Source organism: Oribacterium sp. C9 (assembly GCF_002007235.1).
Lineage (GTDB): Bacteria > Bacillota > Clostridia > Lachnospirales > Lachnospiraceae > Oribacterium.
This window is the reverse complement of sequence record NZ_MUHW01000014.1, coordinates 1-57,671: the sequence shown is the minus strand read 5'-3', so window position 1 is coordinate 57,671 and position 57,671 is coordinate 1. Positions and strand designations below refer to the sequence as shown.

The following is a 57,671-nucleotide window of genomic DNA, read 5'->3' as shown; positions in this document are numbered from 1 at the left end:
CAAGCGCTGCCTTTTTCATTGCATTTACAAGTTCAGTTCCATCAGCCAACAAATTCACCCCCTCGAAGTGTTACATCCATCCAGTGCTCACCATGATTAAAGGTATGTTTCACCTGCTCTACCAGCATGAAATTTTTGATCTGAAAATCATCCAACATCAGATTCACTACGACCAACGAGCCGCCTCTTACACGGCAGTCGCCGAACTGTTTTGTCAGTTTAAGCTTCCGCGTCTTCTGGTTGTACAGCTGTAATAACGCCTCGGCTTTTACCTGCCCGTTTTCACCCTTTTTTATAGTGTCAAAATACTGTAGGACGCCCCATTTATTTATATTTTCACTGCTTTCCGTGATGTAAACATCACGTTTACCAGTCTGATCATTGTCGTAGGTCAATTTGACCTTATTGTATGTGTTGTCATCTATGGACGATTCATAATCAAAGTTTTCACCCGTTTCTTCATCCAGCATCAAAAACTGACCTGATGCGGCATCGCCTATGCGCATACTCTCAAGGCTTTTCAGAGTCAGCTTTCCGAAATCATCGTAAAGCACATACATTTCTTTGTTATTCTGCAGCGTCAGGTCAAGTGCATTGCCGATCATGTCAAACAATGTGGTATTTTCTTCCACTCTTGATGGAATCACATATTTGGTATCTTCCAATGTTCCGACCTGAAGCTTGAAGTCATCCGCAATCATCTGAATGAACTGTGTGGCCGTTTTCCCCTCATAGACATAAGTGTTTTTATTCTTCAGATATCTGAGCTGGTCGTATGCCGTAACAGTCATGATCCGATTCTTGTCATACTTCTTTTTAAACACAAATCCGTAAAACACGGGTGTTCCGTTTACTGTCAGCCTGACTGCGTTTCCTTCTTCAATTTTCAATACACTGTCCCCGATAGCTTTGAACTGTAGCTTTCCGGGACTTCCTTTTCGACTTAATGTCAGTTCAAGTCCATCCTGAATTGATGGTTCATACACTGTGCCGCCGGTGTCAGCGACATCAGCGGCAGATATTAACAGTTGAATATCCAAAATTCATACACCCCCTTATACCGTCGGAATCACCAGAACCTGTCCGGGATAAATCAGGTTTGGGTTGCTGATTTGGTTACTGTTTGCATTAAAGATCACATTATATGCTGAACCATTACCATAGAACTGTTTGGCTATCTTCCAAAGGCAGTCACCTTTCTGGACTGTATACGTCAACGGCTGCGTAGTTGGCGCAGGTGAATTGTCGGATTCACGGTCCGGTTCCATCTGAGCTATTACAGATTCGAGTTCCGGCTGTTTGATGGTCACTGTTTTGGTGCCATAGTTTCGCCACTGTTTCAGCTTCACTTTGACAGTAAGATCATAGCCTTCTTTCACATCATCAGTGATAGCCCAGTCTTCAACTGACACCTTCAAGTTGGTATTAAACAGTCCTTTACCGCCAACTGTGCGACGGCAGATGATGAACTGAACTTTCTTATGTCCTTTTTTAGTCTTTTCGAGGAAGTTCAAGTAATATGACGCGTCCTTGAACCCAGATTTATATACCGCAAAAGGATACCGGACCTGCGGTACGATGAATTCGAATTCAGCTTCCGTAAGTCCGGCATTTTTCAGAATGTTCACCTCACCTTCGTTTATTAGGTTCAGTGTCTTATTCTGGTTCTTTATCTTTACTTGTATTTTTTCAGGTGCCACCGGCAATAAGCACTTGCCGATATACACATCATAACCGCTTCTGCTCATTTACTGATGTACCCCTTCCGTAATATTATCTATAGCTTCGTTTACAGCATCAGTCATTCTTCCAATCACGCCGTCCAGATCCATTTCATTGTTGATGTGATTGCTCATTCCTGACATGTCGACATTGACTTCTGCCAGCGTATATCTGTTCACAGTTTCCTGTTCTGCAATGTCACGCAAATATTTCAGATCTTCCGATGTCTTTGACAGCTCTTTTGCCATCTTGCCGGTATTATCTGCTGTGCCACCGGCGGCACTCGGAACTCCGGAACCTTCAAGGCCGGCACCTGTACCATTCGCAATGGTGGTAGCAAGATCGCCCATATCAGTCAGTGAATCAACATTGAAAAGGTTGTCAAATGACAATGCATCTCCAATACTATCCGCGATGCTATCACCGACAGCTGCACCGGCTTTGAATGAATCTGATACCCACCCGCTTTGGAACGCGGAAAAACCGGCCATCTTCTCTTGGAATGCAGCACCGATATCCTGGTACTCCATCTTGCTGTCCTGCGCCGCCTGTGCCTTTGCTGCATAGTCACCTGCCGCGCTGGCAAGACCTGATGCATCAAATTCAACGAACGGAAGCTGTGACAATGCTGATGCTATCTGACTGATGACCGACATCGCTGTCGATAACAGGTCATAAAAGAAAGTCTTTACATTGGCGATACTGTTGTGGAACGCCGCCACCATATTATTACCCAGCGCTACCGCACCTGCACCTATGGCTGAAAGAATTGTGCATGCGGCTGACCATAATTCCTGAAAGAATCTGATAACCACGCCTATAGCACCGGCAATGACTCCCAATCCGGAGTTTGCTATTCCTGTAAAATGTGCAATCGCGGATGCCGCCGCATACAAAGCTGCTATCAAAGCAATAACGAGCATGACGATCCATACAATAGGACATGCGTACATTGCTCCGTTCAGCCCTTCCTGTGCTGCAATCTGTGCCGCCGTTGCCGCTGTAAGTGTTCCTGTCATTGCGGCCTGTGCCATCTGCGCTGCAGCCATTGCCAGGTGAATACCTGCACTGACGACAGATACTGCATTTGCCGCAAGCTGTGCCCCATAATAAACCAATAAAGCACCCGCAACACCGGCGATTATCGGCTCTATGATTGACCAGTTGTCTATAATGACCGAGGCCACCTGAAAAGCTATTTCTATCAGGGATGAAAGAATTCCCATGACGAATTGCAAAGCTTCGGTAAATCCATTCAGCACTCCCTGAATTGTGTCGGAATTTTCGAGGATAGAATCAACAAACAGCATCACGTACGGATACAACTGACCACCGACCATTTCCTTCATATCGCCGAACTTGTTAGTCATCTGCTGAATCTTGCCTTGTGGTGTATCCGACATTGTCTCATACAGACCGACCCATGACTCGTTGATGATATCTGCAATAACTGTTGCCGATCTCATGTCCTCAGACATGTTGATGTAATCTTCGCCCAGAGCTTCGATGTACTGTGCTTCTGTCGCACTGCCCTTTATGACCGCTTTTTGTGCATCCGTGAATTCGAAGCCCTTTTTGGTCATCGCGTCATAGGCACCGGTCATGATCTTACCAAGGTTAGTGGCATAATCCACCATCTGCGTGGTATCAATTTCACCACCACCTGACATACCGGTCGCATAGTTTGTCAATGTATCCATCATCATACTGATGGCATCAACATCTGACATATATGTCGCAAATTCACCAGCGGCAGCCATCATCGCTTCATCGCCGAACATTCCGCGACTTTGAATCTCTGATGCTTTTGCTGATAATGTATCGAACTGATTCAACAGATAATCAGTCTTCATCTCGGGTGAGATCTCGACCTTCATACCGTCAATCTTGCTTATCAGTTCACCGGCTTCATCCAAGGCAAGTGTGTCATCTATTCCAACTATGAATTCAGGAACTTCCGCATAATCAACCATGTTGCCGAGAACCGTCATCAGCTGCGTTTCCGCGTTCCTCTGGATGTTAAAGGCTTCTGTCGTGTCCTGAATCCATCCTATCGCCTTACGTATTCCGGCTACTCCGGCAAACGCTGCAACTGCTCCCGCAATCGCCTTTTGAAGACTGAATGCAGATTCTGTTCCTTCATCGATGACACTGTTAAATCTGCCCTGCTCATCGGTGTTATCGCGAATATATCTTTCGGTGTTGCTTACGGTATTGGATAATTGAATATATGCTTCATTGGCGGCTTCGACATCCATGTCTTCCAGTGCGGCGTTCAGTGCGTCCTGTGCTTTTTCTGCCTGATAGAGCTGTGATCGTAGTGTCTCAAGCCCTTCGTTGGCTTCGGCAGTTCCCATGTTCAATGGGTTTGATTCTATCAACTGGATATGCTGCTGAATGCCCTGAAGGCGTGTCTGAACTGACTGAATATCCTGCACAGCTCCATCCGGCATGATATCCATTCCTGATGCAATCTGTGCTGTTCTTTGAAGCTTTTCAGTCAGTGCGGACATCATTGTGTCCGTGTTCTGAACTTCCTGTTCAAAACGTTCAATGCCCGTATTCGTGAAAACCTGTAAACCGTCATGCATCCATTCAGGGGGCGCACGTGGCTGAGCCGTCTCCGGGCTTGTCTCCATCGGAGAAGGCATACTGTTTTCGGAATATGGGTCAGTATTATGTAGCTGTGCCATTGACTGAATGAGATCGTTCACAGCTTCAGCCGCACGGTTAACGCCATCATGGATGTTAGATATACCATCCATGCTCACATTTGCATCCATGGTGCTCTCAAGCTGTTCCATGGCGGATACACCGGCATTTACCGCATTGATCATGCTGTAAATCTGCTGCGAGAAGCCATCATTTAGTTCAATGCCCGTACTTATACCAGCCATATTATGACCCTCTCTTATTTGTGCTTTTTCTTTTGTTTCGCTTGCTTTTGCTGTTCCTTGTCATGTTTCAGCTTGATGTCAATGGCTGCGCATACAAATGCTTTTTCATTTTCATCAAGCCCTAGGAACTCAGATGGTAACATGTGAAGTTTATGCAATGCATAGTATGCATAATTGGCTTCCCAGTCTTCACCGTCACCTTCAATCAGTTTTTTGCTTCTTCGACCTTATCATCAAAGGATTTTGTAAATCCCTGATATTTCTGCATCCACACGCCGAACTGCTGATATTCACCGGCATCATCTACCATGGCGTACAGAAGATCTTCCGGAGTTTTCACACCGTATGAATCCTGAAGCTCAGTGTCAAGAAGATCCGGGAAGACAGTTGCCGAAACGATGAGCTTAGCCAGATACTTGGATGCGTTTACCTTTGGTCTGAAAAGATTTGGCTTTCCTGTGACCTGCACCTCTGTGGTACATTCGTCGCGGATGATATCATTTTCTTTGGATGTGATACGGCGGAACTCCCACTCAAGTGGGTTTCCATTCTCATCTTTCAGTGTGGCAGTCGGCGCATATGTTTCGTTAGGCTTCTGCTCTTTGTTCTGCTTCATAAAAAGCGCAAATTTAGACATTTTTCTTTCACCCTTTCAATTATCCATCTGAGTATTCAAAAGCCCCTATATGGCTTTATGTGAGTGCCATATAAGGGCTAAAGCTTAGTTTGTAAGGAAACCTGTAAGGTTCGCAAAGCTCTCAGGCATGCTGAAATCTTCAAATGTACCCTCGATATCCTCATCAAGGTACTCACCGTCAGCATCGAACTTTGCGAGAACACCGCCGTCTGTATTGCAGTCATACAGAATGATGGTCTGACGCCCTGCAGCGGATGTAGGGTCCTCGTTTGTTATCTGCATCTCGAAATAAACATCCTCGCCTGTGTTCTTGTAGTCAAGAAGCATCTGACGAAGCACTGACTGGTTATAGTGGGCAGTACCGGAAAATGTACCAGTCATCCCAACGGTCTTGTGACCGACCATAACAGCACCCAGTCGTGGTACCTCAGCCTTGGTCTTCTCAACCTTAGCTTCCATGTCGATCATCTGCATAAAGTTGTAGCGACGTGAACCGATAGTGACGAAGCACTCTGCAAGCTTTGCAGCAATGGTATCACGTGATTTTATAGTTACGTTATTAGGCATTTATCTCACCATCCTTTCAGACAACCACAACGGTCATGTACAGCTTGCCCATGGTGTTAACAATCTGAATCTCAGAATTTGCCCTTACAGACTTCTTGGTATCGCCCTGTGAAACTGTAACATCTGTATCCTTGAAATTCTCAATGGCACGCATGTCATTAAGTTCCTGTCTGATTTTAACGAGGTCTGACCAGAGGCTGTTCCTTCCGGAAGCGTCATTCGGCACATGTCCGTTGTACTTGCCGTTGAAAAGCGTTGCATCATCGAGGGCAATCTGATCTATTACTCTGATAGTCTGGTTGTCCTGGAATACTTCGCCCATCACATCAGTAACAGTAACAAATGTATTGATATCCTCCAAAACACAGACATCGTTATTCTGATTATGGAAGATGAACTTACCAGCTGTAAGCGCCTGCTCAAGCTGTGCCTGTGTGTAATCTGTCTGAATCTTAAACTCACCGTTATAAACAGTGTTCTGAATAGACTCATTCACATTGGCACCTGCCTCCTTACCTGTTACCCAGTAAACTGCCGCTGAAACAGGATATCCGGTATCAACACTGGTGTTATCTATGTCGTTTTCAACACTGATAACGCCAATGTAATCGGGATGGCATGTATCAACTGCCTGATGGAGTACAAGCTGGAACTTAATTCCAAGCTGATCACGTAATCTGTTGACCAGGCTGATGAACAGATTCTTGACAGCTGTAGTAGTTGACAGGATACCCATAACATTGAAGCTGTAAGCTGTGATCTTGTCCGCATATGCCTGATATGCTGTTCCGTCAACTGTACCGTTGGCACCGCCTGTAAGTGCTGTTCCGGCTGTAGCAGCAAGTGTCGCACCTGATTTGAAATCAACCCAGTCATTGCTTACAAGTCCTGCCGCTGTAGCAACAGTCTGAACATCCATTTCGTTGAAATTGGTTCCGTCGTATGAATACAGTGTTGTAACATCAAACTTGGTGTTATCATCTGCATTCGCCGCGATCTTGATCTTAATGTTATTACCGGCTACACCCTTATACTTTGCTGTCGCATAAGTGCAGTCCGCCTTTGCCGCGCCACTGTTGACACTGCAAAGATTGAATGTATGAAGAGTTTTTGCGCCCTTGAAAAGGTCTCGAAGTCCCTTCATCTTGTCAGAGTCATATGGGTAACCGAAAATCTTGAGTGAATTCGTTTCAAAATCCTCATTGGTTACCGTAAAAATGGCGTTTTCAACGCCCCAGTCAAGTTCCAGCGGAACTGTCGCTGTTCCTCGATCTGAAAGTGTAGCACTTGCGCTTGCTCTTGAAACGACATTCATGTAATAGCCGGGTAAAATTTTATTTTCCGTAAGGAAAGTACCACCGCCTAATGCCATATCACTTCACCTTATCCTTTCATTTTCATAAATTCTTCTATTGCCTTATCTGCTTCTGCTAAAGTGTATTCCTTCGAATCATCAAGCATCGCATAAAGCACATCACGTCTTTCGACATATCTCTTTGATGCGCACAGCTGAGCCTTGCTGAATTTTGCCTCAGAAGCCTCCGCCTGTGCTGTTTTCTTATCAGCCATGATTATTACCTCATTCTGTTCCAACTGCTGATTCAAGGGTCTCCATGACAACCTCGCTGTATGGTTTCAACACAAAACCATCATAGTTGACAAAGAAACTCAGTACCCCGTCATTGACTTCGGCATGCATACCGGTGCCTCTTATAGGTCTGGTATCACCAACGCATGTGATGTATTCCAAACACCACGTAAGTCTGTCAGCCACATCGTTGCACTCAGCTTCATATCCCGTGGAGGATTCCGGGAAATACTGGATGACGAACTGTGACCCTTGATGATACCGCCTACTGAGGAATTGCTCATGTGCCCGGTTGATGCACTTAATGAAAAAACACGGTTCCTGAAGCCCCTGCTTTATCTCTTCGGCAGTAACTTCATACCGTGCTTCTTCGACCTCCGGGTTGAATTCCGCATTCAGGGCAATGCTGATTGCGGAAATGATGTCATTCACAATCATTTGAATGCACCCCCTAAATACTTTTTTAACTTTGCTTTCAACACTTTAGGCGCTATCTCTTCCAGCTCATTCTCTGAAATAGTCATCATGAACTTGCCTGTGACCCATCCCTTGTGATTTGCGGTACGATGCCCAAACTCAACATAGGATGCGTATTCAACAGGGTTGATGATCTCGATGACATATGTATCGCCGAAATGGTTCACCTTCAGACTGTCAACATAAGCTTTGGCATCCTGGCGCTTTTCACCAGTCCATCCTCGCCTTAAAGTGCCGCCCTTCTTTCCCGTTTCCTTTGAGTATTCACCTACCGGCGTTCTTTTGATGACCTTTGCAAGCAGACGTGCCGCTAACTCTTTCGCACAGGCTTCAGCAAACTCATCCGTATCCTGTAGCTTCTGAAGGTCCTTCTGGAGTTCCTTCATACCGCTTAGGTCAAATCTGCCAAACCGTGCCATTATGACCACCCATTGAACACATCAAGGACTATCTCCTGATGTGAGATGTAAACCGCAGGAATACCACTGCGTTTATATGCTTTCGTCACTCCTGCCTGCGTCACTGTGATCTTGGATCCGGATGGGATAACCACATCAGGCTGCGTGAACAGCTTGGTGACCTGTGCAACTGCCGCCGCTGACTCCGATTGTATTGCCGCTGTCTTGCTTTCTATTGACAGATGGCACGGAACATCCGTAAGCCCCTGTACCGGTTGTTCTGACCTTGTGGTCAGCCCTGTTACTGGATCTTTTACCTTTGCGTAGATTGTGACAGTGAAAATCCCGTCATAGTGATTCGCTTCATGAATCACCCTTGCCGCCTGTCGTGCAGCAAGAACCGCCGTGCTTACCATCTCATCCGCCTGAAACAGGGGAACTGTTCCTTTCCGTAGGATAAAAGGTAATCGATAAAAGATGTCAGTCTTTGCTCAGGGGTCTTTGAACCGTCTCCGACAGCGAATATTGTAGTTGTATCACCGTCCGTTATCTGCTTCACGGCAACACTTAAATCAAAACCGGATAAATCATCCGGCGCAAATGTCAGCTTGCCTTTGAGGAATTCGCCGCAAGCCATATCTATGGCAATATGAACGAGTCCCTCTGGTACATCATTCAAATTAACATCATTCTTGATCGTGTTTCTGACCTTTTCCACACAGAAAGTCAAGGAAGCAGAATCTGTTTCCTTGACTGTATAACCAAGTGACGCTAAACGGCTTGCAACGCTTGCCACATCAAAAGTCATGATTCATCACCTGACCTTTCCGGGCTTCAACCTCTTGAAATGATCCTTGCAATAGGAATTGCCTTGTGGTTGATGTAGGACCTGTCAGATGCCTGTACTTCGCCTGTGTGAACGAGTATCCAGTTCGCACCGTTCTGGAGCTCTGCGTCAGTAGGTGAAAGACTAGCCTGAACAGCCTTTTCGTAAGAAATGCCGAAAGGTGCGAAACACTTACGCTGTCTGATGTAAAGAGTATCCTCGCCACCGTTCTGTGCAGCATTTCTCGCCATCTCGTAAGGAACCTTTGCTCCCACATCCTCATAGCTTATAGCGCCTTCACCAAGGATGTATGAGGTGTAGTCAGTAGCTTCAACGGGCTCAGTTGTGTTTGTAAGAGCAATCACCATTGTTGCGGCACCGGAATCAACCTCAGCTGTGCAGATAGCACCAGGCGCTGTGTTCTTCTGTGTTGCAGTCACGTGCTTTGCTGTTCCGTTTGCCCATGTAAACTTTGCGATGTCACCTGTGGTGATCGCATTCAGCTTGGTGTAGATTGCAGTCGCTTCGTTTGTGATATTATTTGTGGAAGGAAGCTCGATTTCATCGGCAGCCGGAGTCTCACCGTTTGCTACCCATGTGAAAGTTGTTCCACAAATCTCAATCTTGTCGCCTGCTGTAGCAGCTGTCTTAACTTCGATATCCCAAACACCGGCTGTAGATACTGCTGCCTTTGTAGGCATGTCATCATCAATGACAACGAGCTTTCCGTTCCAAGTGCCAAGGTCAAGATCACGCTGAACTCCGTCCTTGTCGGTATACTTTAGGTGCTCAATGAGATTTAAGTTCTCGAGTCCTGTTGCGACATCACTGTGCATGAACACAAGACTGAACTTCTTCTTGTTTGCGCCGCATGCCTTGTTCATAGCAGAATTCAGTGTAGTTGCACCAACAGTCTTTGTAAACGGTGGCAAACTACATATAAGGATAAGACAACCGGAAAGCGTAAGAGTCTCAAAGCACAGACCGAAAACGATCTGTATTTAAAGCTCTACGAAGTTTATTTTTCACAGAACATTGACAAGAAAACATTCCACGAACTGTTTTTAGAATGGCTTGAATATAAGTCAAATCTTGCCAGCAGTAAGAACACTATAATCCGTCACAAACAGCATTACAAAAAGTATTTTGTAGACAAGGATGTAGACAGCAAAAGCATTTGTAAACTTGATGTGATCTATATGGAGAAACTTTGTAATACTCTGATAAAAGAGCATAACCTTACCAACAAGGAATTCACCAATGTGAAAACCATCTTGAATGGTATGTTTGATCTCGCTTTTCGTAAGCATGAGATCAAAGAAAACCCTATGAAAGATGTCAGAATCATGGTGAAATTCCGTCAGGTAAATCGTAAAACAGGAGAATCTGAAACCTATAATACAGAGGAATTAGATTCTCTTATGAAATACCTTGATCTAAAGTATCAGGAAACTCACGAATCAGCCTATTTAGCCGTCAAAGTAAACTTCTATCTAGGATTACGTGTCGGAGAACTTACAGCGCTTAAATGGGGCGATATAGTAGGCTTAAATCACCTTCATGTAATGCGTGAAGAAGTCAGAGATCAGGAAACAAATGTCTTTTCTGTTGTAGACCATACAAAGACTAGTCGAGACCGCTTTGTAGCACTTATTCCGAAAGCATACAGCATCCTGTTGATGCTTCGTCCGGATAATTATGATAAGGACGATTACATCTTCAAGAAAGACGGTAAAAGACTTACATCAAGAAAGATAAACTACGTTTTACAGAAGTATGCAGAGCGCATGGATCTAAAGACTAAGAGTTCTCATAAGATTAGAAAAACATATGCATCAAATCTTAGTGTATCAGGTGTTCCTGTTGATGAGATCCGTAAGCAGTTGGGGCACACCAATCTGTCTACAACCCTGTCTTATATATTTAATCCATTAACAGAACAGGAAACCTACGATTTGATCAAAGAAGCACTTTGAATCAGCTGTCTAAAACTGTCTACATGTGAATCTTAGATAAAAAGAAAAGGAACCCTTGAAAAATCAAGGATTCCTCTTTAAAAAATCGAGCGCGAGACGGGGATCGAACCCGCGATCTTCGCCTTGGCAAGGCGACGTAGTACCACTCTACTACTCGCGCGTATTTTTTTCGTCACTTTCTTGCGAACAAAAGGAATTATACAGAAATGGTATTTTGATGTCAAGAACAAATTTAAATCTGTTTATTTTATATTCGAAGCTGTCGCGTCATTCGACAGCCTCGATAAAAAGCACTTACTGAGTTAACTAAATATTGGCTGTATCAAGAAGTTGGCTTTTCTTTGATATCACCGGCAAATATGGCGAAATATAAGAAATTATTTCATCTACATCCAATTGTTCGGGATAAAGGATTCCCGAATCAGGATGTTTGAAAACATATATTAGAGCAGCATAAATTGAAACTGCAACAAGGAATGCGGGAGGAGCACCGATACATCCGTCTCCCAGATATGATTCGGTTCCAACATATCTGCTGTTAAAGTTGTTGCCTTGAACCAGCATACCAATTGCTTCACCACCGGAAATCATCTCATCTTCACATATTACGTGGTATTCGTCGACATGCCCCAGAAGAGCGGTTTTTAGCGCGATATCACAGGGAAGATATGAAAAAATAACTGATGGAGCATATTCCAGTTCACCATCTTCATTCCATATAGAGAAGTATTCACGTATAGAATGTAGTTCTTCGTGATCATCAGCACAGCCTTCTATGATCTGATCGTTTATCACAGCTTTAACTCTGGATAATTTACCGGGATATTTTAACTCCAGCATTCTACTATCCGGGTCAAATGCATGGATCTGATCTACATTTGCACCCATTACTTCAAGTGCTTCTGATAATTTGGTATCAGTTCCTACGATCATGCATGCTCTTCCGTTCATTTCATTATAGAAATCAACCGGATTCCAGGTTGAATAAGCTGTGTCCGGCTTAGGCTCGACGATGCTTGTCTCTGTTGTATCGTAATCGGACTCAATCAAATAGGTCACCTGCAATTCTCTGGCCAATTGAGCATATTTGTCTTCTTTTATGAGTTCTCTCAGGTGTTCACGATTTTCTGTAACAAAAGAAGTATCATCTTCTTCTACGATATCTATCAGGGCTTTCTTGATCAAAACATTGATCACACCTGAATTTATTCCAAAATTCATAATGGATGTAGGGCACTTAGGATAAGTTCTGGCAATCTTAAGTGTCTCCTGAAGATGCTCTTCATAGCATTGATCATTAGGATCCTTTGTGGAAAACCAGCCATCCGAAGTGGTAACGAAATGAATTCCTCTTTTAGTACATTCTGTGGTCAGTACCAGATCATCGATGTCATTTGCAAGCTCAATTAAAAAATCATCTCGCTTTAAGTGTTCAAAAATTTCCATATAATTATCTTTATCAACTTTGACTCTAAGTATATTTTCTTCCTTGCCGCCATGGGATCTGAAAAAATCAAGCGCTTTTTCGTTTTTATCAATTACGATAATATCATCTGGGGCAAACAGTTTTTTCTTTAGAATTATGTCCATTAATGACTGTGGTACTACCCCAAGACCAAGAAACATGATTTTCGATGCCATATTATTTATCCTCCTCGTGTGAGTTATTTATTTTCTGCTTAGATACTATTATTCCGTACAACCTTGGTGAAATAAGGCACAAGAGTCCGAGACATCCCACCGCAACAGAAGACGAGATAGCACATAGCGGTCCCAAAACAGGTCCGTGAAGAACCTTAAAGCCATCTTCAAGCGCAAAATAGTTTTCCAGGACATCTTTACCTTCCACATCATCACTGGCAGTCAGCTTAATTAACCAGTTGATTCTGTGCACTTCGGTAATTCGGATCATGATGCTGTATATGAAAAGAACGATCGTTGCAAACAAAATACTCATGTTAAGAAGAAGGATCATCATTGAAACTCCACATACAGACAGTGCTGTAATCATGGCTTTAAGCGGATCCCAGCTATTAAATATAGATACAATGCTTTCACCAAAATAACTGATAGTTATTGAAAATACTGCTATGCTGGTCATTTCAATCTCTGTAAGCCCGGCACTTTCCGATATCAATGGAAACAGATACTCATCATAGCTGGTGGCTAAAGAAATTGTGAGCACCATCAAAACGATATAGACAAGGGCACGTGGCTTTGCAAACGCTTTCCAGACCTGAAGAGTCTTTATTTCTTCATCATTTTCTTCATTTCCAAATATAATAAAACTGAATGGAATCAGAATCACACATACAACCAGACCGATAAGGTACATTGCAGAAAATCCTAAAGTCGATGCAACGAGACCTGCAACCATCATAAATATCAGGGTGGCTGCTGCAGTGGCACTCTGGCTTTCTGCAATCTTTCTATTCCTGTAATCCATATCCTCAATCTCATATGGTATTCCTTCAGCAAGTGAGTACAGAACACTTTCCAGGAAAATGCCTTCCAGGAATTTGCATGCAGCAAAGATGTAAACATTTTTTTGCTGTATCGCGAAGGACATACCAAAAAAAGTGGCGCCACTTATTATCGATGCGACAATACCCATTCGCTTTTCTCCAAATCGCCCAAGAAGCGGAGATGTCATGACTGAACCAAGCCATGAACCAACACGATAAGCAGTGAAAGGAATCGCGAACAGAAGAGCCATGTCCATGGTAGAGTCTGTGCTTATACTTGCAATTGCCATGACCATGATCATACCGTCCATATATACAAGTCCTGTTACCAGGAAATCATAAGTGTTGCTAAGACAGTATTTTGCCTCCGTCGGCTGACTTCTTCGAATGGCTGAGTACTCTATCAGTTCTTTGGAATACTTTATTATGACATCTATGAGCATAACGGTGAATACAACCAATGCCACCAACTGCATGGCAGATCCGATTACCTTACGGATTTTGTCATATCGAAGTTTGCCATATTCGCTTCCCATTTCCAAAAAACCGACAATGTTATTTTGGGCATCATAGATCGGAGCATGAATAAATCCATATGTCCCGTCAACTTCTTTTTCTACAGTATAGACCATCATGTCCGAAGAATTCACACGTTCATCAGACGAGATCGACACATCAGAGTACAGGGTTCCCAAGGGATACTCATTATAGGTATCTATAAGAAGATATGCTCCACCATCTTTATTGAAAGCATAGATTTGGGCATACATTCCCATCTCTTTTCCGTTAGCTCTGCAGGCTTCCTTAAGGTAAGGCGCAATCCACTCAGTCCATTCCCGTAATTCTTTTGCCTTAAAATCTTCCGGCTCTTTGCCGCCTATTATGTCCATCTCATTCTTTGCAAAGTAACGGACACCCAGCATGGCTGATTCGACAGCGGAAACGGTTCTTTGCCGTTGTTCTTCATCAAATTCATTAAGTTCTATGTTGGCGTAATAAACTATAGCTGAAAGAAAGAGCAGAATAAAAACTATAGCTGTCCTGTACGGGGTGATGTAGCCACCGGAACCTATCTTGAAAACAGCATATATAACCGTAATTATCAGGATTACAGCCCCCAGATGATAAAGGACATCTGTGATCTTTGTAAAAGTGGAAAATATAATAGATGCATTCCAGGGCTGGTGTCTGAACCGCTTTTGAGTGATTTCCGGATGAAAGGTCAGTTTATTCTCTGTCATGTCATAAAAATAGACTTCATCAAAACGATTATTTATTTCGATCCTGTTCTCATCTATATTATATTTTCCCGTCTGAGCCATCTCAGGTATTTCAAAAGATGCAACAACCGTGCTTTCTGCGGCAGCACCTTCTATAGCAGGGGTAGTGCTGACCTTTATCAGCTGTACATTGTGATCCTGAATCTTTGTTATATACGCGAAACCGTCACGAATGATCACATCCCTGAGCTGATTGGAATTAACATAATAATCTTCATCATAATTCTGTCTATATAATTCACCCAGATAATCGCCGGAAAAAGAATATTTCAGAAATTTTTCATTGATGTAAAAATTGTAATCGTTGTATATTTCACCGATGATCGCATAAACATACTCCCCGTCAGTAGCAACTACACGGGGCTCGCTCTGCACTCCATTAATATCAGTGGAAAGAACCTTTATAAGCTCTCGATTATGGTTTGCAAAAAGCAGTTTTTTTGCCCAGATTGCAACCAGGCCATTATCATCGTCCACCACATCCAGCACATTTCCCTGGTTCAGTTCGATAGAATTCGTAAACGGATAGTAATGTATCTTCCTAGTTCCTATAAAAACAAATAAAGCTGCAATTATCGGTATAATCAGCAAATACTTTTTATTCAAAAGATCCCCCTCTATTTTTGCCAAGACCTCATTGTTTATTCCTTTCATGTAAAACGACAGAACCTCCACATCGATATCCTGTCTAATTCAATATATCGACCTGTTATTAATTATGATAATTATCATAATAAAAGCAGTCAATATCATGCATTTATTTGTCATAATGACGAATTCATCCGGTGATGTTTTTTACTCTCCTAATATATCGTGATTCATTTGTATCACCTGCGCACATTCTGACATAAAAAAACCTGTTACTCACAAATGAGTAACAGGCTTCTTTAACTTTTATTCAGTTTGTAACATCTCAAGCGTACAGATCTATGGATTCCTCAACGGAAAGCCGTCCCAGACTTTTATCACTTATGCTTCCGGATGCCTGATTATGCCCAGTCATCCCTTGCCAGGATATCCATCTTCATCTCATAGTACTCCGGTGTCATATCGATGTAGTGGTAATGAGGGTTCTCGAATCTCTGCTCCTCATCCCATATCTCATTTGCAAGCTGTTCCTTTACATAGACAGCGATTTCCTTTGCGGAGATCTCAGCTTCAGTCCTCTTTCCACCCTTAATAACCTGTTTCTGCATCTTCTTTGCGGTGCAGTTTTCAAAGGAGCGAACCTTCCATGGCTTTCTTGGGTCAACGAATCTGAACGGCTCTGAAAGATCAACCTCTTCCCCCTTCTTTGCAATGAGGTCCGCGATGGCACGACCTTCACTGTTGTAGATACGGTAAACCTCCTTGATTCCGGGATTGGTGATCTTCTCAACGGTCTCGGACACCTTGATCCTAGGCTGCATCTCCCCGTTTTCCTCAACGGCGCAAAGCTTATAAACAGCACCGAAAACGGGCTCGGAACGTGAAGTGATGAGTCTCTCACCTACGCCGAAAGCATTGACCTGACCCCCCTGAGCCAGGATAGAGTTTATTGTGTTCTCATCGAGACAGTTGGATATAACGATCTTTGCCTCAGGGAATCCCGCTTCATCAAGCATCTTTCTGGTTTCCTTGGTAAGGTACGCAAGGTCTCCGCTGTCTATACGGATACCGAAACTCTTTGATTTGATGCCGTTTTCCTTCATCTCATTGAACACCTTTATAGCGTTAGGAATACCCGAATCAAGTACATCGTAGGTATCTACCAGAAGGATACAGTTATCAGGATAGATCTTCGCAAACTTACGGAATGCAGTAAGCTCATCACCATAGTACATCACCCAGCTGTGTGCCATGGTACCGCCAACAGGAATGTCGAAATATTGACCTGCGATCACTGTAGCGGTACTGGAAACACCGCCAATTATAGCTGCTCTTGCGCCGTAAATGGCAGCATCGTTGTTGTGGGCGCGACGGGCACCGAAATCGGATACTGCTCTGCCCTGAGCGGCACGTACAACACGGCGGGCCTTTGTAGCGATTAGGCTCTGGTGATTGATCTGCGTAAGAAGCTCTGTCTCAACGAGCTGTGCCTCGACTATATTGGCAACTACAGTCACGATAGGCTCATTCGGATAGATCACGCTGCCCTCCGGGAACGCATACACATCACCGGTGAAACGGAAGTCTGAAAGCCACTTCAGAAACTTTTCATCAAAAAGATTCAGGCTCCGAAGATACTCCACATCCTCAGGTTCAAAATGCATATTCTCAAGATACTGGATGACCTGCTCCAGTCCGGCAAATATGGAAAATCCTCCCTCATCCGGATTTCTTCTGAAGAAAACATCAAATGCAACCTTAGTCTCTGTGTTCTCTCCAAGGAAATATCCATTTGCCATCGTAAGTTCATAAAGATCCATCATCATGGAAATATTTCTTTTATCGTTTATTACATTCATTTTCTCCACCTGTCCGGATAAAGAGCATCCTGTTAAAATATCACATTCTCAGCATCAATTCTCTGTAAACGACCTCACCGTCAGAGATATAAACTCTGTGAACTCGCCTGCTCACTGCACATACGAGCTCGTATGGAATGGTGCCTGCCATCTCTGCCATCTTTTCTATCGGATTGTGCTCTCCGAAGATCTCCACCTCACTTCCGATAACCACATCCGGCTTATCGGTAAGATCGATCATACACATATCCATGCATATACGTCCGCGTACCGGTGCAGGACCGTTCTTCGTCATAACGCTGTATCTGTTTGACAGATTTCTCATAAATCCGTCCGCATATCCGTAAGGGATCACACCGATCCTTGTCTTCTTTTCCGTAGTGAAAAGTCCGCCGTAGCTTATCTTCGTACCGGCCGGATATATCTTTATGGTACTCACTGTGGTCTTCATAGTCATGATAGGTTTAAGACCGAGGCGCTTCGCGAAATCACCATATCCGTAAAGAAGAAGTCCCGGACGCACCATATCGAGATAAGTTTCCGGATAGTCAACCGTAGCACCTGTATTGGCACAATGTCTAAGCTTGAACTTCTTACCGAGTTTTTCCTCAACGGCACTCACTACATCTGTAAAGAGCTTGAACTGATGCTTTGTGTACTCTACGCACTCCTCACCCTCTTCATCGGATACAGCAAAATGTGTAAATATTCCTTCCGCATCAAGTCCCGGAAGTCCGCATGCATAACAGATTCCGTCAACGCCATGCTGGAAATAATCATCCTCACATATATAACCAAGTCTAGACATGCCGGAATCAACTTTGATATGTATCTTCAAGGTTCCTCCGCACTTCACTGCCTCTTCACTATACTCTATGGCTTTCGCCTCACAGGTAACAGCCTGAGTGATATTGAAGCAGATAAGTCTGTCCACCTGCTCCTTTGGTGTATGTCCGAGAATAAGAATCGGCATGGTAATGCCATTGATCCTTAACTCCATGGCCTCATCTATACTGCTGACCGCAAGATAATCAGCTCCCAGTTCCTGAAGGTGTCGTGATACCTGAACAGCACCGTGACCGTAGGCATCCGCCTTTACAACTCCAAGAAACTTAACATCTTTTCCGATGTATTCTCTTATTTTTTTATAGTTAAAGGCAAGATTATCAAGATTGATCTCTGCCCATGTTCTTTTTAATGTTGACTTCATTACCTATAGAAACTCCTCGTATTCATATTGTAATGCAGAGTGATAACATCACCCATAATGAGTTTTATTGTAGCACTTATGAAGTAAAATTGTTCATTAAAATATTTTTAACGGCTTAAACAGACATTGCACTAAACCCTGAAGCCAGATTCTGCCCTCAGCAACTACACTCTGGTTTCCGTTCGGGAAACCTGGCAGGATGTAACCGTAACCTTTGACATGCCTCAGTGGCTCACAAAATCAATCCCGGACTACACATGAAACTGGCAGGTCAGCTAAACTGCTGGCCTGCCACAATCTCCATATTGGTTCCTTTTTTTCTGTAAAACCAGAATAGAATGAAATCATTTAAAAGGGTTCTCTGTAGGGTATGGTAATGAAGACGGCTGGTTGTAATCTAAATCCTCAACAGGAACACCTATATACTTGAACAGATCATACAGCGCTCTTCCATAATGTCCGAAGGCTACAGCCCCATGATGAGGATAGTTCTTCTCTATCAGCACGTGACGATAGAATCTGCCCATCTCAGGTATGGCAAACACTGCAATGCTTCCAAAGGAACGTGTTGCCACAGGAAGGATCTCGCCCTCTGCCACATAGGCACGAAGCATTCCGTCAGAGGTACTCTGAAGTCTGTAGAAGGTGATGTCCCCAGGAGCTATATCGCCCTCAAGAGTACCGTTTGTAACCTCTTCAGGAAGAGAGCGGGCCATGATCTTCTGATTTCTCATCTCACAGGAAGACATCTTGGATGAACAGGTATTGCCGCAATGGAATCCCATAAAGGTATCACTGTGCTTATAGTTAAACCTGCCCTCTATGGATTCTCTGTACATATCCTTCGGCACTGAGTTGTTGATGTCAAGAAGAGTCACCACATCATCACTTATGCATGTTCCGATGAACTCGGAAAGGGCTCCATAGATATCCACCTCACAGCTTACAGGGATACCGCGTCCTGTGAGACGGCTGTTTACATAGCAAGGAACAAAACCGAACTGGGTTTGGAATGCGGGCCAGCATTTACCGGCGATGGCTACATACTTACGATAACCCTTATGTGCCTCTATCCAGTCAAGAAGAGTGAGCTCATACTGTGCGAGCTTGCGGAGTATCTCCGGCTTCTTGTTGCCTGCCCCCAGCTCCTCTTCCATCTCTTTAACAACGCTGTCTATTCTCTCATCCGATGCATGCTTATTAAATGCTTCATAGAGATCAAGCTCAGAGTTTTCTTCGATTTCAACCCCAAGATTGTAAAGCTGCTTGATAGGTGCATTGCAGGCAAGGAAATTCTGTGGACGGGGTCCGAAAGAAATGATCTTCAGTTCCGAAAGTCCGATCATGGCTTTTGCGATAGGAATGAATCTATGAAGCTCTGAAGCAAGATCCTCCGCATCTCCTACAGGATTCTCCGGGATATATGCCTTTACGTTTCTTAGTCTCAGATTATAGCTTGCATTTAAAAGTCCGCAGTATGCATCTCCTCTTCCATCCAGAAGTGAATCCTGAGTCTCCTCCGCAGCTGCAAGGAATATCTTAGGTCCGTCAAAATGCTTTGCCAAAAGTGTTTCAGATATCTCCGGACCGAAATTTCCGAGATATACGCACAAAGCATTACAGCCTGCCTTCTTGATATCCTGAAGAGCCTCCACCATCTGTGTCTCACTCTCAACTATACATACAGGACACTCATATATTTCTTTTGGATCGTACTTCTCACTGTATGCTGCTACAAGTGCCTTACGACGCTCTACGGAAAGACTCTCGGGAAAACAGTCACGGCTTACCGCAACGATTCCAACCTTAACCAAAGGTACATTTGCAAAACTCATTTCAACCTCCTGTCCGCCTGTGTCCCGGCGGATCATACATTAAATATTTTTATCAAAGTTCACCATACACTGTCTTTAATGCCGGATACAACTTACGGAAACTCTGATATCTCTCCTCATACTTCTTTACAAGTTCAGGTTCCGGTTCACAGGTACTCTTTACCGCCACTATGGCTGCCGCGGCTTCTTCCACTGTTGAATACTTTCCGTCCGCAACCATGGCAAGCATGGCACCGCCTATTCCCGGACCTTCCTCACAGGCCGGTATATCTATGGATATGTTGAGAATATTGGAGATCATCTTTCTCCATAACGGACTCCTGGCGCCGCCACCGCAGATCATGGTCCTTTCCGGAGTGATGCCGGCCGATCCGGCAGCTTCATACATATCTCTGGTTGCAAACGCCACACCTTCGAGAACCGCCTGTGTCATATCCGCTCTCGATGTACTGAGACTCATGCCTATGAAAGCGCCTCTCGCCATAGGATCATTCCAGGGACTTCTCTCACCCATAAGATAAGGCAGGAAATACACATGATTTTCTCCCAGCCTCACTATACCGGTCTGTTCCTTGGCATAACGGTCGGTTTTAAGGATATTGTCCATCCACCACTTGTTGCAGGAGGCTGCCGAAAGCATGCAGCCCATGAGATGGAAATGTCCGTCTGCATGAGCAAATGCGTGAAGAGCATTGTTACTGTCGACGCAGAAACTGTCTGCTGTGATAAAGATGGTTCCGCTGGTACCAAGAGAGATATTGCACTTGTTTCTTCCGACTGTTCCGGTACCAACCGCTGCCGCTGCATTATCTCCGGCACCGGCAGCGATCACTACATCATGTCTCATAGAAAGACTGTCTGCTATCTCCGGTTTAAGATAGCCTACAGTCTCGTAGCTCTCGTAAAGCTTCGGAAGCATGTCCTCAGTGATACCGCAGAGCTTAAGCATCTCAGCCGACCAGCATTTGTTTTTAACATCGAGAAGCAGCATCCCCGAGGCATCGGAGTAATCCGTACAGAAGCTTCCTGACAAACGGTATGCCAGATAGTCCTTCGGAAGCATTATCTTCCTGATCCTTGCAAAAAGCTCCGGCTCGTTGTTTTTCATCCATAGTATCTTGGGAGCCGTAAATCCCGCAAAAGCTATATTTCCGGTATACCCGGATATGACTTTCTTACCTACTTCTTCATTAAGATACCTGACTTCTTCTATGGATCTGCCATCATTCCACAGAATCGCAGGTCTTAAAACACGGTCTTCCTCATCCAGTGCAACAAGTCCGTGCATCTGTCCGCCAAAACTGATTCCGCCTATCTCCTTTGGATCCACTACGGAGACCAGAGCCTTCAGTCCATCAAGAGTCTGTCTGTACCAGTCCTCCGGATTCTGCTCACTATAGCCCGGATGAGGAAAGGAAAGCTCATATTCTCTGGACACCACGTTCTCTATCTTTCCGTCCTCCCTCATCAAAAGGAGCTTTACTGCTGAGGTTCCAAGATCAATTCCGATATAATACATACATATCACCTGTCTTTATCTAAACTATCCAACTATTCTCTGAAAAGAGGCTTCTTTATCTGATCACCTGTAGAAAAAGGGCCGGCAATCGGACACACTTCCCTATGGTCCTCAAAATAATCCTCATTAAAAATGATCTCACTGCCATCAGGATTTTCAAAACACATCTCCGGTTCAAAGGCACGACCTAATACCGCTGTTGAAATAGTCTGTTCTCTCTTATCCGGAAGTATGTCATAAAGATTTGTTTCAAGAACAGGTGACTCATCATCCCCGGTCAAAGACAGCTTCACTATGTTGCCCTCATCAACATAGGCATCTGTCTCCATGTCACCGCTCCTTGCTCCGTTAAAATAAAGATTACCTGCTGCATCCACAGGGAAGTGTTCGTAATACTTGTCCTTTGCACCCTCATCTGAAAACTTCCATGGGCCGAAATTCTTCAGATATTCTTCTGTTGTAGGATATCCGTCATAAACCGACAGTCCGCACACAAAATTGTATTCCTTCTCTTCCTTTATTTCCTCGGCATAGTCCTTATAATCCTTCGAAATCTCCTGCTGAACGAAAATATTATTGTAAAATCTCATGTCCCCATGATTGAAGGTCATAAAACCGGCCACATCTGTCTTATGAGGTACATGATACGGTGTATAACGTGGTGTCGGAAGATATGCCCCTCCGTTCTCTACTCCTGCATCAACATAGGTGATGGCTCCTCCGATCAGATTATGCACACATGCTATTCCCTGAGCGCTGATACGCATGGAGAGGGGTGAAAGGAAAAGATTGTCATCCAAAAGAGTAGGTCCATGAGATACCTCCACCCAGATGTCCTCTCCAAGCCCCAGAAGACTTGTGATCTTTATTCCCTTTGGAGGTGTATTGTCATGGAACAGGCTCTTTGTGACACGGGTTCCCTGTGCCTGCCAGTCAAGCCACATGCCTCTTGTGCAGTGGTGAATATGATTTCTGCGGAAAATCACATCTATCGCAGCGTGCATCTTGATACCACCTATCTCCGCACCCGCCAGATCCTGTTTATTGTTTATGTTATGTATATGATTGTCTTCAATTACAGAAAAAGCTCCCCCAAGGTGTCCTACTATACCTGTCTGTCCGCAGTGATGTATATGACAGCGACGGATGATATGAGAGCCAATGCTTTCCTTGGACCATCCTTCATTAATCGCCTGCATCACACAGTCTCTCTGGGTCTGGGTTCCGTCCTTTAATCCGAAACGGGTCCACTTATTGTCATTTTCAGGCTGCAGATACTTTCCGAGACTGATACCGGAGCACCGTGAATCACTTAACTCACAGTCTTCTATGATCCAGCCCTTTGACCAGTGGGGGCCCACCATTCCGTCCTGATAAGCGGTAGGAGGCGCCCAGGTTGTGGCAGCCTGTTTAACAGTAAATCCGGATAAGGTTATGTATCCTACTCCTTCCTTTGATGGATAGAAACAGTTCCTTCGAACATTGAACTCCATATCATGTTCTCTTGGGTCATCCCCCATATTGACATAGATAAGAGTGTCAGAACCTTCCTGCTCGGTGTACCATTTACGTATCGAAACTTCCTTCGGTTCCCATGACATGGGGGCAGGTTCAGGATTCAGAACCTCCTCCTTCTTCATAACCTCATATAGCTGTATACCATCTGCATACACTTCACCTGTATGTACAGGAAGCTCGGCAAAGTACCAGTCTCCTTTTACAAGTACAGTATATGGATTGTAATTTCCGAAAAGACCGTTCCCCACACGGGTCATATAGGTATTGCCCTCATACTGTTGCCATCCTGTCAGTTTTTCGGCACCGGTTATCACTGCTCCGCCCTTTACCTCGGAACGGTAGGTTATACGGGCTTCAGCCGTACCCCCATTGGCAGGATCCACATATTCACGGTATATTCCCGGCGCCACCATAACTTCATCCCCGGGCTTCGCCACCTTTGCCGCTTCGGAAATTGTCTTAAAAGGGTGCTCTTTAGTGCCATCACCACTACGAAATGCTTTCTGTGTTACATAGTATGTCATTATATTTTCACCTCCATGGTGCTGCTTCTTAACTCACTTCCGTCCAGCCCGGAATAAGAAGGGAAGGATTGACCCCAACCGCTTTTTTAAACACCTTACTAAAGTAGTAAATATCAGAGAATCCGCATTCTGCCGCAACCTGGGAAACATTGTATTCCCCGCTGTAAAGCATATTCCTGGCCATTTCCAGACGGATCTCCATAAGCTTCTGGTTGAAGCTGACTCCGGTGATCTTCTTGAACAAATTCCCGTAGTAATTCGGATGAAGGCCATAGTAATCAGCTGCTCCCGTTATACTCAGGGGATCCTTATAGTGCTTTCTCATATACTTGATGGTCTCGGTTATCCGGGGATCTGCCTGTTCACTGAACTTCTTTTCATAAACAGACATCACCTCCGCCACATACAGACACGCCAGTCCTCTGGCTTTTAGCTGATATCCGGGTTCTCTGCCTGTCCATACCTCTTCAAGCTCATGAAGTATCTCAAGGATCTTAGGCTGCTGCCGTATATTCGTGATGGTATCCAGCGGCAATCGCACATCCTGTCCATCATTGTCTTTGAACATAAGATTTACTGCATAGCACTCCATCAGATCATCCGCCACGCACTCTGCCTGACGTCGTGACCCTTTGGGGATATAAATGATATCTCCCGCATGAGCTATATAGGTTTTGTCATTTATATGATAGACCGCCTCACCTTTGACCACATAAGTAAAATCAGTAAAGGGGATGGTCATGGGAATGATGCACCATTCCGGAGTGCATTTCCTGTGAATGAAATAATGCACCTCCGGAACGAGATTGCTGTAATTATAAACATTCATATTATTCTGTTATCCCTTAACACCGGAAGCGGCTATACCTTCAGTGAAATATTTCTGTGCAACAAAGTATAGAATGATAGCCGGAAGAAGTGCGATGAAAGACATTGCCAGAATCTGGTTCCAGGCTACCACACCGCTTGAGGTATCAACAGACATTTTAAGAGCCAGTGATACAGGATACTTCACAAGACTGGTGATGTAGATAAGCGGTCCCAAAAAATCATTAAAGCTCCAGATAAACTGGAAAATAAAGCAGCTTATGATAGTCGGCTTAAGTATCGGCAGAATGATGAAGACTAGACGCTGAAATGAATTACATCCGTCAAGAGTTGCCGCTTCATCAAGATAAGTAGGTGTAGATCTCAGGAACTGAATGATCATGAACACAAAGAAGGGTTCATTGGCAAATACCGAAGTGGCTATCAGCGGAACATAGGTATCCAGAAGTCCGAACTTTTTCCACATGAGATACAAAGGAATGCGGATTACCACCTGCGGCAGGAACAATGTAGACATAAAAAGGGCAAAAAGAACTTTTTTAAATGGAAAATCAAATCTTGCAAACCCGTATGCCACCAGTGTGCTGGAAGCGATGGTGAAAAATATCTTCGGTATGACATACATAAATGTGTTGAGATAATACTGTCCGAAATTGTACTGTGTCCTTGTATGCCAGCCGTCTGCGTAAGCCTTGAAGTCAATATGGGATGGAATGAAATTTATGGATGTAAAGATCTCGCTGTTATCCTTAAATGTGCCTCCGATAAGCCATAATATGGGATAGATCATTATGAATGCTCCAACCGTAAGGATGATGTAGCGGATGACTTTACTGATCTCTGCACTCCGCTGTCTGCGAAGCTCTCTGGATATGGTTTTATTATTTACTGCACTCATATTATCAGCCCTCATCTGAATGATATTGTTATCTGCATTCATATCATTAACCCTCATCTGAATAGAATACCCATTTATTCTGCGTACCAAACAGAATCAGGGTAATAAACACTATTATGCCGAACAGTACCCAGCTGGCGGCACTCGCATATCCCATACGATAATACTTAAAGGCATTGTCATAGATAAACATTGAAGTCATATAGGTGGCATTAAGGGGACCGTTTCCCGTTACCAGATATGGTCCATTAAACTCCTGAAAAGCATTGTTAAGCTGCATGACCAGATTAAAGAAAATCGTAGGTGTGATAAGCGGCATAGTGATGGTGAAAAACTGCCTGAACTTTTTCGCGCCGTCAACATCTGCAGCCTCATAAAGCTCTTTAGGTACATTTTTCAGTGCCGCAAGGAATATAAGCATTGACGATCCAAACTGCCAGATTTTTAAAAGGATGACGATGGTCATGGCCCCCACCGGACGCGAAAACCAGCTGACGGGAGCTATTCCGATTGATCCGAGAATGTAGTTCACAACGCCGTTTTGCTGGAACATAAATCTCCAAAGAACGGCAACTGCCACGTTGCCCCCCAGAATGGAAGGAATATAATAAGCCGTTCTGTAAAAACGGATACCTTTCAATTCAAAATTCAAAATGAACGCAACCAGCAAAGAGAAGGCAAGCTGAAGCGGTACAGTCAACAGGGTATACAGAAATGTGTTGTTTAATGACTTTATAAAATCCTTTTCCGAGAAAAGTGTAAGATAATTCTTTATCCCCACAAAATGAGCTGATCCGATAAGATTGTAATCGGTAAAACTGGTTACCAGGGCATTTAAAAACGGATAGGCCGTCAGAAAGATGAATCCGATGAGCCATGGAAGGATGTATAAAAGGCCGACTTTGCTCTTTTTCATAGATATTCTCCTGAGATACAGCTGCCGGACTTATATCCGGCAGCGTGTTTATAATTCATTACTGGTTCTGAGCCTTCAGTGTCTCAAGAGCCGATGCATTGGCTTCAAATATTGCCTTTCCGCAATCCTCTGCAGAAATCTGACCGTACTCAAACTGCTCATAATTATCCTGATAAGCCTTGTTGAAATCAGCAGCCTCAAAGAATGCGACCTCGTTTATGACCTCAGCCTTTCCGGTGAAATCATAGGCATCTTTCACTATATCCTTGATCTGACCATCCTCTTCCAGAATCTTCTGGGCAGCCTTGGAAGCAACCATGCCTCTCTTTGTTCCCATGAGCTTTACGCCCTCAGGATCGTTTAAAATGTACTGAAGGAATTCTGCCGCTTCCTTAGGGTTCTTGCAGTTTTTATCTATAGCCAAAAGAAGTGAAGGCTTAGCCATTGTGCCCTTGAACTTTGCACCATCGATAGTAGGAAGCTCAGCTATAACCAGTGTGTCGCCTTTTTCCTTCAGTGTTGCCTCGTTGGATGCAACACCTCCGGTCCACTCCATAACTCCGAGATATCCTGCATTAAGGAACTTCTCATTCTGGGCAACGGATACAGGATCATTTCCGACATTTTCAACATAGTCCTCTCTTGAACAGAAAACATGCTTATCTGCCATATCCTTGTACCACTTTACAGCATCTGTGTAATCATCAGCAGTCCAGTTCATGGTGTAATCGTCATTGAACTCCCCCTTGCCTGTCTTCTGCTGAAGATAATATGTTGCCGCAAAACGGATGGTCGGACTTACCAGAAGATAATTGTCCGGATCCTTTGCAGTAACTATGGCTGCATCCTTCTCATAGTCCTCAAATGTCTTTGGAAGCTCTGTAATGCCGTATCTTTCGAAAGCAGACTTGTTAAGATATACACCCATGGTATTCTGTCCGTAAGGAATCGCTTCCTGAACGCCCTTCATCATGCCTGTCTTAAGGAAGTTTTCGTCGTATTGTGAGAAATCAAATGTATCTTTGATTGTGCTTAAATCAAGGAAGCCGTCCCCCTTTGATCCAAAGGTAGCCAGCCAGTCAAAGTTCAGAGTCATAACCTCTGCATTTGTTCCGCCTACATAGCGGGTTGCAAATGTCTCCTGCAGATTATCGAAGCCTGATGGCTCACCGCTTACTGTAATTCCCGAAGTATTTGTGGAATTGAAGCTGTCGATAGCCTTCTGTGTAGCCTGATGGCGGTCATCATTGCCCCACCATGAAAAACGAAGCTGCACACCATCTCCTGAAGCTGCTGCCTGCTGAGTGCCGCCATTTCCCGATGTTCCCGGAACCTCATTGGTTGTGCTGCATCCTGCCAACAGAGATACTGCAGTTGCTGCTGCCACTAATCCTGCCATTTTTCTTTTCATTGCTTTTTCCTCCATAGATTTTATCTATATAAATTCTTTAATGTTCATAACTAAAGGCTTATTCATATATCTTTCTGTTATGTTCATCTACCACACCGGATTTTCTGTAAAAATAAGTGTTAATGGTATCTCTCCACTCTATAGCCGACGCAAGCTGACGTTCGGCACGGTCCAGTATATTTTTATGATCCTCTTCTGAGATCTTACCCTTCAGACTGCGGATAAATGACAGATACTTTTCTACAGTCTCGACTCCTTCAAAATGAGAATCATATATATGCTGTATAACGGTTTTTCCTGAATGAAGAACATGACTGTATGGCACATGATGCATAAAAAGAAGAAGCTCATCCGGACAGGAATCCGGATCCTCATATTCCTTAAACCGTCCGTCCGAGTAACGTCTCGTATAACCCGTTCCCAAGGAAAGGCTTCGCTCACGTCCTATTCCGTTCCTGTCAGCATAGTGATACGTTCCCCATCGGTCATACTCATATCCATCAACATCAACCCCGTAATGGATTCCCGGCTTGCACATGAAGCCTACACCTAAGGGACAGGTATAGTTTTCGTAAGTCTCACGGGATGTCATGAGCATCTTCACCATCTCATTTTCATCCTCATCCAAAAGAGAAAAACTAAGGCTCACCCAGAGTCTCGCAATCTCTTCAGATGATAATGAATTATCCCAGCACATGAGCCCATATCCGAAAAGATTTGCCTGGGCCATTTTATTGCCGGTCCAGTTTTCATCCATTCCAACATTAACAACTGCTGCTATACCACTGTTTTTCTTTACGGGAGAACACTCTCTTACTATGTCTTTCACCAGTGAGATGCCTTCGTACCGGGTGTCAAAATCCATGACCTCCTTCCACATCGGGAGAAGGTAACACTGGTCGATCTGATGTCCCGTATATTCCTGAGTGATCTCAAATTCAAGGATCTGGTTTGTTTTATGAAGTACACCGAACAGGGGTGAAACAGGTTCACGTATCTGAAAGTCGATGGGACCGTTTTTGATCTGAAGTATGACATTATCTTCAAATTCACCATCCAGTGAACTGAACAGATCATATGCGGCATTTGCACGATCGAGGCTCCTGTCCTTCCATGACTGACGGCAGTTATATACGAAGCAGCGCCATATGACGATTCCGTTATGAGGTGCCATGGCTCTGGCCAGCATATTGGCACCGTCCGCATGGGTTCTGTTATAAGTAAAAGGTCCGGGTTCTCCCTCTGAATCTGCCTTTACCAGAAAACCTCCGAACCGGGGAATCTCTTCATATATGGAATCAACTATTCCCTTCCACCATTTTTCAACTTCCGGGTCGCAGGGATCTGCGGTTGTCAGCTTTCCAACTATCACAGGAGCCGCAAAATTTATGGACAGAAACAGGCGTATGCCATATGCAGAAAAAATATCTGCTATTTTTCTGATATCTTGAAGCGCCGGCTTCTCAATAAAGAAAGCCTCCAAACGATGTACATTTACATTGTTTATGGAAACCGCATTGATTCCGACCGAGCAAAGAAGTCTCGCGTATTGGGTCAAAAGGTCGAAATCGCTGCGGAATTCATTGTTATTATAAAAAATAGAAGCTCCGGCATATCCTCTTTCGATGGAGCCATCAAAATTATCCCAATGATTCAGCATACGGATACTCTGGTCAGGAACAGATCTGTACGGAAAACTCACCTTCCTTTTTCCTGCCAGAATCTCATACAGAAAAAACAAGCCATGCAGGTAACCTATTTCTTCAGAAGCAGAGATCTTTACCATATCTTCATTTGTATCCGAAATGATAAAACCTTCCTTTAGATCATCTTCTGTTTTTACAAATCTAAGTTCTGCGTTATAGTCTACGGTTTCTTCGGCATTTGGAAATAATCTCGATATTTCCGAACAGATTGCACGGTGTATCATATTTGATTCGTCACCGAAAAAATTCTCTATGGAAAATGTCGTAAATCTGTCAGAAATCCTTTTATTTAGCCAGCAATAATCTCTTTTTGTAGTAAATATCGTTTCCATTTTTCACAAAACCTCTTTGGAATGTCTGAACATTTCGTTTATTTTTACTATAATATACTCACTGAATCTCTTATGATAAATGGAAAAAACCAATGTTAATTTGTAAAATTCAAAGATTATTTTCAACCTGTTTTTATCCATTAAAAAAACTTTGATTTGTCCAAATTAATATGTCGAAAATACGCAAAAAAACAGAGACTGTCGCTTTAGAAAATATTTAGCCATCTCAAAATAGCCGTTTTCAACCTGCTATTTTGAGATGGCACTTGCGACAGTCCCTGCTATGGTACTGATATATATTTATTTAAGTACAAAAGGGCTCATGGGGAACCCGGCAGAATTATATACCAGTCCTCCCTGATTTGTGTCCTTGTAAAGATATCTTATTTCTTTTATATCCGACTTATGAAGTGCTGTATCAAGAATTATGGAATGATCTTTTACATAAGCCTCAACAGCTGTCTCTATGTCTTTTCTGTCCACTACGGAAAAGTCAAGAAGCTCATCTCCCTTGTCCATGGATGAGACCCCAAGCCCCTCTGCATGGGTCAGTATGATTTCTATCCTGCTTCCGGATTCGGTTTCTGTTATGACATACCTCTCCGGAAACGGTCCTGTATACTCTTCCTTTGAACCATAAACCATGTGAAGTGCCTGAGCTGCAAGACGTTCACCTATCCTCTTCTTTCCATGGGGATGAAGATCATTATCCTCCCCGAGATCCATGCTGACTATCATTCCGGTATACTCTTCTTCAGCCGCCATTCTCTGACATTCACGAAGTGCAGGCCACTTCCCCTGAAGCTCCTTCAGATCCTCAGTAAAATTCGGAAGCTGTACAAAAAGATAAGGCAGCTTATCATCCTTCCATAGCCTTCTGTAGCCCTTTATCTGCCTTTTAGTCAGATCCAGATAGTCCCATTTAAGCGGAGCATTTTCTTCTCCCTGATACCAGACTACTCCTTCTACGGGAACTTTAGTACAGGGTGCACACATGGCATTAAATAAACCTGTCGCCTTCCAGTTTACAAAATCAGTTTCCGGTATACTATTACTCTCTGCTCCGATCTTGTATTTCCATTCCCCTCTCAGATCTATAACGCCCTGATCATTAAACAGGAAATAGCCCTTTCCGGGTGTCCATCTGCCCTTACCGTTTTCCACTATCAGTCTGACCACCAGAGTGTTTTTTCCGGCATGAAGAACCGCTTCCGGTACCAGATATTTTCTCGGAGGATACTGGTATCCCGTCTCTCCGATTTTCCGGCCATTCAGGTACACAGTATCGGAATCCACCATGGTTCCCAGCCATAAATGAGCAGGCTGCCCGGCCATCTCCATCGGCACCGTGAATTTCTTTTGAAACCAGACACTACCGGTAAAGCCTTTAAGCTCTGAATCTTCAAAGACAACCGGAAGGTTTATGATTTTTTCGGAGCCATCGGCAAAACCCTCGCTCCAATGGTTCTTCACTCCCTGATCCAACGCATCAAGACTGTCATGCCACTCTTTTGACTCTGTCTCATTCTTCCTTATCTGTCCTTCCAGATACTCATCGTGTCTATAAAGCTCCGCTTCTGTAAGAAGCTCATCATAGCCTTCAAGCATTTCACGGGAAAGCCAGCCATGGATTCTGGAGCCGCCTAAAGAGGCATGAATGATTCCCACTGTCAGACCTGTTTTCTCACGAAGCTTTCTTGCAAAAAAATAGGCAGCTGCCGAAAATGACATAATGTTGTTTGGCTCCGCTTTTTTCCATTCGCCGCTTTCCGGTTCTTCCAAAGGCCCGTGATAGTTTACTGCGGGTGCTATCTTGAAACAGCGTATGCCGTCATCCGTACAGTCTGACAGAACACCAGGATAGCTGTCCTTCACACGCTCCATCATGAGATCCATGTTAGACTGTCCGGAACAGTACCAGACTGCTCCTACCATGATATCCTTTACAACCAGGCTGTTACATCTATCATCGGATACCCTAAGTTCGTATGGGCCTCCTGCTTCATGAACAGGAAGCATAATTTCAAAGCCCCCTGCTTTCCCGACTTCCGTGGATCCTGTCACATGGTCAAAAACTACTGTGACCTTAGATCCGGGAATCCCATAGCCCCTTATAGAAATCGGCTTTTTATGCTCCAGAACCGCACCATCGTCTAAAAAACGGGTCAGTTTCAAAGGTGATAACTCACCTTTATTTAATTCACATGATTCTAATTCCATAATGCTACCCTGCCTTTATGGAGCCTCACTTTTTAAAATCAGCATCACAAAGGACCGATGCTATATGCCGGATTTCACAAGAAACCCGGCACATGCTCCAAATTATTTTTTACATCATGGAAAGTATTGTACCACTCCTGAAATCACTTTCCAGTAGATTTCTGAAGCGCTTCCTGCTTTTACAGTTTATCCCCCGGGAACCGAAAAAGAAAAATGACGTCCCTGAATCAAACTTCAGGCTTTAATCCGAAAGAGCAACAAGCTCATATGGGCATAATATTATATTCTTTTCACTAAGTATACTATCAGCAACGTCCCCTTCCGAAACATTTTCCTTCCGGGCATTATAATTACATAGAATAAGTTTAAGTCCCTTTATTTCCTCTGCCTGTGTTTCTGAAAGGTTCACCGCAACCTCTTCCTCAGACATATTTCCGTACACAAGTATTTTCCTGTTTCCGAGGGACCTTTTATAGCATATAACCTGTTCCGGAACCTCCGTATCAAAAAAGATATCTCCTTCTGATATAATGGGCATTTCCTTACGCATGGATATAAGTTTCTTATAAAAATTAAGAATGGAATCCTCATCCCTGAGTTCCGCCTCCACCGTCACTTCATCGCTGCACTTCGGTACTTTTATCCAGGGCCTTCCCGCAGTAAATCCAAAGTTTTCACTTTTATCCCACTGCATGGGAGTGCGTCCGTTATCTCTGGATCTTTCGTCTATGACCTTCAACGCCTCCTCAGATGACATCCCTCTTAGTTTCAGGATCTCATAATAGTTAAGGCTCTCCACATCCCGGTAGTCATCGATGCTTCCATAGTGAGCATTGAGCATCCCTATCTCTTCTCCCTGATATACATAAGGCGTGCCCCGCATGAGGTGAAGTATTCCCGCAAAAAGCTTTCCCGACTGTTTCCAGTATTTCTTCTCATCCCCGAAGCGGGAGATGGTCCTCGGCTGATCGTGGTTCGTCCAAAACACAGCATTCCATCCTCCCCCCGCAGTCATTCCCTCCTGCCAGGTCTTAAGCAAATTTTTAAGCTCCATCATGTCTACGGGCTTCAGAGCCCACTTATCTCCGTTTTTGTAATCGACCTTCAGATGATGGAAGCTGAAGGCCATGGAGAGCTCCTCTTCCTTCGGATTCGAATATCTGATGCAGTTATCTATGGTTGTGGAGGACATCTCTCCAACGGTTATCATGTCCTTGATCCCGGTATCGCGAACCAGTTCCTTCAGGTACTCATGCACATGCGGCCCGTCAGTGTAAAAGCGTCTGCCGTCTCCTTCTGTATCATCCTCCAGAGTATCCGGCTTCGAGATCAGATTTATAACGTCGAACCTGAAGCCGTTCACCCCCTTTTCCTTCCAGAATCTGATGATATCCTTCAGCTCTTCCCGAACCTTTTTGTTATTCCAGTTAAGGTCTGCCTGGGTCACATCAAAAAGGTGCAGATACCATTTTCCCAAAGATTCCACATATTCCCATGCGCTTCCTCCGAACTTGGATTCCCAGTTGGTAGGAGGCGCATCCGGTGTTCCCTCAACGAAGATATAGTAGTCCTGATATTCCTTATCACCGGAGAGGGCGCGCTTGAACCATTCATGTTCTGTGGAAGTATGGTTGAACACCATGTCCAGCATGATGCCTATACCCTTTTCATGTGCTGTCCTTGAAAGCTCTTCAAAATCAGACATGGTTCCAAAGCGCTCATCAACCTTACGGTAATCCGCTATATCATAGCCATTATCCCTCTGAGGCGAAACAAAAAACGGAGTTATCCATATATAGTCTATTCCCAACTCTTTAAGGTAATCCAAACGGGCTGTGATTCCCCTGAGATCCCCTATTCCGTCTCCATCCGTATCATAAAAGGATCTCGGATATATCTGATAAACTACTTTGTCTCCGAATGATGACATTTAATTTCCTCCAACTACTACTGCAATAACCGTATCCTTCTTGCCTGCCGCAGCAATGGCCTTCCTGCTGAATGAAAGCAGCGGCTCTCCGGCCTTGACTATCTGATCCTTCTTAACGAGATATCTGAATCCTGTTCCGTTCATTTCAACCGTATCGATACCCACATGGATAAGTACATCCCGTCCGTCATCCATAGTCATGCCAATGGCATGCTTGCTGTCGTCCATGGTCACTGTGACTTTACCGTTTCCCGGTGCATAAACTGTCTCTCCTGTAGGTCTGATTCCGATTCCGTCTCCCATGAGCTTCTGTGAAAATACATCATCCTCCACATTCTCTATCGGGATAACAGTACCCTCAGCCACCCTCGCAAGATCAAAATCTCCGGTGCTTTCCTGTGACAATGTCTCTGCCGCCACTCCCTCTTCACCGTAAAGCTCCGAAGCCGTAAGTTTTTTCTTTCCTACCACTACTGTAAGACAGAAAGGTACTGCTATGGCAACCAGCATCGCCAGTGCAAATATGCCCATGTATCTTGTCTGGATGGAAAGGATTCCAGGGATTCCGCCGACACCGATGGAATTAGCCATTACTCCACTTCCTACAGATATCACTGCTGCTATACAGGAGCCTATCATAGCACTGAAAAACGGGAATCCGTACTTCAGGTTAACACCGAACATTGCAGGCTCTGTAACACCAAGGTAGCAGGAGATACATGCAGGTATGGAAACTTCCTGAGTCTTTGTATTTTTCTTCTGAAGATAGATCATTCCGAGAACTGCCGAACCCTGGGCGATGTTTGATAGTGCGATCATCGGCCAGAGTATGGTGCCTCCGAAATCAGCCACAAGCTGTGTGTCGATAGCATTGGTCATATGATGAAGTCCGGTGATAACAAGCGGTGCATAAAAAAATCCGAAAACTCCTGCAAACAGCCAGTTAACCGTACTTGTAAGTCCTGCGTGAACTCCTGCAGAGATCCATGAACCTATCTTCCAGCCTATAGGTCCGAGAATGAAATGAGATGCCATAACAGCAAGAAGTAATGAGAAGAAAGGCACCACTATCATGGAGATGACCTTTGGACAGATCTTGTTGAAGAACTTCTCAAGGAATACGAGGCAGAAGCCGGCAAGAATAGCCGGGATAACCTGTGCCTGATATCCTATCATATTTACCTGTGCAAATCCGAAATCCCACTTGGGAATCGCATCTGCCGCAGCTCCCGCAACACCGTAGGCATTAAGCAGCTGCCCTGAAACAAGGGTACATCCGAGAATTATACCAAGTATCTGCGTGGTTCCCATTTTCTTGGTTATGGACCAGCAGATACCAACCGGAAGCATATGGAATATGGCTTCACCTATGAGCCATAGAAAACTGTGCACTCCTGCCCAGAACACTGATTGTGAAACTATGGTTCCGTTACCAAAATCAATTTCACCTATTACGTTTCTGAAGCCTAAGATGAGACCTCCGACTACCAGTGCAGGAATGATAGGTGCAAATATCTCTGCAATTGATGCCATGATCTGCTGAAGAAGATTCTGATTCTGCTTAGCCTGCTTTTTTACCTGTTCCTTACTTACTCCTTCGATACCTGAAACAGCAGTGAAATCGTTGTAGAATTCCTGAACCTCCTGTCCGATGATGACCTGAAACTGTCCTGCCTGTGTGAATGTTCCTTTCACGCCCTTGATCTTTTCGATCCCCGGAACATCCGCCTTTGAAGGATCATTTAATACAAATCGCATTCTGGTTACGCAGTGAGACACAGCCGCTATATTGCTTTTTCCGCCCACCAGCTTCAGTAGCTGCTCACTTTCTTCTGTGAATTTTCCCATGATTTTCTCCTTTTAAAAACATAACTCGTTACAGCTGTTTAAACAGCTCCTGCATTATTTATACTACACCTGTTTAAACAGGTCAATGCTTTTTGAGAAATAAAAATATCTTTTATAATATAAAAATCCGGGGATACCCCGGATTTTTCAAATAGCTATGTTGTTTTTCGTACGGCAGTATCCATAAAGCAGAAATACTCAGGTACATGCCTTGACTGAGTGTATTCGAACATCAGTCCCATGCCGTTAAAGGTCTGGCTGGTCACTACCGCAAGACAATTGTAATCCCCGAGACTCAGACACTTTTCATCAACCTGTGTCGCCCGCTCTACCGTCATCCTTCTTTTACTCATGGCGATATCCATATGGAGCTCGTTTTCTATGTAATCATAAACAGATCTTCCGGCGATTTCCTCGGTGATCCCGGGAACTAAGGACCGGTCAAACATATTGATATCCAGAATGCATGGCTTACCATCAAGCTTTCGGAGACGCTGTATGTAATACAGTTCCGTACCCTCAGGAAATCCTGTTCTTTTAGCCACTCTATTATCTGCGGTTATTTCCGCGAACATCACAACCTCCGTAGTTGCATTGAGCCTGTTCCTAAGTGCCGTTTCCTGAAATGTCTCGATGCCGCCTATAACGAAACTTGCTTTTCCAACCGGCTGATAGATAACCCTGACGCCAACTCCGTTGATCGCCTGTATATACCCAAGATCCCCCAACTGTTTCAGTGCTCTTCGAACTGTATTTCTGGAACAGTCGTATGTAACGACCAGTGAACTCTCCGGCGGGAGTATGCTCTGATACGGATACTCCTCCGATTCTATCCTGCCTTTTAAATCTTTGTATATACTTTCGTACTTTGCCTTAGCCATTATCTTACTTCCAAAACCTCATCCTATTAAAACCGCTCACACCCTCAGGAGTCCTTTCTATGGGCAACCGGCAGGAAATAACTACCCGCCGGAAGCTGACCGGTTTCCAATATATTTTAGCACACCTTCCCCCATCTCCGTAATGATTCATTTGCATAGGTTTCCGAACGCGGCCAGGGAAAAAGCGTTCGAAAATCCGGCAGAGCCGGATGATTATTTGGCTTAAGCCCCAAAAACAACATGTACGGATATAGAATTTCCGGGGAAATTCTATATCCTATAGGTTTCCTATTTCCGGCTGGAAAGTTCATCATCAAGCCATGTCACTTCATCATCTATTTCAACACTGAAGATCCTTGACCTGTCCTCCGGATACTTGTTCTGGTGGAATTTAAAAAGCATTTTTCCCTCCTCAGCTTCACCCAGTATCTCTATTTTCCCAAGAGGATGGCTCATGGCATATCTCACACTTTTTCCGATGCCGTTCTGAAGAGCCTTTGCCTCATCCACTATCTTTACTCCCTTTCTCAAAGGAACCTGAAAATGTCCCTTTACGCCGGTAACCGGACGGCACTGGAAGATATAATAGGGCACCACTTCCATCCTGGTCAGTCCCCGAAGCAGTTCTCCCAAAACCTCCGGGTCATCATTGACACCGTGAAGCAGTACAGTCTGATTTCTCACCTGTATGCCCCGGCTCTGAAGCGCCTTAACAGCACGAATGGATTCCTTCGTGATTTCCCGTGGATGATTAAACTGGGTGATGACGTACAGAGGTTTGACCACGGCATACTGAGACAATAGTTCAAGAAGCTCTTCATCCTCATATATCCTCTGAGGAAAGGTCACGGGCACTCTGGATCCGAATCTGATAAAATCAAGATTTTCATTGGCAGAAAATTCCTTCAGATAGCGCTCAATGATTACATTAGGATTCATCAGGGCATCTCCGCCGGTGATGAGTACATTTGTGATTTCCGGATGAGCTTTAACATATTCTGCCGCTTCATCCACCTTCTTGTTAAGCTCGGCATCCGATAGTCCCACAAGACGCTTACGAAAACAATGTCTGCAATACATGGCACAGACATTGGTGGACAGGATCAATGCCGTCTGCCTGTACTTATGCTGCACTCCCTCCCACTTGGTATTTTCACTTTCTCCGCTGGTGTCGAAGCTTCCCTCCTGCAAAAGTTCTTCTTCTGACGGAATACACATCTTTGCAATAGGATCTTCCGGATCATTTATGTCGATCAGCGAAAAATAGTAGGGTGTGATCATCATAGGATACTGCGAAATGATTCGCCTGTATTTGTCCCTTTCCGTGTCAGGAAGCTTAAGTGCATCGCACAGTTGTTCTGCTGTTGTGATAAAGTTCTTGAATTCTTTCTGCCATTCCATCTCATACCCCTTCCTTATAAAATTCTTAACCACGGTCAGCGAATTAAAACTTCAGCATAGCTGTAAAAGCTATATTAAAAACTTCAACTCTTTATATAAAAATAATATCTGATATGGGCTCATATGGTCAATGAAATAAAGTCCATGTCCTATTACAAAAACCTGCAAACAAATAAAAAAAGCCATTTCCCGGATTTTGATCCAAGAAATGACTTTCCCTCATTATTTTTATCCCAGAATCAATCTTACCAATCTGAGATGATGAATGATGACTATCCCTACATCCATGAAAATATGCGCTATCAGAGTTGATACAAGCACACCGTTTGACTTCCAGAGAAACCCGCTGTTAAAACCATACCAGATGGTGAAGCCTGAATATGCAATCATCAAAAACAATATCGGCAGATTTTTCCAGATGCTGATGATATCTCCTCTGAAATTCTCCCATGTTACATCAAAATAAAACAGTCTTCCGATAACCATCATTACAAAATATATGATGATGCTTCCGTAATTCGGACTTTGGTAGATAAAGCAAATATACACAAGTATCAGAATGACATATATGGAGCTCAGAAGCCTTATGCCGGCTCGTTGTTTTGCATCTATATATCTCAGTCTCACAAGCAGACGGTCAAAAATTCGATTAAGTATCATGGAAACCACAAGAAATAACACCAGTATCCAATCCTTGTAGGTATCCCATATTATATGTACTTCCCTTAGATTGATACGATCATTGATGATGTAGTACAGACTTAGCAACAGCAGCATAGCAGTACTTGCAAAAGCCATCTCATAAAAAGATTCTATAAATGCAAAGGGCCGTATGTCAATTTGACGCCGCAATAAATGCTGACGTCTTCTTGAACGGCTTCTGTAGTATCGTGACCGCCGGCCATCCATCCTTAGGTCATCATCCTCAGAGTAAGCCTCATTCCCATATCCACTTTCCGAATCATAAATATCCATTTCCGATTCGTCTATATACTCTCCCTCAGAGTTCTTACTGTCCAGTTCTTTTCTGATCCTTGCAATAATAAGAATCACGCCCATAACAACCAGAAGGGCTGCAAAGCATATCAAAAAGTAGGGGACAGCTTTCTCCATATCAAAATAGTGTTCTGCGTATTCCTGAAATTCCATAAATCTCTCTTTTCATAATACTGTATTCCAATTTCAACTTTTTTACATGTGATTATACCTCTTCTCTTGTAAAAGACTAACATATATTTAAGTATAGCTTTACAAGCAGCTAGATCTATTAAACTTTTCGTTAATAAACCATGCCGCCTACTTCTCGGGATTGGTTTTGGAATCTTTAAAGATTATTTGTAAGAAAATGCTTGAGATTTGAATTAATCCAAACAGATTTGCTCAAAAGAAAGGAGCTGAAAAAATTTTAGTTCAGTACTGAAACAAAGAAACACTATAAAATCTACTGTCTACAAGCTGGGCACATTGATAACGTGAACATAAAGAAAAGGAACCCTTGAAAAATCAAGGATTCCTTCTTGAAAAATCGAGCGCGAGACGGGGGCGCTATGTGCCCTTTGGCACATGCTTAGCGCCTACCGAGCCGGAGGCGAGACGAACCCCTGGGTTCGATCCCTGTCGAACGCGAAAACTCCCAGAGGAAATCCTCTGGGAGTTGAGAAGCGCGAGACGGGGATCGAACCCGCGATCTTCGCCTTGGCAAGGCGACGTAGTACCACTCTACTACTCGCGCATTATTAATGCTCGTTCAACTTTCATTTCTGTGAAGAACGAAAACATTATACAAAAGATAATGAAAAGCAGTGTGAATGTTATCGCTGAATTTCAGTATCTTGAATGCCCAGAACCGGAATCGAACCAGTGACACGAGGATTTTCAGTCCTCTGCTCTACCAACTGAGCTATCTGGGCAACGCAGCGGGTGATGGGAATCGAACCCACATGTTCAGCTTGGAAGGCTGACATTCTACCATTGAACTACACCCGCAAAGGCTTTTTGCGAACCGCTTATCGGTGACGCGAGTGTTATAATACACAACTGAAAAGCCTTTGTCAACAAAAAATATTATTTTTTTGAAATTTCTCATATACTCCACGCCGCACCCTGAGTCTGAAGCGCCAGCATATGCCCGAAGATGCTGTTCCTGTCATCTTTGAGCTTTACAGGATCTCCTTCTTCTGCCACATGACCGTCCTTCAGAACGACCACCTTGTCAGCCTTCTCCACGGTTCTCATTCTGTGGGCGATGACAAGCACGGTCCTGTTTCTCAAAAGCCGTGACAGGGCGCCCTGAACCTTGGTCTCATTCTCAACATCAAGCGAAGCTGTTGCTTCATCCAGAAGCACGATAGGCGCATTCTTGAGAAGTGCTCTCGCTATAGATATTCGCTGCCTCTCTCCGCCTGACAGCTTCGCTCCGTTTTCTCCTATCCTTGTGTCATATCCCTTTGGAAGCTTCTGCACAAACTCGTCACAGTTTGCAGCCCGTGCTGCATTCATGACCTCCTCATCCGTCGCTCCATGCTTTCCGAGACGAATGTTTTCCATGACAGTATCGTCAAAAAGCATTACATCCTGAAATACAAAGGAATAGTCTGACAGCAATGTTTCCGGCTCTACTGAAGCGATATCCACTCCGCCCATCTTTATGCTTCCTTTGTCGATATCCCATAGCCTTGCAGCAAGTCTCGCGCAGGTGCTCTTTCCTGAACCGGAAGGTCCCACAAGTGCTGTTACTTCCCCTTCCCTGGCTGTGAAGCTTACACCATCGAGAACCTTTTCATCATCATAGGCAAAGGAGACATTTTCAAAGGTGATATCATGTCCGGAAGGATTAAGTACCTGAGCTCCGGTTGCTCTTTCAGTATCATAGATCTCCATGAGTCTTCCGGCGGAAACCTCAGACATAAATACCTCGGCGATAAGGGCAAGACTCTGATCGAACGGAGCGTATATCCTCGTGATGACAAGGAGGAACATAAACATTACCATGAAAGGCACCTGTCCGGTCAGGATAAGCTTCGCTCCAGTGAGGATAGTAGTGGCAACACCGAGACGCATGATGACACTTGCAGCGTTCACAAAAATCCCCGTTGCCAGTTCCCCCTTCAGCATCGTGCTTTCGTGCTCGTCTATCCGCCTGTTGAGCTCCGAAAGATACTTTTCTTCCTGATTCACCGCATGTATCTCACGTATATTTTCCAGTGTCTCCTGAATGCCATCCGACACCCTGATGGCGGCCTTCTTCGTCATCTCGGCATTTTCTTTAGCCATTTTTCTGCTTCCGAAAAGAAGTCCGAAGGCCACCGGCACGCCCCATAGACAGGCTATCCCCAGCTTCCAGTTATACATAAAAAGGATCACCGCAACGATAGCCGTGGAAATATAGGTTCCGTACAGATATCCCATAACATGTGACCAAACGTGCTCCATGCGGTTCACGTCTCCCATGATGGTCTCAGTGAGATCCGCAAGATCCCTTTTCCCGAAAAAGCTGAGGGGAAGCTGCCTTAAGCGCTCTGCAATTCCTATACGCATATCCCTGACTTCCCCGTAGACAAGCCCATAAGTCGAGGCATACTGCTCAACATGAGTAACCATGGACAGCACGAGAAATGCCAATGTCATCACTATATACTCCGTCCAATTCGGCAGGGCTTTACCCTCCGTAAGAGTCCCCATATAATCATTCATAAGAAGATACAGTATTCCCATTCCTCCCATGACAACAAGGTTTACTATCACCGTCCAGAACACGCCCTTTTTAGTATTTGAAACGCCCTTATCCGAAAGGGCATATTTACGTTTGAAACTTTCACCAAACATGATTATAAGCCTCCTTCTGTATTTGTACTTTTATGAACATCCGGCTACACATCTGCCGATTTTTCTGTATGTATCCTTCCGCCTATATCTTCCACTGAACGGCCTCATTGTAGTCCTTCCACATCTTTTCATATAATCCGCCATTCTTTTTTAATGCCTCGTGAGTTCCCTCTTCCACTATCCTTCCATCTGATAACACCAGTATCTTGTCAGCCCCCACAACAGTTGACAGTCTGTGGGCTATCATGATGACCGTTTTTCCCTCTGTAAGTCGCTTTAATGCTCTCTGTATAAGCACCTCATTTTCAGGATCTGCAAATGCTGTCGCCTCGTCAAGCACTATGACAGGAGCATCCTTCAGTATGGCCCTTGCAAGAGCAACTCTCTGCTGCTCACCTCCGGAAAGATAAGTTCCCTCCGTCCCTATGACAGTGTCGATCCCCTTTGGAAGCTTATCGATGATATCCATGCACTGTGCTGCTTCCAGAGCCTCCATGACCTCTCTTCTTGTGGCATCGGGCTTCGCCGCTCTCACATTCTCCAGTATGGAAGTCTTAAAAAGTCTGTTATTCTGAAATACAAAGGCGATCCTGTCCATGAGAACATCCGGGGATATATTTTTGACATTAACGCCACCTATAAGCACCTCTCCTTCCGTCACATCCCAGAATCTCGGGATAAGGCTGGCAGCCGTAGTCTTTCCGCCGCCGGAAGGTCCCACCAGAGCCACGGTCTCTCCTGACCTTATCGTAAATGACAGATCAGAAAGAGCCGGAACCTCACTTCCTTCATACGTGAATGATACATTTCTAAACTCAACATCATTTCCTTCCGGCATCCCGGATACTGCCGGCTGAGAAAGAACCGGTGCATTCATGACAGTCTCTATTCTTTTCATGGCTGTATCCGCAAGCATTGTTCCATTGGCAGCAAACATTATCCTAGCAAGAGCAGTTGAAATGATGGCAGAAAATACCGCATAGAATGCAAAGTCAGCAACGAAGGATGCGAATGTTCCTCCCGCCAGAGCTTTCGGTGCGATAAAGAGCGCCACCGGTACCATAAACGCAAAAGCGCCCTCAGTAGCTGTCAGGTTAATGGATTGTGGTATCTTACAGATCTTGTCCTGCACACATTCTGCCTTTTCGCTGTATTCCTCAATTGCATCTCTGAAGTTTTTGAAGGAATACACTGTCTGCTGGAACACCTTTACCACAGGCATTCCCCTCACATACTCTGTGCCGGCCTTGCTCATGTTGTCCTGAGCCGCCTGATATTCCGCTATGAATCTTGCGTTTTTCCCTCCCATCATATATAAAAGCGCCAGTATTGATACCACTGCAGCCATAAGACACGCAGCCCCCATACGCCAGTCAAATACAAACATCAGAACTATAGTGGATATAAACATCGCCACTGTTCCTACTATGTCTGCAAGGTTATGTGCCAGTAATGTCTCCGTTTCCGCTGCTGCACCATCCAGTCGGTTACGCAGCATGCCGGAAGCATTATCATCAAAAAAGCCGAGTGGCACTTTCATCAGGTGTGCCATACCCTGCTTTCTGATGTTGGAGGCTGTTCTAAAGGCTGCGATATGGGTGCACATCAGAGCCGCAAAATAAATCAGGATTCCGGATACCGCCGAGCAGAAGGCTATCCATCCGTAGCCGGAAATGTTGCTCGCCTCCGAGTACCTCGGTGCCACTGAAATCAGATCTCTCATTAAAAGCCATACACAGATATACGGCACCATACCCATGACCATGGCAACAGCAGACAGGAACAGTCCCAAGAAAGTAAGCTTTCTGTACCCGCCTGTGTACTCAAGTAACTTAGACAATGACGATTGCTTTTTCACTTTAGTTCCCCTTTCTTTTGGAAACGATGGTTTCCAAAATTAAAACTAAATTAAATCTACCGCGACCATTATATACCCATGGGTTAGTTGTGGCTAACTATTTAGTATTTATTTCTTCAATATTTTTATAAATTAAACAATCATCACTGCCTGATAAAAAAAGCCCGCGGCAAAACCGCGGGCAAAATACTATAGCGATATATTTACTGCAGAACAAATCCACCATTCGGTGAAATTACCTGTCCTGTAAGATACGGCGCCTTAAGAATATACTCAAGAGCACCTGCGATATCGGAAACATCACCGATGTATCCCTCAGGAATAGTTGCGGCAAGAGCATTGAGCTCATCCTGATTAACTCCTCTCAGCATATCTGTCATGATCATGCCAGGTGCAATGGCATTGGATCTTACACCTCTTCCTGCGAACTCAAGGGCAAGGGCTCTGGTGAGACCGATGACACCTGACTTGGCTGCACAGTAATCAGCCTGATTGATAACACCTGTAAGACCACCAACAGAAGAAATGTTCACGATCTGGCACTGATGCTCCTTATCTGAATGGTTGACCATATGAGGAAGAACCAAATGAGTCATATGAAGAAGGCTCATAAGGTTTGTTGCGATGACCTTCTCATACTGTTCATGTTTAATGTCGATCCAGTTGCAGTTATTGGTGATACCTGCATTGTTTACGAGGACGTCGATGTTGTCACCGAACTTATCAAGGGCTGCCTTTACAAGAGCTTCACAGTCCTCATATTTGCTGACGTCTGCTCTTACAACAAGTCCTTCAACACCGTAATCCTTCTTTAACTGCTCTGCGATTTCCTCTGCCTTGGCCTTGGATGAATCACTCACATAGTTAATGACTACATTATAACCAAGCTCTCCGAGCTTAAGAGACATAGCCTTTCCGAGACCTCTTGATCCACCTGTGATGATCGCTGTTTTAGCCATAAATAATTACCTCCTTAAAAATTCTTTTATTTATAAGCTTTTTCTATTATACATCTTCCCGGAAATATTTTTCGTCATTTTGTGGTGATTTATTCTATTTTTGCATCAATTTTTGTTGTTTTGTGTCAAATTGCATGTCTGATAGCCGCGTCAGATCTGCTCCAGAACATTGACCATCTCGATGGCACCCACTGCGCAGTCATAGCCCTTGTTTCCGGCCTTGCTGCCCGCTCTCGAGATAGCCTGCTCGATGTTATCCGTTGTGAGGATTCCGAACATTACAGGAAGTCCTGTTTCCAGTGAGACCTGCGCAACTCCCTTTGAGACTTCGTTACACACATAATCGTAGTGGCTTGTCTGTCCTCTGATAACAGCTCCGAGAGCGATAACAGCATCATACTTTCCGCTCTTCGCCATCTTCTTTACTACAGCAGGGATCTCAAAGGCTCCCGGTACCCATGCAGCGGTAATGTTATCGCTCTCAACACCGTGACGTACAAGTCCGTCAACTGCGCCTCCAACCAGCTTATTAACGATTATCTCATTAAATCTCGCTGCCACGATTCCAACCTTCATTCCTTCCTTTGCTACAAGCTTTCCCTCTAAAACATTGATCTCATTCATTTTATTTTCTCCCTTTCTTATTTTGCTTTTTTGTTTTGATCTTCATGCGCAGGTAGAATCTGCCTTCATCCGCAGGTCTTCCTGCTCGTCTCTCTCATCAAGATCTATCGCCTTGAAGATATGTCCCATCTTAGTCATCTTGGTTCTGAGATAGCGTCTGTCATAGATCTGTGCCGGTATCTCGATAGGTACACGCTCGCTGATGGCGAGACCGAAATCCGAAAGCGAATACACCTTGTCAGGATTATTTGTAAGAAGCCTCAGTGACTTCACTCCGAGATCCTTCAGTATCTGTGCGCCTACCCAGTATTCCCGGAGGTCCGGTGCAAAACCGAGCTTAACATTGGCCTCTACCGTATCGTAACCTTCTTCCTGAAGCGCATAGGCCTTTATCTTATTGATGAGACCTATTCCTCTGCCTTCCTGTCGCATGTAGAGGAGGATTCCTCTGCCCTCTTTGTTTATCATCTCCATCGACTTTTCAAGCTGGAGTCCGCAATCACATCTAAGTGAACCGAAAGTATCTCCTGTGAGGCACTCGGAATGAACTCTGCACAGTACGTCCTTTCCGTCACCGATGTCTCCCTTTACAAGTGCCACATGATGTTCTCCTGTTATATCATTGATATAACCGAACATCTGAAAATCGCCGTATTTGGTCGGAAGCTTCGCTGCAGCCTCCTGAACAACATGCTTTTCATTTATGCGGATGTAGGTCTGAAGATCCTTTATGGTTATGAAACTGAGACCATACTTATCCGCAAGCTCCCAAAGCTCCTCTGACTGCATCATAGTGCCGTCCTCTGCCATGATCTCACAGCAGACACCACACTCCGTAAGTCCCGCAAGCCTCATGAGATCAACCGTTGCTTCTGTGTGTCCGTTTCTGGTGAGCACTCCGCCATTTCTCGATATAAGCGGAAATACATGTCCCGGTCTTCTGAACTCCAGGGGACTTGAGTCTGCTGCTGCCAGCTTTCTCATGGTAAATCCACGCTCCTTTGCGGAAATTCCCGTTGTGGTTTCAACGTGGTCTACTGAAACTGTAAATGCCGTCTCATGATTATCTGTGTTCTCGATCACCATCGGCGGAAGTCCCAGGCGGCTGGCATGCTTCTGACTTATGGGCGTACATATAAGTCCCTTTGCGTAGCTCGCCATGAAATTGATATTCTCCTGTGTTGCGAACTCAGCCGCGCATATCATGTCGCACTCATTTTCTCTGTCAGGATCATCCGAAACAAGAATGATCTTTCCATTCCTGAGATCCTCCAGCGCCTTTTCTATAGTTGCATAATGCTTCTCCATTTAATTACCTTCCTCTCCCTCTGTTAAAATTTTTTATCTACAGCTTCTCACATCATGGCATCATTCAATATATCCCTGTATTTTTCTGCTATTCGCCTCAGAACGCCACTATCAGCTGTTATACTCTCATCTATTTTTTTATATATCGTATCTCTCCAGAAACTCCATCGTGAGGCCGCCACCGTCTCCTGCAGAAGCATCATTTCCTGACAGGTATGCTCCGCTTTTCACTCCGGCAAAATCTCTGCCAGGGCTGCTGCCCCACGCTCCTTCACCGGCTTTTCCTGTCCCTCCGGCGCTCAGCCCCAGCAGCTTCTCCACATACTTCCCGACAGAATCATTTTCAAGGTTCACCCTGTCCCCGGGTCTTCCGGATGCCAATGTTGTCTCCTGCATGGTATGCGGAATGATGGACACTTTAAAAACCTGATCATCGACGTATGCCACCGTAAGGCTTATGCCATCGATGGCTATGGATCCTTTCTCGATTATGTATCTAAGTATCCGGTCCGGTGCCTTTATGGTGAACCACACCGCATTCTCTTCCTTTTTTACTTCCTGAATCACTCCGGTTCCGTCTATATGCCCAGACACTATATGTCCGCCAAATCTGCCGTTTGCCGCCATGGCGCGCTCCAGATTAACATGATCCTGCTGTTTCGCCATGGACAGTGAGCTTCTCCTTACGGTCTCCGCCATGATATCCGCGGAGAATCCGTCATCATATAGCTCTGTCACCGTAAGACATATCCCGTTCACCGCGATGCTGTCTCCAAGCTTTGTTCCCTCCAGCACCTTTCTGCAGGACACCTCTATCTTTCCGGAGCTGCCCCGGATATCCAGCCGCCGTATGCGGCCTTTCTCCTCTACGATTCCTGTAAACATACTTATTATCCTCTTCTCTAAAGCATTCATACTCCATTCATTTTTTCAACTAAATAATCCCCTGAATCTACTGATTCTTCCGATACTCACTCTGATTGTCCCATCTTCTTAGCTTTCAGCATTCCTCCGATACCTGAGAAGGACGTCATCCCCTATCTTATCTACAGATAACAGGCTGAACTTATAAGCATCCCCAGGGTCAGTCACACCTTCTCCGCACACCGGTGATCTGGCTTCTCCTCCAAATATCTTCGGTGCAACAAAGGTGTAGATCTCATTAACGATTCCGGCATTCAAAGCGCTCTCATTCAACCTTCCTCCACCTTCCATAAGTATGCTGTCTATCCCGTTTTCACCGAGTATATCCATAAGTCCTTTCAGATTTATCTCGGAAAAATTATCCGACTCGTTTTTGCTTCCTGCTTTCTCAGACTCTCGTTTCGGACAATTCACGATCTGAATTCCGGCATCTAAGAGCTCTCCCATTTTTTCGGTTAGACTGCTCTCTCCATCCGGAAAACCCTGAAATCCGCTTACTACTATCGTCTTATATTCCTTTGCCGTCCTGACTATCTGTGAATCCATAGGTATCCTTAGTCTGCTGTCGCAGATGATCCTCACAGGTGACCTGCCGTTTTCCAACCTGCAGTTAAGAAGCGGATCATCAGCAAGAACTGTACCTATTCCCACCATGATTCCCATGGCTGCATGACGCATTTTCTGAACTTCTTTTCTGGCTTCTTCCCCTGTGATCCACTTGGATCGACCTGTTTTTGTGGCGATCTTTCCGTCCATAGTCATTGCATACTTCATAGTGACATATGGGCTTTTAGTGGTGATATAGTGGAAAAATACCGGGTTCAACTCATCACATTCTCCCCTGAGAAAATCCTCTATGACCTCCACTCCATGGTCTCTCAGATATGCTGTTCCCTTTCCCGAAACCAGTGGATTTGGATCTCTTGAACCGATAAAAACTTTTTTTATTCCAGAAGACACTATCGCTTCAGTACATGGGGGCTGCTTTCCATGATGACAGCAGGGTTCCAGAGTCACATAGATCGACGCCCCTTCAGGAGACTCGGTAAGATTTTTTATGGCATTTCGCTCCGCATGAAACTCCCCGTATCTCTCGTGATATCCTTCTCCGATTATTCTTCCGTCCTTGACTATAACTGCTCCCACCATTGGATTTGGATGACACCATCCTTCACCCTTCTTCGCCAGTTCTATAGCACGCCGCATATAATCCTGATTTTCCAAGTGAGCTCCTCTCTGATCTTCAGGAGAAGTATTCAAGGTCCGGTCACCCTTTTCTGTGACCACATAGATGATGATCTATCTGTCTATCTGTTAAATACTCTTTTTTATGGAATGTTTTTCCGGATGGAATTCTGATAAGTCATAAGTCTTTTCTATGCTTATGCTTAGTTTGATATGAAAGGAACCTTTTCTTTTTTTAATACAAAAAACCCGAAACATTACGTTTCGGGGAATACAACCATACTAAAAGAAAAACTGTTCTTCAATCGTATATCTCATCTTCTTCCATCCAGACTTTACTGTCGGCCCCGGAATCAAACCGGATCATGCCATAAGGCTCGCGGGCTATACCGCCGATCGGGACTTGCACGATGTTTACTCATGCTCACCCATTCCCCGAAGATCATTATTTAATTAAAAAATTCATAAAGAAAAGAATTTTTATTTATGATTAACAATCATATATTCATTTTTTAAAAATGTAAACTACTTTCTTTGAATACCTCGTATAAACATCAGCCTTAGTCTCTAAAACCGGCTTTTTAAACCTCGTTCAGTCTTTTCTCAACCTCATCGAGATCCAGATCTCCGAAAAGCGAAGTACAAAGCTCGTCATACTCCTTCCATGCATCAGTATACGAAAGCTCCTCTGAAAGGATATCTCTTATTCTCTCGTAGTACCAACCCTGAAAATCCGGGTCTGTCTGATTGAATCTCTGCCAGAAATCTTCCTTATTGCCTTCATAGTCCCTGACCGACGCCCTGATATTGGAAAGCTTATCACCGAGACATATGATCTTTGAATCCAGATCAGCTTCTTTGAGCTGTTCGATAGTCTCTTTTTTTCTGACAGCCCATGTATGCTTTTTTGCCTGATCCAGTCTTTTATCCTCAGTCTCTCCCTGAACCAGATCGGCAACTCTTTGCCCGAAACGTTCCTTTATGTCCTCATACCCGAACTCTGTATCTTCGATAACATCATGAAGCAAAGCTGCGATCACAACATCCTCATCCTGAGTTATGGAGGCAACTATCATTGAACATTCAATCGGATGAATGATATACGGAATATCAACACCCTTCCGCATCTGTTTCCTATGAGCAAATGCCGCGAAATTCATCGCTTCACAGTACCTTTTTCCGGCAAAGACCTTCACCATGGCTTCTCCTCCTGCAACAGAATCCAAATGATGTGAGTGTCAAACATCGATATCGAACTGCCACGTGTCATGTGGGGCGTGTCATGAAGTCTATTCTCCACTTTTGTGCAAGCATAAGCGGAGGAAGACTTACGACACTTATATCATAACAAATTATATTTATTTTACCTTATACTTTCCGAACTGAAAAATAAAATAAATTTTTTTTAGACCAGATATTCCTGTATATTCACACTCTTCATCTACTGAGCCGCGACAGACTCTGTTGTGTTCGGTGTTTCTGCTGCATCGGATGTTTCTGAAACCTCTCCTGTATCCGACATTTCCTCAAATTCTTCTATATCCTCTTCATCGATCTCACCGATCCTGACTTTCACACCCATTCCATCAGGCAGATCTACATCTGTTTTAGGTCGTGCCTTCACTACGTAAACTCCGGGTTTATTCTCCTCAGGATGAATGCTTATGACGGTTCCGTAGAACATCACATCACGTATAATGAAAGTAAGAGGCTTTCCCGGATATATATCAGAAATCACGCTTTCATCGCCCTTAAAGCTTATGTACTTTACTGTTGTCTCATTAAGCTCAAACAGACTGTCTCCGCTTGCGATATCCTGCCCGTTTCTTACGCTTATCTCTCCTATCCTGCCATCCGCCGGTGCCTTCACCAGTGCCCCTGAATAAGCATTTTCATACCTGGTTTTTGCTTCCTCTGAAGCTATGATGACCGCTTCCAGCTCTTCATTGGCCAGAGTAACCATATCAACCGTTTCCTTATAGGTCTGGGCATTCATTTCACCTGCATTAAATTGAGGTGTTATACGGTTAAGCTCGGAAACCGCCGCAGATGCCCTGACCCTTGCCTCGGACAGTTCAAGTACCTTCTCGTCCCATAGTGCCTTTGCTTCTTCAACATCCTTCCTGTTATCTATGAGTACTATGGAATCTCCTTTATTTACTTTTCTTCCCTTATTTACATATACCTGAAATACTTTTCCCGGAACAGTAGACTCGACGGTAAAGGAATCAGTAACTTCAACTCTGCCATCGAAAGACCTTTTAGAAACCTCCTTCCTCCTTTGAAGTTCGGAAGAAGTCGCAGTGTCTGTCGGGTTTGCCGATATCTCCAGCTTCACATAGTGATACCCATAAAACGCCGTTAATCCCACAAGAATCAACAATATGAATATGAGTATTCTCTTCTTCATAGCTTAAGATCCTTTCCCCAATAAAATCTTAAAATACGATTCCTGCGCAAAAACAGTCTGACCCCAACATTTTCATATATATAATTCGTATAGTTTTACGGGCAATATAACATAAAAATAAAAAAACTCTCCTTTGCAGAGGAAAATTTTCTGCAAAAGAGAGTCTGATTATATAGTTTGGAGAGTGTATAACGCGAAGCGATCCGATATCGGCTTTTGGCACCACGTCATTTTATATGAGTTGTCAGTTTCCTGCAGCATTTGATGGCATCTCAGGAGGCTGCTGGCCGTTTCCGCCCTGAGGCGGCATCATACCGTCACCGGACATGCCCATAGGAGCTCCGCCCTGAGCATTGCCCTGAGCGTCACCTTCCGGTTTCTCAGGAGGCTGCTGACCGTCTCCGTTCGGAGGTGTCTGTCCGTCAGCAGGTGCCTGACCATCTGCGCCCTGGCCGTCTCCCGGCTTTCCGGAAGGTGCCTCACCCTGCTGAGGACCACCCTTTCCATCCTCAGGTCTCTGGCCTTTATTATCTCCTGATGCTTCACTCTTGTATGCTTCAACAGCACTGCCCTTAGACTCGGTGCCTTCAGTATAGGCTTCACCGTTCACATAAAGCTTGAAACCATTAAGATCGATGGCATCCTCATCACAGCTGAGACTTGTGATATATGAGTCCGCTGTAAGTGTCCATGTGGAATCATCTGAGACCTCAACATACACCGCGCCTGCCTCACCGTCTGTATTGATGGCACCCGAGTAGACTGTTCCGTCATTGAGGTACATATTGAGTGTGGAGATGCTGTCAACTATGGTATTTCCCTCGATCTTCTGCTTTGCCGCAGTGAATGTCACCTGACCGCCGTTAGCTCCTTCTGTGCCCCATCCGGCTGCCTCGATGCGGAGGAAATCATCACTTGCATATGTGAAGTCAACATCTTCGATGTCTATCTCCGCCTTTGTGTTGTTGACATAGAACATGCCTCCGTTCTTGTTAACAAGAGAACCGCCTTTCATCCTGAATGAAGCTGTTCCTTCATCTGCATCACCAGACATTGACTGATATAGCATGACAGCCTGATATACTGAAGACTTGTCGCTGTTCTTTGAAATGTTGTTGGCAGTGAGGGATACATTATCCAATGTAACAGAATTCTTTCCCTCGACAACTATGCCCTGCGCTGAATTTGATACGAGCTCAGCATCCTTAACGGTAATGTCTGCTGTTGAGTAAATGGCCGGTGAGCCCTTACCGTTCGCCTCATAATAACCGCCGGAAACATTGACAGTACCGCCTCCTCTGTCGGAACGAATAGCTGCTGATGAGCCGCCCTGTGTCACGATATCGAGATTTTCCGCGTTCATTGTACCGCCTCCGGTCGTCATGAGACCGCCGGAATTGTTGGCATTGGTTCTGATCTTAGAATCGGAAATGTTTACAGTAGTACCTTCTCCGTAGCTGAATACTGCATTGGCATGGCTACCGTCTGTTGTGATCTCGGCATTCTTTATGGTAAGTGTAGCTCCGTTCTCTGCGAAAACCGCCGCATTCTCACCATAGAAATCAGCCTCTTCACTGTTGGAATCTCCTGTCTTTTTTACTTCAATGTTTTCGTACTCAGCATCCTCGCCATCCGCATGGATCGCATGTCCGCCGTCTTCGCTATTCTCATAAGTCTCCTTAACGACCTCCGTACTTTCCTTAACGGCAGGAGTCTCTGCTTCGATAACTCCTTCTGTTGTTGTCGCTGTTGTCTCAGCTGTCTTGTTTGAACCGCAAGCTACCACGTTTGCAGCAAGCATTGATGCCGCCATAACTAAAAGTATTTTTCTCTTCATATTATTTTCTCTCTTCTCCTGATGGGCAGCCCTGATTTTAGATCCATGTAAGGGCTGCCGAAACATATCAAGTTTTTATGAAAAATCTGCCATCAGCTAAAAGCATTTTGAAACACTGTTTGCTTCTGACATGCGTCATATTAACCATAAAAGCTTAAATCATACTGAAAATACTGATTATGAAGCTTAGATTATTTAATTTTTCGAAAAAAACACCGATATAGTAAGCAGAACACTCATAGTTTTGTTATTTAGGAATTCGATATGAAACTGGCAAAGATAAACCATATAAATTTCAGCCTTAAAGAAAAGATAATGTGGGCATGCACCGTCATAGCCCTTTTGATAATTTTTTCTGTTTCGCTGTATTTCAGCTATCTTACCTACAGTGCCATGGTAGTCCGCGGAGAAACCTTCGTGTCAGAGCGCTCCGATGCACTGAAACAGAAAATCTCTTCAACACTCGACGCAAAATTCGCATTGCTTTCCTATATTACGTCCCTCCCTGAGATATATGAGATGGATTCCAAAAAACAGCAGGAATATCTTTGTAATAAGTTAAACTCACTCGGATTCAAATATATGTTTATAGTCCGTAACGATTACTCTACCACTTTTGTCAACGATACCGTTGATGAGGATTATCTTGATGAGGAACTTTTAAAATACTCCATCGCAAATTATAAATACATCTCAGATCCATATAATGATGAATCCGATGACCCTATAACCATACTGACGGTTTCCATTTATGATAAATTCGGGCAAAAAACAGGTGCTCTCTGCGGCGCTCTAAGTCTTTCCAAGCTCTATTCTGAAATGAATGAAATGTTCAAATCAGGCATTTCTGCAGCCATATCACAAAACGGCGAATATGTCCTTTATGAGGATGTTTCTACGGTCCTTTCTCAGGCCAATGCCTTGAATACTTACTCTGATTCTCCGGAGGCAGTTCAGTTTATTTCCAAGGGACTTGCCACTCCCAAAACAGTATCGGGTCACATAAAGTATCATGACAATGTCTATTTCGTAGGTATGTCAGATCTCAATTACTGTCACTGGAAGATCATATATATCATGGAAGATGATGTGATCATGCGCGGCGTATGGAACATTTTCATCATCCAATCCATTGCCATTGTCATGATGATCCTTACTTTTATACTGATTTTCAGTCATCAGTATACCGCCATCAAAACAAAAAATATGGCTTATACGGATCCTCTTACAGGTATCGGCAATGCTCAGAAATGTCACGAAATGCTGAACTACTTCAACGATCTTAACGACACAATCATGCTTATCTGTTTTGACCTGAACAAATTTAAAGAGATTAACGACACTCTGGGCCATCAGATGGGAGACGATGCCCTGAAGTCTTTTGCCCGCTGTCTTATGCACAGCTTTGGAACAGAAGGTTACGTTGGACGGATCGGCGGAGACGAATTCATTGCACTACTTTCCGGCGATGTCCGGCCCAAGTATGATAAATCCATAAATCTCCTGAATGAAGAAATAGAGAAGGTAAATTCTGCTGAAGGTATCCCTTATAAGCTTTCTGTTTCCTACGGTACCTCTGTACGATTACTAGATAACGACGCTTATAAACCTATAAATGCCATGTACTATGAGGCAGACAAAAACATGTACGAACTAAAAAAGCTTTATCATGACAGTATTAGATAGACTTCGAGACACTTGTGTCTTTCATATTGAATTACGCTCATTAATAAATTACAATATTAGTAACTATTTACGAAGGCAGGTGATGATATGGCCGGAAGTGTCAACAATATTCCCAAGAGAAAAGCTTTAGACTACCTAAATGAGATGTTGGAACAGAAAAGTTTCAAAGAGATCACGGATCAGATATTTGAAGTGGTATTCATGGGAAACGATAGCTATAACGACAGCTATGATATTTTCTTTTACTGCAGAGCCTTTAATATCATTTCATTTGGCGTTGAACATAGCGTAAACAATATCATGCACGATTATGTAGTGGAACATGACCCTAAACTTGTTTATCGTTCTTTCGTAAAGGTTGTCAGCAGATTCCCAAAGGGTATCCCGAACGACACTCCTTTATTCTCACAATTGCTTGATACTCAGTTAAAACAGGATCTTCCGGATGGGGATGAGGATGAGAACAAAGATGAATCCACTTCTATTCTCGGTATATTCAATAAACTATTCAAAAAGTGACGGCGTAAACCGTCACTTTTTCACTTTCAGATTATTTCTCCGTTGAATTTTATCTCTGCCGCCTTCATTTTCCTCTTGCAGTCATACATCAGAACATCTGCCCTGTTGACCGCATCAAACACAGATTCTCCTCGTGTTTTTTCTACAAGCCCATAGGCTACCGACAGGTCAAACTCGCCAAACTCCCGGTCTGTTTTCGGCTGCTGTTGCAGCTTCTCCAGCACCTTTGCCACTTCATCCCTGTAAGCTCCCAGGAACACGAATTCGTCCCCGCCTATCCTGTACATTTTCCCATAGTTATACAGGTATTTATTATATGTAAGCGCAGATGCCTTAAGATAGGCGTCGCCAATTGCATGACCGTCATTATCATTGATCTTTTTCAGATCGTTTATGTCAATGCTTACAACCACCAATCCATCAAAATCCTTGAACTTAAATGAATCGTCAGTGTAAACATATCTGTTGGCGAGTCCGGTTACCTGATCAGTCTTCATTTCCAGATTATTGAACATGCTGGTTATGAAAGAAAATCCCGCTGCCATGATGAGTTCTATGATCTCGCCTGTATAAAAAATATCCGTATAAATAACACCTATTATGAATAAAGTCAGTATGTGATTGACTGTCTTTATTTCTCCCATGGAAAAGATATACTTCTTTTTGATGATCTCTGCAAATATGGCAAAGTAGTTTACCGCCAATACTATCGGTCGTATATACCAGACAGATCCCTGGATATATTCTGCGTTTGAATCTATATAAAAGTATAATCCATGTCTGTAATTCGTAAGCATACTAATCACATATATGGCTGCTATAACAAGTGCTACATGCCCAAACTTCGATTTCAAAAAGGTCGGATCTATGGCACTACAATAGACTATGGGCACAAGCATGGGAACCGTATATACAATGGTATATCCTGTAAAGACCAGCCTGTGTAATCCCGGCATTCCATATACATAGTCCGTCACCATATCTGCCAATGCCGCAAATATGATCAGAGAGCCTGTTCTGTAGACTGCAAGCTTCACACCTTTATTTACGATATGGTTTTCTCTTATGCTGATGATAACAAACAGGCAGTCTACTATTGCAAGGAGACACCATACATTTGCGTATCTTACGATATAGTAAAAAAAGGCTCCTATATCCATTGGAAACACTCCTAAAAAAAGGACCATTCGGAAATTGAATGGTCCATCAACAGCAAAAATATATAGATCATAAGGATCTGTCAATCAGCTCTCTATCCGAAGGATTTGGTACAGAAAGTTCAAGCTCTCTTACATATCCACATCGGAAGACATTAACCAAAGTGTACATCTGTGTGACTTTACTCTTCAGATTTATACAGTCACCGACCCCGGAAACGAGTTCGACATCTCCCTGACACCTATCTACGATTGAAAAAAATTTTATTGGATTTTCAATTTCTCTGACTTTCATAGTCTTACCCCTTTATTTTAACACATACTATCGCATTTATGTATATTTACTCTTAAAAGCGTTGGCTTTTTTGCTTATGGGTTTACTATATACTCGTCACCATCACAGAAATGTCACAAATCCGTTTATAGTTTTTTTATCTTCTTCCCATTCGATATGAGCCGCTTCTGTGACAATATCCGCCATAGCATGCTTCGTAGTTTTCAGCACAACCATTTCTATAATTGTCATCACATATGTAATTATCGCATATTCTTCTGTCATTGTTTCTCACGTTGTAATCACAATATCCGTGATATGCAAATGCAGAAATACCGGTTGTAAGCGTGAGTGCTGCAGTAGCCATTAAAACACCAAGTTTTTTCATTTCTTTACTTCCTTCCATTATTACTTGAACATATTTTCATATTTGACCTGTATATCTTATCATATTATTGAAAAATAAATGCCTTGCGCACAATATTTAATACTTTTTTAATAAAGTTGTGTGTGTTTAAATTGGACATCATTTATATATGAATGTCATTTATTTCATATTGCCGCTTTACAAAATAAAAAAAGCTCCGATGTCACCATCGGAACTTCTAAAGCTTTTATCTATATAATCATGCCTTGAAAACTGTACACCACATGTTAATAACTTATTCTTTAGTAATTCATCTTTCAGGTTTCAGTCTGCTCTGTCAGCAGCCTGAAATTTCGCTTTGCGAAACAGTATTTCTTCGAAATACTGCCATATCGTTCCGGAGTTTTTTGATAAAAACTCCTCCTCTCCAGCAAATTCAACCTATTGGTCAAACCCTCGACCTATTAGTAACTATCACCTG

The 57,671-nt window shown here is 43.9% G+C and carries 47 protein-coding genes, 4 tRNA genes and 1 riboswitch (1 of these 52 running past the window's edge); of the genes, 3 read left to right on the top strand and 48 right to left on the bottom strand.

From position 1 onward, the window contains the following. From BXO88_RS09880 to BXO88_RS16875, 13 genes are all read right to left on the bottom strand, one after another. On the bottom strand, positions 1-58 hold the beginning of the coding sequence (locus BXO88_RS09880; protein WP_242945193.1) for a DUF2577 domain-containing protein. 314 nt of this gene lie to the left of the window's left edge; 58 of the gene's 372 nt are visible here — the first part of the coding sequence; its start codon is at positions 56-58; its stop codon lies beyond the left edge, outside the window. After that, positions 42-1,040 (bottom strand): XkdQ/YqbQ family protein, encoded by a 999-nt coding sequence (locus BXO88_RS09875; protein WP_139355566.1) that lies wholly within the window; start codon positions 1,038-1,040, stop codon positions 42-44. The genes BXO88_RS09880 and BXO88_RS09875 overlap by 17 nt, the downstream gene beginning before the upstream one ends. Positions 1,041-1,055: 15 nt before the next feature. Then, entirely contained in the window at positions 1,056-1,748 is a 693-nt protein-coding gene (locus BXO88_RS09870; protein ID WP_078037566.1) for a LysM peptidoglycan-binding domain-containing protein, read from the bottom strand. Then, positions 1,749-4,619, bottom strand: coding sequence for a hypothetical protein (locus tag BXO88_RS09865; RefSeq protein WP_078037565.1), 2,871 nt, complete (start codon positions 4,617-4,619; stop codon positions 1,749-1,751). 205 nt (positions 4,620-4,824) lie between these two features. Then, positions 4,825-5,256: a phage tail assembly chaperone gene (locus tag BXO88_RS09860; protein WP_078037564.1), complete on the bottom strand. Its 432-nt coding sequence runs from the start codon at positions 5,254-5,256 to the stop codon at positions 4,825-4,827. A gap of 84 nt (positions 5,257-5,340) precedes the next feature. Then, the gene (locus BXO88_RS09855; RefSeq protein ID WP_078037563.1) at positions 5,341-5,823 is read right to left on the bottom strand and encodes a phage tail tube protein; all 483 of its coding nucleotides are present in this window, start codon (positions 5,821-5,823) and stop codon (positions 5,341-5,343) included. Between the two features lie 16 nt (positions 5,824-5,839). Continuing rightward, complete coding sequence (locus tag BXO88_RS09850) at positions 5,840-7,195, bottom strand: phage tail sheath C-terminal domain-containing protein (protein ID WP_078037562.1); 1,356 nt, start codon at positions 7,193-7,195, stop codon at positions 5,840-5,842. 11 nt (positions 7,196-7,206) lie between these two features. After that, positions 7,207-7,392, bottom strand: coding sequence for a hypothetical protein (locus BXO88_RS09845; protein WP_078037561.1), 186 nt, complete (start codon positions 7,390-7,392; stop codon positions 7,207-7,209). 10 nt (positions 7,393-7,402) lie between these two features. Next, positions 7,403-7,849, bottom strand: coding sequence for a phage tail terminator family protein (locus tag BXO88_RS09840; protein ID WP_242945192.1), 447 nt, complete (start codon positions 7,847-7,849; stop codon positions 7,403-7,405). After that, entirely contained in the window at positions 7,846-8,307 is a 462-nt protein-coding gene (locus tag BXO88_RS09835; protein WP_078037560.1) for an HK97 gp10 family phage protein, read from the bottom strand. The genes BXO88_RS09840 and BXO88_RS09835 overlap by 4 nt, the downstream gene beginning before the upstream one ends. After that, positions 8,307-8,702: a hypothetical protein gene (locus BXO88_RS09830; protein ID WP_078037559.1), complete on the bottom strand. Its 396-nt coding sequence runs from the start codon at positions 8,700-8,702 to the stop codon at positions 8,307-8,309. Before BXO88_RS09830 ends, BXO88_RS09835 begins: the two co-directional genes overlap by 1 nt. Next, positions 8,696-9,094, bottom strand: coding sequence for a hypothetical protein (locus BXO88_RS09825; protein ID WP_078037558.1), 399 nt, complete (start codon positions 9,092-9,094; stop codon positions 8,696-8,698). Before BXO88_RS09825 ends, BXO88_RS09830 begins: the two co-directional genes overlap by 7 nt. Positions 9,095-9,120: 26 nt before the next feature. Then, complete coding sequence (locus BXO88_RS16875) at positions 9,121-9,996, bottom strand: hypothetical protein (RefSeq protein ID WP_242945191.1); 876 nt, start codon at positions 9,994-9,996, stop codon at positions 9,121-9,123. A gap of 315 nt (positions 9,997-10,311) precedes the next feature. On the opposite strand from BXO88_RS16875, the gene BXO88_RS09810 reads away from it, so the two are divergent. Beyond that, positions 10,312-11,088 carry a tyrosine-type recombinase/integrase gene (locus BXO88_RS09810; protein ID WP_078037557.1) on the top strand — a complete coding sequence of 259 codons (777 nt, stop codon included), beginning with the start codon at positions 10,312-10,314 and terminating at the stop codon, positions 11,086-11,088. 88 nt (positions 11,089-11,176) lie between these two features. On the opposite strand, the gene BXO88_RS09805 is transcribed toward BXO88_RS09810, so the two are convergent. The 32 genes from BXO88_RS09805 to BXO88_RS09650 all read right to left on the bottom strand — a co-directional run bounded on the left by BXO88_RS09805 (position 11,177) and on the right by BXO88_RS09650 (position 53,187). Then, positions 11,177-11,248: transfer RNA gene (locus tag BXO88_RS09805), tRNA-Gly, on the bottom strand. A 146-nt stretch (positions 11,249-11,394) separates the two neighbouring features. Further along, positions 11,395-12,729: a saccharopine dehydrogenase NADP-binding domain-containing protein gene (locus tag BXO88_RS09800; protein WP_078037556.1), complete on the bottom strand. Its 1,335-nt coding sequence runs from the start codon at positions 12,727-12,729 to the stop codon at positions 11,395-11,397. A gap of 1 nt (position 12,730) precedes the next feature. After that, positions 12,731-15,487 carry an MFS transporter gene (locus BXO88_RS09795; protein WP_078037555.1) on the bottom strand — a complete coding sequence of 919 codons (2,757 nt, stop codon included), beginning with the start codon at positions 15,485-15,487 and terminating at the stop codon, positions 12,731-12,733. 335 nt (positions 15,488-15,822) lie between these two features. After that, positions 15,823-17,280 carry a nicotinate phosphoribosyltransferase gene (locus BXO88_RS09790; RefSeq protein ID WP_078037554.1) on the bottom strand — a complete coding sequence of 486 codons (1,458 nt, stop codon included), beginning with the start codon at positions 17,278-17,280 and terminating at the stop codon, positions 15,823-15,825. Positions 17,281-17,320: 40 nt separating this feature from the next. Beyond that, a complete protein-coding gene (gene alr, locus BXO88_RS09785; protein WP_078037553.1) occupies positions 17,321-18,490 on the bottom strand; it encodes an alanine racemase in 1,170 nt (389 codons plus the stop codon). A gap of 344 nt (positions 18,491-18,834) precedes the next feature. Next, positions 18,835-20,325 carry an L-fucose/L-arabinose isomerase family protein gene (locus BXO88_RS09780; protein WP_078037552.1) on the bottom strand — a complete coding sequence of 497 codons (1,491 nt, stop codon included), beginning with the start codon at positions 20,323-20,325 and terminating at the stop codon, positions 18,835-18,837. 52 nt (positions 20,326-20,377) lie between these two features. After that, the gene (gene xylB / locus BXO88_RS09775; protein WP_078037551.1) at positions 20,378-21,844 is read right to left on the bottom strand and encodes a xylulokinase; all 1,467 of its coding nucleotides are present in this window, start codon (positions 21,842-21,844) and stop codon (positions 20,378-20,380) included. Between the two features lie 32 nt (positions 21,845-21,876). Beyond that, complete coding sequence (locus tag BXO88_RS09770; protein ID WP_078037550.1) at positions 21,877-23,886, bottom strand: right-handed parallel beta-helix repeat-containing protein; 2,010 nt, start codon at positions 23,884-23,886, stop codon at positions 21,877-21,879. Positions 23,887-23,914: 28 nt separating this feature from the next. Further along, positions 23,915-24,715 carry a helix-turn-helix domain-containing protein gene (locus BXO88_RS09765; protein WP_078037549.1) on the bottom strand — a complete coding sequence of 267 codons (801 nt, stop codon included), beginning with the start codon at positions 24,713-24,715 and terminating at the stop codon, positions 23,915-23,917. A gap of 9 nt (positions 24,716-24,724) precedes the next feature. After that, the gene (locus BXO88_RS09760) at positions 24,725-25,654 is read right to left on the bottom strand and encodes a carbohydrate ABC transporter permease (protein WP_242945190.1); all 930 of its coding nucleotides are present in this window, start codon (positions 25,652-25,654) and stop codon (positions 24,725-24,727) included. 4 nt (positions 25,655-25,658) lie between these two features. After that, positions 25,659-26,528: a carbohydrate ABC transporter permease gene (locus tag BXO88_RS09755; RefSeq protein ID WP_078037548.1), complete on the bottom strand. Its 870-nt coding sequence runs from the start codon at positions 26,526-26,528 to the stop codon at positions 25,659-25,661. Positions 26,529-26,586: 58 nt separating this feature from the next. After that, positions 26,587-27,939 (bottom strand): ABC transporter substrate-binding protein, encoded by a 1,353-nt coding sequence (locus BXO88_RS09750; protein WP_078037547.1) that lies wholly within the window; start codon positions 27,937-27,939, stop codon positions 26,587-26,589. 58 nt (positions 27,940-27,997) lie between these two features. Continuing rightward, positions 27,998-29,977, bottom strand: coding sequence for an alpha-glucuronidase (locus BXO88_RS09745; RefSeq protein WP_078037546.1), 1,980 nt, complete (start codon positions 29,975-29,977; stop codon positions 27,998-28,000). A gap of 300 nt (positions 29,978-30,277) precedes the next feature. Then, complete coding sequence (locus tag BXO88_RS09740; RefSeq protein ID WP_078037545.1) at positions 30,278-32,197, bottom strand: sialate O-acetylesterase; 1,920 nt, start codon at positions 32,195-32,197, stop codon at positions 30,278-30,280. 241 nt (positions 32,198-32,438) lie between these two features. Next, positions 32,439-34,127: an alpha,alpha-phosphotrehalase gene (treC, locus tag BXO88_RS09735; protein WP_078037544.1), complete on the bottom strand. Its 1,689-nt coding sequence runs from the start codon at positions 34,125-34,127 to the stop codon at positions 32,439-32,441. Continuing rightward, positions 34,128-35,975, bottom strand: a complete 1,848-nt coding sequence (gene treP / locus BXO88_RS09730; RefSeq protein ID WP_078037543.1) for a PTS system trehalose-specific EIIBC component — start codon at positions 35,973-35,975, stop codon at positions 34,128-34,130. Positions 35,976-36,130: 155 nt separating this feature from the next. After that, positions 36,131-36,856, bottom strand: a complete 726-nt coding sequence (locus BXO88_RS09725; protein ID WP_078037542.1) for a UTRA domain-containing protein — start codon at positions 36,854-36,856, stop codon at positions 36,131-36,133. Positions 36,857-37,144: 288 nt separating this feature from the next. Then, complete coding sequence (locus BXO88_RS09720) at positions 37,145-38,257, bottom strand: KamA family radical SAM protein (protein ID WP_078037541.1); 1,113 nt, start codon at positions 38,255-38,257, stop codon at positions 37,145-37,147. 228 nt (positions 38,258-38,485) lie between these two features. After that, positions 38,486-39,406, bottom strand: coding sequence for a hypothetical protein (locus BXO88_RS09715; protein ID WP_078037540.1), 921 nt, complete (start codon positions 39,404-39,406; stop codon positions 38,486-38,488). Between the two features lie 511 nt (positions 39,407-39,917). Further along, a tRNA-Gly gene (locus tag BXO88_RS09710) sits at positions 39,918-39,989 on the bottom strand. Between the two features lie 105 nt (positions 39,990-40,094). Further along, a tRNA-Phe gene (locus tag BXO88_RS09705) sits at positions 40,095-40,167 on the bottom strand. Positions 40,168-40,172: 5 nt separating this feature from the next. Beyond that, positions 40,173-40,243 (bottom strand) — tRNA-Gly (locus BXO88_RS09700). Positions 40,244-40,339: 96 nt separating this feature from the next. Then, a complete protein-coding gene (locus BXO88_RS09695) occupies positions 40,340-42,082 on the bottom strand; it encodes an ABC transporter ATP-binding protein (protein WP_078037539.1) in 1,743 nt (580 codons plus the stop codon). A gap of 82 nt (positions 42,083-42,164) precedes the next feature. Beyond that, positions 42,165-43,940, bottom strand: a complete 1,776-nt coding sequence (locus BXO88_RS09690; RefSeq protein WP_078037538.1) for an ABC transporter ATP-binding protein — start codon at positions 43,938-43,940, stop codon at positions 42,165-42,167. A 203-nt stretch (positions 43,941-44,143) separates the two neighbouring features. Beyond that, a complete protein-coding gene (locus tag BXO88_RS09685; protein ID WP_078037537.1) occupies positions 44,144-44,899 on the bottom strand; it encodes an SDR family NAD(P)-dependent oxidoreductase in 756 nt (251 codons plus the stop codon). Positions 44,900-45,049: 150 nt separating this feature from the next. Next, entirely contained in the window at positions 45,050-45,523 is a 474-nt protein-coding gene (ribH, locus tag BXO88_RS09680) for a 6,7-dimethyl-8-ribityllumazine synthase (RefSeq protein WP_044995277.1), read from the bottom strand. A gap of 42 nt (positions 45,524-45,565) precedes the next feature. After that, positions 45,566-46,831: a bifunctional 3,4-dihydroxy-2-butanone-4-phosphate synthase/GTP cyclohydrolase II gene (locus BXO88_RS09675; RefSeq protein WP_078037536.1), complete on the bottom strand. Its 1,266-nt coding sequence runs from the start codon at positions 46,829-46,831 to the stop codon at positions 45,566-45,568. 138 nt (positions 46,832-46,969) lie between these two features. After that, entirely contained in the window at positions 46,970-47,716 is a 747-nt protein-coding gene (locus tag BXO88_RS09670) for a riboflavin synthase (protein ID WP_078037535.1), read from the bottom strand. Between the two features lie 108 nt (positions 47,717-47,824). Further along, entirely contained in the window at positions 47,825-48,979 is a 1,155-nt protein-coding gene (gene ribD / locus BXO88_RS09665) for a bifunctional diaminohydroxyphosphoribosylaminopyrimidine deaminase/5-amino-6-(5-phosphoribosylamino)uracil reductase RibD (protein ID WP_078037622.1), read from the bottom strand. Positions 48,980-49,252: 273 nt separating this feature from the next. After that, positions 49,253-49,387, bottom strand: a riboswitch (FMN riboswitch). 134 nt (positions 49,388-49,521) lie between these two features. Further along, the gene (locus BXO88_RS09660) at positions 49,522-50,139 is read right to left on the bottom strand and encodes an HD domain-containing protein (protein ID WP_078037534.1); all 618 of its coding nucleotides are present in this window, start codon (positions 50,137-50,139) and stop codon (positions 49,522-49,524) included. A 242-nt stretch (positions 50,140-50,381) separates the two neighbouring features. Continuing rightward, entirely contained in the window at positions 50,382-51,350 is a 969-nt protein-coding gene (locus BXO88_RS09655) for an efflux RND transporter periplasmic adaptor subunit (protein WP_078037533.1), read from the bottom strand. A gap of 244 nt (positions 51,351-51,594) precedes the next feature. Next, positions 51,595-53,187, bottom strand: a complete 1,593-nt coding sequence (locus BXO88_RS09650; RefSeq protein WP_206099984.1) for a proline-rich domain-containing protein — start codon at positions 53,185-53,187, stop codon at positions 51,595-51,597. A 264-nt stretch (positions 53,188-53,451) separates the two neighbouring features. Here BXO88_RS09650 and BXO88_RS09645 point away from each other — a divergent pair, with 264 nt between their 5' ends. Together BXO88_RS09645 and BXO88_RS09640 are read left to right on the top strand one after the other, a co-directional pair. Continuing rightward, positions 53,452-54,873 carry a sensor domain-containing diguanylate cyclase gene (locus BXO88_RS09645; protein ID WP_078037532.1) on the top strand — a complete coding sequence of 474 codons (1,422 nt, stop codon included), beginning with the start codon at positions 53,452-53,454 and terminating at the stop codon, positions 54,871-54,873. A gap of 87 nt (positions 54,874-54,960) precedes the next feature. After that, positions 54,961-55,392, top strand: a complete 432-nt coding sequence (locus BXO88_RS09640; RefSeq protein WP_078037531.1) for a hypothetical protein — start codon at positions 54,961-54,963, stop codon at positions 55,390-55,392. 26 nt (positions 55,393-55,418) lie between these two features. On the opposite strand, the gene BXO88_RS09635 is transcribed toward BXO88_RS09640, so the two are convergent. From BXO88_RS09635 to BXO88_RS16320, 3 genes are all read right to left on the bottom strand, one after another. Continuing rightward, positions 55,419-56,552 (bottom strand): GGDEF domain-containing protein, encoded by a 1,134-nt coding sequence (locus BXO88_RS09635; protein WP_168171674.1) that lies wholly within the window; start codon positions 56,550-56,552, stop codon positions 55,419-55,421. Positions 56,553-56,619: 67 nt separating this feature from the next. Further along, a complete protein-coding gene (locus BXO88_RS09630; RefSeq protein WP_078037529.1) occupies positions 56,620-56,844 on the bottom strand; it encodes a hypothetical protein in 225 nt (74 codons plus the stop codon). A gap of 136 nt (positions 56,845-56,980) precedes the next feature. Beyond that, positions 56,981-57,211, bottom strand: coding sequence for a hypothetical protein (locus tag BXO88_RS16320; protein ID WP_139355565.1), 231 nt, complete (start codon positions 57,209-57,211; stop codon positions 56,981-56,983). Positions 57,212-57,671 lie beyond the last annotated feature (460 nt).

What these genes read in the sequence shown, in the direction of transcription:
- BXO88_RS09780 (WP_078037552.1), bottom strand. Translation starts at nt 20,325, where the DNA reads ATGAGTTTTGCAAATGTACCTTTGGTTAAGGTTGGAATCGTTGCGGTA.
- BXO88_RS09830 (WP_078037559.1), bottom strand. Translation starts at nt 8,702, where the DNA reads ATGGTAAGCACGGCGGTTCTTGCTGCACGACAGGCGGCAAGGGTGATT.
- BXO88_RS09865 (WP_078037565.1), bottom strand. Translation starts at nt 4,619, where the DNA reads ATGGCTGGTATAAGTACGGGCATTGAACTAAATGATGGCTTCTCGCAG.
- BXO88_RS09715 (WP_078037540.1), bottom strand. Translation starts at nt 39,406, where the DNA reads ATGGAATTTCAGGAATACGCAGAACACTATTTTGATATGGAGAAAGCT.
- BXO88_RS09695 (WP_078037539.1), bottom strand. Translation starts at nt 42,082, where the DNA reads ATGTTTGGTGAAAGTTTCAAACGTAAATATGCCCTTTCGGATAAGGGC.
- BXO88_RS09740 (WP_078037545.1), bottom strand. Translation starts at nt 32,197, where the DNA reads ATGGAATTAGAATCATGTGAATTAAATAAAGGTGAGTTATCACCTTTG.
- BXO88_RS09630 (WP_078037529.1), bottom strand. Translation starts at nt 56,844, where the DNA reads ATGAAAGTCAGAGAAATTGAAAATCCAATAAAATTTTTTTCAATCGTA.
- BXO88_RS09745 (WP_078037546.1), bottom strand. Translation starts at nt 29,977, where the DNA reads ATGGAAACGATATTTACTACAAAAAGAGATTATTGCTGGCTAAATAAA.
- BXO88_RS16320 (WP_139355565.1), bottom strand. Translation starts at nt 57,211, where the DNA reads ATGAAAAAACTTGGTGTTTTAATGGCTACTGCAGCACTCACGCTTACA.
- BXO88_RS09855 (WP_078037563.1), bottom strand. Translation starts at nt 5,823, where the DNA reads ATGCCTAATAACGTAACTATAAAATCACGTGATACCATTGCTGCAAAG.
- BXO88_RS09790 (WP_078037554.1), bottom strand. Translation starts at nt 17,280, where the DNA reads ATGAATGTAATAAACGATAAAAGAAATATTTCCATGATGATGGATCTT.
- alr (WP_078037553.1), bottom strand. Translation starts at nt 18,490, where the DNA reads ATGAAGTCAACATTAAAAAGAACATGGGCAGAGATCAATCTTGATAAT.
- BXO88_RS09670 (WP_078037535.1), bottom strand. Translation starts at nt 47,716, where the DNA reads ATGTTTACAGGAATCGTAGAGGAGAAAGGCCGCATACGGCGGCTGGAT.
- BXO88_RS09720 (WP_078037541.1), bottom strand. Translation starts at nt 38,257, where the DNA reads ATGGAATGGCAGAAAGAATTCAAGAACTTTATCACAACAGCAGAACAA.
- BXO88_RS09635 (WP_168171674.1), bottom strand. Translation starts at nt 56,552, where the DNA reads ATGGATATAGGAGCCTTTTTTTACTATATCGTAAGATACGCAAATGTA.
- BXO88_RS09825 (WP_078037558.1), bottom strand. Translation starts at nt 9,094, where the DNA reads ATGACTTTTGATGTGGCAAGCGTTGCAAGCCGTTTAGCGTCACTTGGT.
- xylB (WP_078037551.1), bottom strand. Translation starts at nt 21,844, where the DNA reads ATGTATTATATCGGAATTGATCTTGGAACCTCAGCAGTAAAGCTCCTT.
- BXO88_RS09810 (WP_078037557.1), top strand. Translation starts at nt 10,312, where the DNA reads ATGGAGAAACTTTGTAATACTCTGATAAAAGAGCATAACCTTACCAAC.
- BXO88_RS09860 (WP_078037564.1), bottom strand. Translation starts at nt 5,256, where the DNA reads ATGTCTAAATTTGCGCTTTTTATGAAGCAGAACAAAGAGCAGAAGCCT.
- BXO88_RS09845 (WP_078037561.1), bottom strand. Translation starts at nt 7,392, where the DNA reads ATGGCTGATAAGAAAACAGCACAGGCGGAGGCTTCTGAGGCAAAATTC.
- BXO88_RS09685 (WP_078037537.1), bottom strand. Translation starts at nt 44,899, where the DNA reads ATGGCTAAAACAGCGATCATCACAGGTGGATCAAGAGGTCTCGGAAAG.
- BXO88_RS09645 (WP_078037532.1), top strand. Translation starts at nt 53,452, where the DNA reads ATGAAACTGGCAAAGATAAACCATATAAATTTCAGCCTTAAAGAAAAG.
- treC (WP_078037544.1), bottom strand. Translation starts at nt 34,127, where the DNA reads ATGTCATCATTCGGAGACAAAGTAGTTTATCAGATATATCCGAGATCC.
- BXO88_RS09755 (WP_078037548.1), bottom strand. Translation starts at nt 26,528, where the DNA reads ATGAAAAAGAGCAAAGTCGGCCTTTTATACATCCTTCCATGGCTCATC.
- BXO88_RS09870 (WP_078037566.1), bottom strand. Translation starts at nt 1,748, where the DNA reads ATGAGCAGAAGCGGTTATGATGTGTATATCGGCAAGTGCTTATTGCCG.
- BXO88_RS09655 (WP_078037533.1), bottom strand. Translation starts at nt 51,350, where the DNA reads ATGAAGAAGAGAATACTCATATTCATATTGTTGATTCTTGTGGGATTA.
- BXO88_RS09770 (WP_078037550.1), bottom strand. Translation starts at nt 23,886, where the DNA reads ATGACATACTATGTAACACAGAAAGCATTTCGTAGTGGTGATGGCACT.
- BXO88_RS09835 (WP_078037560.1), bottom strand. Translation starts at nt 8,307, where the DNA reads ATGGCACGGTTTGGCAGATTTGACCTAAGCGGTATGAAGGAACTCCAG.
- ribH (WP_044995277.1), bottom strand. Translation starts at nt 45,523, where the DNA reads ATGAATGAGATCAATGTTTTAGAGGGAAAGCTTGTAGCAAAGGAAGGA.
- BXO88_RS09850 (WP_078037562.1), bottom strand. Translation starts at nt 7,195, where the DNA reads ATGGCATTAGGCGGTGGTACTTTCCTTACGGAAAATAAAATTTTACCC.
- BXO88_RS09760 (WP_242945190.1), bottom strand. Translation starts at nt 25,654, where the DNA reads ATGAATGCAGATAACAATATCATTCAGATGAGGGCTGATAATATGAGT.
- BXO88_RS09840 (WP_242945192.1), bottom strand. Translation starts at nt 7,849, where the DNA reads ATGATTGTGAATGACATCATTTCCGCAATCAGCATTGCCCTGAATGCG.
- BXO88_RS09650 (WP_206099984.1), bottom strand. Translation starts at nt 53,187, where the DNA reads ATGAAGAGAAAAATACTTTTAGTTATGGCGGCATCAATGCTTGCTGCA.
- BXO88_RS09675 (WP_078037536.1), bottom strand. Translation starts at nt 46,831, where the DNA reads ATGGAGAAGCATTATGCAACTATAGAAAAGGCGCTGGAGGATCTCAGG.
- BXO88_RS09640 (WP_078037531.1), top strand. Translation starts at nt 54,961, where the DNA reads ATGGCCGGAAGTGTCAACAATATTCCCAAGAGAAAAGCTTTAGACTAC.
- BXO88_RS09725 (WP_078037542.1), bottom strand. Translation starts at nt 36,856, where the DNA reads ATGGCTAAGGCAAAGTACGAAAGTATATACAAAGATTTAAAAGGCAGG.
- BXO88_RS16875 (WP_242945191.1), bottom strand. Translation starts at nt 9,996, where the DNA reads ATGAACAAGGCATGCGGCGCAAACAAGAAGAAGTTCAGTCTTGTGTTC.
- BXO88_RS09765 (WP_078037549.1), bottom strand. Translation starts at nt 24,715, where the DNA reads ATGAATGTTTATAATTACAGCAATCTCGTTCCGGAGGTGCATTATTTC.
- BXO88_RS09750 (WP_078037547.1), bottom strand. Translation starts at nt 27,939, where the DNA reads ATGAAAAGAAAAATGGCAGGATTAGTGGCAGCAGCAACTGCAGTATCT.
- BXO88_RS09795 (WP_078037555.1), bottom strand. Translation starts at nt 15,487, where the DNA reads ATGAAAGGAATAAACAATGAGGTCTTGGCAAAAATAGAGGGGGATCTT.
- BXO88_RS09660 (WP_078037534.1), bottom strand. Translation starts at nt 50,139, where the DNA reads ATGGTGAAGGTCTTTGCCGGAAAAAGGTACTGTGAAGCGATGAATTTC.
- BXO88_RS09800 (WP_078037556.1), bottom strand. Translation starts at nt 12,729, where the DNA reads ATGGCATCGAAAATCATGTTTCTTGGTCTTGGGGTAGTACCACAGTCA.
- treP (WP_078037543.1), bottom strand. Translation starts at nt 35,975, where the DNA reads ATGGGAAAATTCACAGAAGAAAGTGAGCAGCTACTGAAGCTGGTGGGC.